Genomic DNA, 57,671 nt, shown 5'->3' on the forward strand with positions numbered 1-57,671 from the left:
ACGTGTTACTCACCCGTTCGCCACTCCTCTTTTTCCGGTGGAGCAAGCTCCGGTGGAAAAAGAAGCGTACGACTTGCATGTATTAGGCACGCCGCCAGCGTTCGTCCTGAGCCAGGATCAAACTCTCATAAAAAGTTCGAACAATCTTACGATTGTTAAGCTCAATTTGTTTGCTAGCATATTGCTTGCTTGTTAAAAATGTTTGTTGTCTTGAATCGAATCAAGACGCCCTACACATTTGGTTTGTCTTACTTTGTTCAGTTTTCAAAGGTCTACTTCATCGGAAGTGTTTTTCCGATTTGTTTTTGGCTGCCGTAGCAACTTTTATATCATATCAGAGCAACAAGCGATTGTCAACTCTTTTTTAAAAGTTTTTTTCGATTTCGTTTTTCGAAATCTTTCAGCAACTCATTTATCATAACTCATCGTTTGTTATTTGTCAAGAACTTTTTTGAAGTTTTTTTCGATAGAATCAAGCTTCGCAAGCTGTTCTTTTTTAACGACTCAGTTATCTTATCATGTCGTTAGCAACATGTCAATAACTTTTTTGTTATGTTTTTGAAGAAATATTTCCTTCTGTCTTTTGGACAAGTAATAATATACCAACTAAATTTATCTTGGTCAACGAATTTTTTGTATTTTTTCAAGTTTTTTTCAATAAGCGATTATTCATTACTTTTCTTTCTTTATCGTTCGCTTTCGGCTCCATTAATGTCTGCAATATTTGATAACAGCTTTTGAACATTCGTTGTTGTTTGTTGCTTTCTATATAGCAAAAGCTGCCTAAGGAGTCCCCTAGACAGCTTTTATTTGATTATCTCATTGTTGGGAATAGTAGAACGTCCCGAATGGATTGAGCGTCAGTTAGCAGCATCACTAATCTGTCAATCCCGATACCTAGACCACCAGTTGGCGGCATACCGTATTCTAATGCTTCCAAGAAGTCTTCGTCTACACCGTGAGCTTCATCGTTCCCTAGTTCACGTTCCTTTTCTTGTGCTTCAAATCGTTCTCTTTGATCAATTGGATCGTTTAGTTCTGTAAAGGCATTAGCAAATTCGCGTCCTACGATAAACAGTTCGAATCGGTCTGTGAATCGAGGATCTTCTGGATTTTTCTTCGCTAAAGGCGAAACTTCGACTGGATGTCCGTAAACAAATGTCGGTTGTGTCAACGTTTCTTCAACAAACGTTTCAAAGAATTCATTGATAACATGTCCGACTCCCATCGCTTCTGTTACTTCTACGTTATGCTTTTCAGCTAAGGCTAATGCTTCTTCCAATGTCATTTCTTTCCAGAAATCTACACCAGTTTGTTCTTTGATCGCATCTACCATATGGATACGTTTAAAGTCGCTTTCTAAGTCAACAGCTTGTCCATCATATGTGATTTTCGCTGTCCCTAGTACTTTTTGAGCTGCGTTACGGATAATACCTTCTGTCAGATTCATTACATCATTGAAATCAGTATATGCTGTGTATGCTTCTAACATCGTAAATTCTGGATTATGCGTAGTGTCAATCCCTTCATTACGGAAAACACGACCGATTTCATAAACTTTTTCCATTCCGCCGACAATTAGTCGTTTCAAATGAAGCTCCAACGCGATACGCAAATATAAATCAATATCCAGTGCATTATGGTGCGTGATGAACGGACGAGCAGCGGCTCCACCTGCCTCATTATGCAATACTGGCGTTTCTACTTCGATATAGCCATTGCCATCTAAATAACGACGGATCTCGCTGATAATTTGGCTTCGTTTCATAAATCGGTCAAAGCTTTCGCGATTACTGATCAAATCCAAGTAGCGTTGTCTGTAGCGTTGTTCAATATTCGTCAAGCCATGGTATTTATCTGGCAGTGGACGAAGTGCTTTTGACAAAATCGTGATTTCTGAAGCTTTGATAGAAACTTCGCCTGTGTCTGTTTTCATGATTTGTCCAGTTACACCAAAGAAATCTCCAAGGTCTGCATGTTTGAATACTTCATAGGCTTCATCACCTACTTGGTCTTTTCTCACATAAATTTGAATTTGGCCTTCACGATCTTGTAGATGCGCAAATCCAGCTTTTCCTTTTCCTCGGCGAGTCATCATACGACCAGCTACACTAGCGGTCAATCCCATCTCTGCTAGTTCTTCTTTTGTTCTTGGATCAAATAGTTCATGCAATTCTTCTGAGTTGTGTGTGCGTTCAAATCTTTTTCCAAATGGATCGATTCCATCTTCACGCAATTGTTCCATTTTTTGACGACGTACAAGCATTTGATCATTTAAATCTTCTACTTGATGTTGTTGTTCCTGTGTCACAAAAGTTCCTCCATTCTCATGTTAATCTCTTTCCTATAATGCCAATGAAACACAAAAAAAGCAAGCCGAACTTGGAATTTCGGCTTGAAAATTCACGAAAAACTTAGAAATCACAACGTTTGTTTCAATAGTACTTTTTCTGCTTTTTCTACAAATTGATCCAGCAGATCATTGATTTCTTGCTGATTTTCTGTCTGATTGATTGCTACTTTCACTTTTGCTGCTCGAGGAATCCCTTTTAAATAATAAGCCGCATGTGTTCTGAATTCTCTACATGCTATTTTTTCTCCTTTGAGATCTGCTAAGCGTTGTAAATGAAGTTTAGCTGTAGCAATCTTTTCGGCTGGTGTTGGCTCAGGAATCAGTTCTCCTGTTTCTAGATAATGCTGTGTACGATGAATCATCCATGGGTTTCCCAAAGCTGCCCGGCCAATCATCACACCGTCTGCACCAACATAATCAAGCATCCGTTTTGCATCTTCGGGTGTTTTGACATCCCCGTTCCCCATAAATGGGATGGTGAGATGTTTTTTTACTTCTTTTAATATTTCCCAATCTGCTTTTCCCTCATACATCTGAACCCGCGTACGCCCGTGCATAGCGATGGCACTTGCTCCAGCTGATTGTGCTGCTAATGCATTTTCTACAGCAAAGACGTGTTCTTCATCCCAACCGATACGCATCTTGACCGTTACAGGGATATCTACTGCTGAAGAAACAGCTTTAACCATTTCGTATACTTTCTCAGGATCTAAAAGCCACTTTGCCCCTGCTTCTGCTTTGATCACTTTGTTTACTGGACAGCCCATATTGATATCTATTATATCTGCAGCTGTGTTTTCTTCGACAAATTGAGCGGCTTCAACTAGGCTGTCTTTGTTCCCGCCAAATATCTGTAAACTTAATGGATGTTCTGTTTCTTCAATGTGGAGCATCTCTAAAGTTTTTTTGTTTCTGAAATGGATACCTTGGTCACTGATCATTTCACATACGACTAAGCCTGCACCAAATTCTTTGACAGTGACTCGAAATGCTGAATTTGTTATTCCAGCCATCGGCGCAACAACGACACGATTAGGGATTTCAACATTGCCGATTTTCCATTTATGTTCCACTTAAATTCCTCCTAAGGCTTCTTTCTTCAATCCAGCTAATTCTTCTTCACTATACTTGTATTTATTGTTACAGAAAGAGCATACCGCTTCTGCTCCATGATCTTCATCTATCATTGCTTGGATTTCTTCTGCACCTAGCGCGATAATTGCTTCTGCAAATTTTTCTTTCGAACAGTCACATTTGAATTGAACAGGCATTTTTTCTAAAACGTTCAGCTCTTCTGTATCAAGCAATCCCTTCAATATTTCTTCTGGTGTCTGTCCTTCATCTAAGAGAGTAGAGATTCTTGGTGTTGTTTTTAATTGTTCCTCAATCTTGCTGATTGTTTCTTCATCGGCACCTGGCATGATTTGAATCATGAATCCACCCGCTGTCTTGATACTGTCATCAGTATTGACCAGTACACTTAGTCCAACAGCTGAAGGGATTTGTTCTGAGATAGCGAGATAGTAAGTAAAATCTTCAGCGATTTCTCCAGAAACAATTGGCGTTTGTCCAGAAAAAGGTTCTTTTAATCCTAAATCTTTTGTGACAGTAAACATCCCTTGTGTCCCAACTGCTCCTCGCACATCGATTTTACCTTCACTATTCAAAGGAAGACTGAGATGCGGATTTTTGATGTAGCCTTTCACATCTCCCTTCCCATTTGCATCTACTACGATTCCCGCTGCTGGACCATCGCCTTGGATTCGAACAGTTAGTTTATCTTCTCCTTTAAGTGTTGCACCAAGCAGCAGACTGCCCACTAATGTTCGTCCTAAAGCAGCTGAGGACGTATGCCAAGTATCATGACGTCTTTGTGCCTCCGCTACGGTATTTGTTGCTTGAACGGCGTATGCTCGTACGAATCCGTCGTGAGCAAGTGCCTTAACTAGATAATCTTTCATTTGTTATGTACTCCTTTTTCCGTTTTTAAACTCATAGTGAATCATACTAGCAACTCCTGCTTTTTTCAACTTTGGAATGCTTCTTTTAAAAATAATTCAGAATCATCTAGAAAACAGGACATCATCCTATTTACATCTTAAATAAAGAAATCTCCCGAAAACCGGTTTTTGTTCCGGTTTTCGGGAGTCCTATCAGATCAATTGACCTATATTTTTTTATTTGTATCGATCGTCTGAATGATCATCTTCTGATTGTTGAGAATCTGAATCATGCTCTGCTTTATTTTCCTCATGCAGTTCATGTTTTGCTTCTTCAAAATCACGTTTTTCTTCTGCTTGTTTTTCAGCGTCTTTTTCTTCCAAAGCACGTTTTGCTTCTTCAAAAGTTTTCGCTTCTTTTTCGCTTGGATAATCATTTGACTCAGTACCTTCAGGCATCACACCGTGTTCGAATAACGATTTGATTGCTTTGGCATCCAATGTTTCGAATTCCAGAAGTTTTTCAGCAATCAATTTATGCTGTGCACGATGAGCTTCGATGATTTCATGAGCTTTGGCATGAGCTTCCATCAAAATCTTGCGTACTTCTTGATCAATTTCGAAAGCAACTTGTTCAGAGTAAGCTTTTGTTTGACCGTAGTCGCGGCCAACGAACACTTGATGATTGCCTTCATATTGAACGGGACCTAAACGATCGCTCATTCCATATTCTGTTACCATACTTCGTGCTAAAGCTGTCGCTTGTTCAAAGTCATTGGAGGCACCAGTTGATTGGACATTGAAGATGATTTCTTCAGCTGTACGTCCACCAAGCAAGCCTACGATTTGTTCAAACATATCTTCTTTTGTCATCAAGAACTGATCTTCTTTTGGCAAAGCGATCATATATCCACCGGCGCGTCCGCGAGGGATAATCGTTACTTTGTGGACGACCCGAGCGCGACTTAACACTAATCCGACAATCGTATGACCAGCTTCGTGATAAGCAACCATTTCGCGTTCTTTTTTGCTGATTACACGATCTTTTTTAGCTGGACCTGCAATCACGCGATCTTCCGCTTCATCGATATCAGAAGCATCGATTTTCTTTTTATTTCTTCTAGCAGCTACTAGCGCCGCTTCGTTCAAGACGTTTTCCAAATCTGCTCCGGCAAACCCTGGAGTCTGTTGAGCAACAACTTTCAAGTCAACATCATCGGCCATCGGTTTATTCCGTGCATGGACACGTAAGATTGCTTCACGTCCTTTTACATCTGGACGGCCAACTAAAATTTGACGGTCAAAACGTCCGGGACGTAGTAACGCTGGATCTAGTACGTCAGAACGGTTAGTTGCAGCAATGACGATTACTCCTTCATTTCCGTCGAAACCATCCATTTCTACAAGCAATTGGTTCAATGTTTGTTCACGTTCATCATGTCCGCCGCCCATACCGGCACCACGTTGACGACCTACTGCATCAATTTCATCGATGAAAATGATAGCCGGTGCGTTTTTCTTCGCTGTTTCAAACAAATCACGAACACGGCTTGCCCCGACACCGACAAACATTTCTACGAAATCAGAACCTGAGATCGAATAAAATGGTACGCCAGCTTCTCCGGCAACAGCTTTTGCTAACAAGGTTTTACCTGTTCCTGGAGGTCCTTCTAAAAGTACACCTGCCGGGATACGGGCACCTAATTCAACAAATCGGCGAGGATCTTTCAGAAATTCAACAACTTCAACTAGTTCTTGTTTTTCTTCTTCCGCACCCGCTACATCAGAAAAACGTACGCGATTAGCTTTTTTGTCTGCTTCTTTGGCTTTTGATTTACCAAAGTTCATGACACGGCCGCCACCGCCACCACCGCCGCCTTGTTGTCCCATCATCATGTAGAAGAAAAAGATGATGATCACGATCGGCAAGAAGCTAAGCAATAACGAAACCCATACGCCGCTGCTTGATTCTTCTTTTACTGTTGTAGCAACTTTGTTTTCTTTTGCCAGTTCTGTTACTTGGCTCAATGTTGTATCATTTGGCAAAATGATTGTTGTGAAATGGGTAGTAGTCGTATCTGTTGAACCCAAGATAGCTAACCCGCCGCTGTTAGCGACTGTCTGCTGTTCCTTGTATTCACCAGTGATCTTATATACACCATTTGCAGGCTGCACTTCAAACTCTTTGATTTTGCCTGCTTGTAGTTGTTCTGTGAATTTTGAGTACTCGATATCTGACGATCGCTGGCCGTTATTACCAAAAATGAAATAAACGACCATTACCATCGCTAAGATTACGAGGACATAATACAAGGCATTTTTCATCATGCCATTGTTCTTTTTGTTCATAGTTGCCCTCCCTAAGCGTCAATTTAATTTAACAGTTTTTTATCAATCCTGACCATTCTATTGTACCATAATTTAATTGAGATACAGCATTAATTTGATTGATAAACACTAGGTTTCAATACACCGATGTACGGAAGGTTACGATATGCTTCTGCATAATCCAAGCCATAACCGACAACAAATTCATTTGGTACGTTGAACCCAACATAATCTGCTTCGATGTTTACTACTCTTCCTTCGGGTTTGTCAAGTAATGTAACGATTTTGACTGATTTTGCTTTGCGGTATTTGAAAAGATCCACTAAATAAGCAAGTGTTCTTCCGCTGTCAATGATATCTTCAACGATCAACAGATCGCGACCTTCTACATTTGTATCCAAGTCTTTGACGATTTTTACTTCCCCTGACGAGACTGTTGCATTCCCGTAGCTTGAAACATCCATGAAATCCAATTCCAAATACGTATCGATAGAACGAACGATATCTGCCATGAATGGTACCGCTCCTTTTAAGACACCTACTACTAGGGGATTGGTGTTTTGGTAAATTTCTGTTAACTCTTTGCCTAGTTCTTTGCAACGAACTTGTATCTCTTCTTGTGAGATCAAAATTCTCTCAATATCCTTTTCCAACATCAGGTTCTCCTTCCAATTGCTTCTTTTTGATATTTGTAAAGAAGTATGTAGTGTATTTTATCAGTTTCTTCACGAATACTCAAATATGAAAAGGCAAAAGGTATCAAGCTATATATATTTCTTTTGGCATCTGTAATGATCCAAGCATGCTGCCTTTGTGAATTAGGTACTTTCTGATCGATAAAATATCTAGATACTTTTTTTGTAAGTTTCTCCGTTAATTGAATACGGTCTCCTGCTTTTCTTTTTTCGACATATAGTTGCACATCGGCGGGAACCCAAATGTCATGAGAAAACAGAGACCATGAATCTGTTGCTTTGATGTCCTCTGAATGTCCAGGTTTGACCAGACCAATCCATTCTGTTTCGTTCAACTGTATCCCTTGTTCTGGAATAAGCAACAAGCGCTGATCTTCTGTCTGAGCAGTGGCTTGTTTTTCTTTTTTAGCGAGTACAACAAAATGGTACTCTCTTTTCAGTACCCAGTTGCTGCCGATGCTAAGCTGCCATTGACTTTTTTTCTGTTGCCACTGCTCTAAAATCGATGTCATTTGCTGCTCTTTCAAAATGACCCCTGTTTCTGAGAATACTTTGTCGAAGAAGGAGTGGAAAAAATAGTATCGTTCCGCTTCTTCCATTTTTTCTATCATTTCTGCTGAAAATTGAAATCGATCCTTTAACTGTTCGACTTCCTTTTCGATTAACTGCCCCATACATTTTTGAATGACTTGGTCTGCCCATTGAATCTGTTGCGAAAACTGCTGAAAATGTCTCATCACCTGGGTGTTTTCTTGTTTTAACTGAGGAACAACCAAATGGCGAAGCCGATTTCTTTGGACATCTAATAATTGGTTCGTCTGATCCTCAAAGTAAACAAGCTGTGATTCTGCTGCATAAGCATATAATTCTTCTTTACTGAAACTCAGCAATGGACGAACAAGCCTGCCCGTAGCAAATGGTTGTACTTCTTTGATTCCAGAAAAAGTACTTAACTGTCCTCCACGAATGATTTTCATCAACACCGTCTCGATTTGATCATCTCCATGATGAGCAGTCATCAACGTATCATATTGTTCTTCTTCCATCACGCGAGTGAATGCTTGATAACGAAAGTTACGGGCTGCTGTTTCTATGGCCGTTTTGGCCGGATCTTCCCAAACACTTACATATAAAGGGAGATTCTTCTTTTCACAATATGAGCGAAGATAAGCAGCTTCTTCTGCTGATTCTTCTCTCAATTGGTGATTGATATGGACGACGCCCAAAGAAAAACCGATTTGGCGTTGCGCTTGCAAAAGCAAATGGAGCAAAACCATCGAATCAACCCCACCTGATACCGCTGCTAAAATCCTTGATTCTTTTTGCCAGAATCTTTGTTCATTCCCGTGCCGAATAAATGACTGCTGCAATAGCGGTACTTTTTTACCGTCTTTTTCAACGCTCATTCTTTCCACACCCTTTCTTCCTAAAAAAAAGAGAGCGGGAAAACGTCTAAAACGACAATTAACCTGCCCTCTGTTGATACTCTGACTAAAATAGTCGCATCATCATTATTTTCAGCTTTATTAGCTGCGGCGTCCGCCACGACCACCGCGTTTTCCTTCTGTGTTTCGCTTCAATGAAGATAAGCGGTCATCGCTATCTTTCAAAAATGAACTCATCAATGAATCGAAGTCTTCTTTTTGAGCTGAAGGCTGACTGCGAGAAAAAGATTTTTTCTGTGCTGGACGATTGCGGTTGTCACGGGAATCTTTTTGTTGAAATTTTTTAGGACGGCTTTCTTCTCCAGATTCTACAGGTTGTTCCTGCGCTTTGCGGATAGATAGTCCGATTTTCCCATCATCATTTACTGAAATAACTTTGACTGTTACTTCATCTCCTACACTTAAAACATCATGGATGTCTTTTACATATCCATTTGACACTTCGCTAATATGAACTAGACCCGTTTTTCCAGCACCTAGATCAATAAACGCACCAAAATTTGTAATTCCTGATACTTTTCCTTGCAGTTTTGCTCCTACCTCGATTGACATAAAAAAAATGTTCCTCCTAATTATTTCCCTTTTTTATATTCCTGCTTATTTTGCAGTTGTAGAACTAGTTGATTGATCTGTTTCATTTGTCGAGCTGTCTGTATTTGATTCTAATATAGGATAAACTTTTTCACCGTCTTTTGAGTAAAAGAATTTACTTCTGGCAAGTTTAGCTACATATTCATCATCTTTCAGCAATGAAACATCTTGGTGCAGCTGATCAACGTCTGCGTTGACTTCTTTCATTTCAGTATTTGCTTCGACTCTCAATTCGTTCAATTGATGCATCCTTTGCATATCATGGAAAATCTGCACACCTATTATCGCGAAAATGACCAAAGCACCAACAAAAATTGCAGCCAGTCTGCGTCTTCGAAAAATCAGTTGTCGTTGTTGTTGCTGAAATTCAGCATACTTTTTCTTTGCATATTCCGTATCTAGCGCAGCGATTTTATTGCTTTTTTTCGTCACTTGGATTCGCTCCAATCTTTTTTGATTGTCTTTCTCATTATACCAATATCATGAAAGCTTGTCTAATCTATTTCTCTAGTGTTTCTGTGCGATTTTCAGAAATAATTTCGTACATTTTTTGTGCATCTTCTTTTTTGGTCGATTCATGTAATTCCGTAATTTTCACTTCCAATGTTTTGTTGCCGAACTGGACTTTCAAAATGTCGCCTACTTTGACGTCACTGGAAGATTTCGCCAATTTTCCGTTGATTTGGATCCTTCCTTTATCAGCCACTTCTTTTGCTACTGATCGTCTTTTGATGATTCGGGATATTTTTAAAAATTTGTCTAATCGCATATCTTATTCCTCACTTTTTGATTTTTTTGTTTAATCGTAGAATTTTCTTACCAAATGGCAACATGAGCCACTCTCTTACTGTAAACAGACGGAGACGAATCACTGCATAAATGAACACAGATGCGCCAACCCCAACGCCTATCACACTGACAAAAAAAGCAGTGGAACGATGAGTTACAGGACCAAACACTATATTTAATACACCATAATACAGCAGCAGGACTGCTGTCATACAAAGAAGGCTGATAATCAACTTCCGCCCAAAATGTCGTTCTTTCCAAAAAGCATTTAGCTCTTTTGTTTCGATTCGGACAAAATACCAAAGCGTCACACCTAATCCTAAAAGGGTAGACAGGCTTGCTCCGGCTGTTCCTAATAAACCAGTTAGAAAAGAAGTAGTCAATCCTTTTACCAAGAGTCCCCATCCTGCTCCTTTTAAAGAAGGGCGAAAAGAGTTCTTGCTTTGAGCAATACTTTGATAGGCTTGGATGACTGCAGTAAAAGCAATGGAAAAAACAAACAATACAAGCGCTGCATTTCCTGCATAATCTTTAAACAACGCATAATTGATATAAGGAAGCAGTAAGGCTAATCCCAAAGATGCAGCTAATGCCAAAGCGGTCGTCAATCTAAGATAGATTTTGGCTGTCTGCAAAAACTGACGATAGATCCGATTGGTCAAATGACGGGTCAATGCAGGCAGAAATGTCGCACTTAATGCGGTGGCAATCACTAAACCTAATTGAACCAAAGGCTGCCCTCGGTCATAGACCCCTTTTGCTATCTTCGCACCATATTCCGATAGACCGTAAACTTCCAAAGCATTTTTTACAAAGAAAGAGTCGATCAGCTGAAAAAAGATGAGTAATCCGCTATAAATCGAAACCAGACCGCCTTCTACTAGAAAGCGTCGGATCAAAGATTTTGGTGGCTGTTTGAATAATGGGAACCGGCGGAAGCTTAATACTCCTCCATGAATCTTTTGTTCATAGTAGTGAAGGATTCCATATGCGCATAACCCGCCAAAAACGGCTCCACTCATCGCTGCCGTCCCTGTTTGGTACACCGTCCATCCGAGCTTTCTAAAAGCAAATGCACTACAGACGATTACAGAAACACGAACGAACTGCTCAACTACTTGAGAAACTGCCGTTGGTTCCATCAAAAATCTTCCTTGAAAATTCCCTCGATAAAAAGATAAACCAGGCATCAGCAAAAAGGTAAAAGAAACTACTTGGATCAGTGGTTTCAATTGTATATCCCCCATCATCCAAGCAATCCAACTGCTAAATGAAAAGACAAACAGCCACAGAAAGACGCCTGTCCAAAACACCAAGGGATAAAGACTTTGCAAAGCTTGCTTTCGCTCGAAAGGATTCTTTCTTTCTGCAACGTACTTTGATATGAACTGCGGAAGACCTGATAAAGCTAAAGTCATTGCTATACCATAAATTGGATAAACTTGCTGATAAACATAAAAACCTTCGTCGCCGACTAAGTTTTGGAGGGGAATTCGGTAAAGGGCACTTAATACTTTTGCTATGAAAGAAGCAATCGTCAGTACAAATGCTCCTTGCATGACGCGCCGCATTTCTTTATGATCCAAATCGTTGCTCCTTCCTACGCTGACAGATATTTTTGCTCACGCAATGCTTTGACAAACTTTTGGATTTCCTGAAGCCACACTGCTTCTTCCATTTGGTTTGGAATCGTCAAGCGTATCACCATCTGTTCTTTTTCAACGCCTAGACTGGCTTTTAGTTTCGTCGCCGTTAGTGCTTCGAATAATTGTTCCACGCTATAGCGTTTCGTTCCAACTTTGCTTAGAGTAAAGACGATATGCGGCTCCTGTTTCCTTATCGTTTCCAAGAGCGCTCGATCGCCATCCATTTTAATCTGTCCGATTGTCAGGAGGTGTGCTACTTCTTCTGGGTATTCTCCAAAACGGTCGAGCAGATCATCTTCCAGTTCATCTAGCATTTCTTGCGAATCAAGTTCACGAATTCGTTTATAGATCTCGATTTTCTGCCGCTGATCTGCCACGTATGTTTCAGGTAGATATGCGTCAACACCGAGGTCGATCTCAACAGTGGTCTTCTCCACTTGACTATTCTTTCCTTGTTTACGAGACACTGCTTCGCTCAGCATTTGAGAATACATATCGAAACCGACTGCATCAATAAATCCATGTTGCTGAGCACCTAAGAGATTACCTGCACCGCGAATGGAAAGATCACGCATCGCAATTTTGAATCCAGATCCCAGTTCTGTAAAATCTTTGATTGCCTGAAGACGCTTTTCACTGACTTCATTAAGGATCTTCTGCTGCTCATACATAAAGTAAGCATATGCGACGCGGCTACTTCTTCCTACCCGTCCGCGTAATTGATATAACGTGGATAAACCCATATAATCAGCGTTCTCAACAAACAATGTATTTGCGTTCGGGATATCCACTCCTGTTTCAATGATGGTCGTAGTGACAAGAACATCATACTGACCTTCAATAAATTCAAAGAGCGTATTTTCTAATTGCGCCTCTGTCATTTGTCCATGAGCATAGCCGATCCGCGCTTCCGGAACGAGTTCTTGGATTTCTTCTACTTTTTGTTCGATCGTTTCTACTCGATTATATAAATAGAATACTTGTCCACCTCGTCCCATTTCTCGATGGATTGCTTCGCGGATAGCCCCAGGATTTTTTTCCATAACATATGTTTGGATCGGATAACGATTCGCAGGCGGTGTTTCGATTACTGAAAGATCTCGCACGCCTAGCATCGACATATGCAAAGTTCTCGGAATCGGTGTTGCTGTCAGAGTCAAAACATCCACTTGTGCACGTAACTGTTTCAATCGTTCTTTATGTTTTACACCAAAACGTTGTTCTTCGTCAATGATCAATAGACCCAAATCGCTAAATTCAATATCTTTTGACAAGATTCGATGGGTTCCTACAACAATATCAACTTGACCTGTGCGCAGTTGTTCGATGGTTTCTTTTTGTTGCTTTCTTGTTCTGAAACGACTTAATAGCCCGATATTTACGGGGAAACCTTCAAATCTTTCCAGCATCGTTTCATAGTGCTGCTGTGCCAAGATCGTTGTTGGAACTAAAAAGGCTACTTGTTTGCTTTCCTTTATCGCTTTAAAGGCCGCTCGAAGCGCTACTTCTGTTTTCCCATAACCAACATCACCTACGAGTAGTCGATCCATTGGTTTTTCTTTTTCCATATCCCGCTTGATCTCCGCTGCACTTCTCAACTGGTCGTCTGTTTCAGAATAAGGGAAAGCATTTTCAAATTCTTTTTGGTAGGCGTCATCAGGACCAAAAGCATATCCTTTTTCTGATTCTCTTGCTGCGTATAGTTTGATTAAATCGTCAGCGATATCTTCGATTTTCGAAGATACTTTTCGTTTAGTTTTCGTCCATTCACTTCCGCCTAACTTATTGATGCGAGGTGCTTTGGCTTCCGAGGCGACATATTTTTGGATCAGATTCAGTTGAGTAACAGGAATAAACAGTTTGTCGTCGTTTTGATACAAAATAGTCATATAGTCTTGGTGAACGCCATCTACTTCTAGCGTTTCCATCCCAATGTATTTCCCGATACCATGATTGGCATGGACAACGTAATCTCCTGCTTTTAACTCATTATAGCTTTTCAATCGCTCTGCGTTTGTTACTGTTTGTCGTCTCGTTTGTTTTTTCGTCGTTTTTTGGAAAATTTCTTTTTCTGTGATAGCTACTATTTTTTCTTGAGGAAGTTCAAAACCAGCCTGCAAAGCTCCTTCAACTAATTGTACCTGTCCTCTGATCAATGCATTTTTTTCTGTTTCTACTACTAATATATCTTCATCTCGAAGCATTTGTTCTGCTTTACGTATTCTGTCCTTTGTCGGAATAAAGATCACAACAGTCTGTTTTTGCTTGCGCCAACGATCCATTTCTGTTTTCAGCAATGGCATTTGTCCGAAGAACTGTTGCATCGTCCGATATTGAAAATTATGGATTGCTTGGAAACGAAGATTTCCCATCCCTTTTTGGAAGAGTGAGAAAAAGGTTGTAGTAAATTTTTCCTTTTGAACGATTCTTTGTACATCTGCTGAAAATGACTGCTCAGAAAAAACCCGCAATTCGCTGATTTTTTGAGTATGCCATTCTGCCGCTTCCCTTTCGATTTCCCGATTTGTTTCCATGATCCGCTGGTAATCATCAACGACTAGTAAACTATTTGAAGGAAAATAATCCAAGATCGTTACAAATTCTTGGTAAAGAAGATCTGAGTAGAATTTTGCTTCTTCTGTCGGGATACCTGCTTGCCAACTTGAAGTCATCTGACCGAAGTAATCTTGTAAAAACTCGCGGTCTGCTTCTTCTGTGGTCGCAGCAAGCCGTTTTTCTAGCATTTTTTGCATTTGCTCTATTCCATGTTTCAGATCCTCTGGTCCATAGACTTGTTCACTCGTTGGAGAAACCCAGATTTCTTCCGTTTTTTCGATTGAACGTTGTGTTTCTGCTTCAAAATACCGCATAGAATCTATCTCTACATCAAATAATTCTACACGAATAGGATAGTTTGTTGTTAATGGGTAAATATCGACGATGCTTCCTCGAATACTGAATTCTCCGGGTTTTGCGACCATTTCTTCTCGTACATAGCCCATCAAAGTCAATTGGCGAGGAAGATTTTCCACATCTATCTCATCACCAACATGCCAATTCAATTGCGCCTGTAGCCAAGTTTTCTTATTCGGCAGCCGCTTGTGCAAAGCTGCGACTGGCAACAAATAGATACCTGCTTTTTTTTCTTGAAGTGCGTTGAGCGTTGCGACTCTCTCGCCTCGCGCTTCGGGAGAAGAAAAGGCCATTTCAGCAGAAAGCACTTCATCCACTGGAAATAAATGGATCTGATCCTGCGGAATCACATGTTGCAGATCTTCTGCTAACTGATTGGCATAATACAAATTTGGCATCAGAATGATCATATTTTTATTTGTTTTCTTAAATGCTCGAGCAAATAGAAGCGTCTTCGCTGAGCCAGCTAATCCTGTGATTAGTTGTCTAGGCATTTTTTCTTCTAAATTGCTGATCCATTCTTTTACTTGCGGATCTTTTCCGACTAATTGAATGATATCCATTCCTTTTCCTCCTTTCTCAATTGAATTGATTCATCGCATCCACGAACGAATGCCCTTCTATGAGATATTCGACTGCTTTAACAGATTGAAATATGCTTTCTTCTATCAAAGGCTGGTTTTCTTTGCTGAAAGGACTAAGCACATGTTGGACCACTGTTTTTTTTCCTTCTGGTCTGCCAATTCCCACCTTGATTCGATCAAAGACATTCGTATTCAAATGGGAAATGATACTTTTGATACCATTATGCCCGCCGGCACTCCCCTTTTGACGGAGCCGGATCTTTCCTACTGCCAGATCCAAATCATCGTAGATGACGACTAATTCTTCTGGATAAATCCCAAAATAAGTCATTAACGGTCCGACTGCACGACCAGATTCATTCATGAATGTCTGTGGTTTGACTAGAAGGATCTTTTCTCCATTATGAAAAAATTCGGCAACTTCTGCTTCGAATGGATTTTTTTTGAAAGTAGCTTGATGTTCGCGTGCAATTTGATCCACGACCATAAAGCCGATATTGTGTTTAGTATATTGGTATTTGGTACCTGGGTTTCCTAACCCGACGATCATTTTCATTTTTGTTTTTCCACCTAATTCTAAAAACAGCACAAAAGGCTGGACTGCTAATTAGCGGTCCAGTCCATCGAGCTTTTTTTCTTTTTTATACTGTCAATGTATAGTATACCACAAAACAAAGCGTTTCGGCTAAAAGAGAATCGTTAATAAATGATAAAGAAATTAAAAATTTCTTCAAAGTTTAATGAAATAATTGATTTATAAAAATAGTGAAATAACGCACATGTAAGCTTTTACATATAATACAACCTTGTTATCTGTTATATTTTATAGCCAAATAGCGTGACATGGGGCTTGAGAAATGTTAGCATAAGCATGGGAAAAAACAAATCAATGGAAGGATTGATACTAAATGACTGCAGCTGCAGAAAAAAAAGATCATCAAAAAGTTATTCTTGTTGGAGACGGCGCCGTAGGTTCTAGCTATGCCTTTGCTCTAGTTACTCAAAATATTGCTCAAGAAGTAGGTATCGTGGATATCAATACTGCTAAAACTGAAGGAGACGCAATTGACTTGTCTCACGCTTTGGCATTTACTTCACCTAAAAAAATCTACTCTGCTACTTACGCAGACGCACATGATGCTGACTTAGTTGTTATTACAGCTGGCGCACCACAAAAACCAGGTGAAACTCGTTTAGACTTAGTAAACAAAAACTTAAAAATCAACCGCGATGTTGTCACACAAATCGTTGAATCAGGATTTAACGGTATCTTTTTAGTTGCCGCTAACCCAGTAGATATTTTGACTTACTCAACTTGGAAATTCTCAGGTTTCCCTAAAGAACGCGTTATCGGTTCAGGTACGTCTCTTGACTCTGCTCGTTTCCGTCAAGCACTTGCGGAATTAGTTGACGTTGATGCACGTAATGTCCATGCTTACATCTTAGGTGAACACGGAGATTCAGAATTCCCAGTTTGGTCACATGCAAATGTTGCCGGCTTGCAAATCTATGAATGGGTGAAAAACAACCCTGAAATCGATGAAGAAGCTATGGTTAACCTATTCTTCGGCGTACGTGACGCTGCTTACACAATTATCGAGAAAAAAGGCGCTACTTTCTATGGTATCGCAGTAGCATTAGCACGTATCACTCGTGCCATCTTAGATGATGAAAATGCTGTTCTTCCTTTATCAGTCTTCATGAATGGCGAATATGGATTGAACGACATCTACATTGGTGCACCTGCTGTTATCAACCGTCAAGGTATCCAAAAAGTAATCGAAATTCCTTTAAGCGACAGCGAACAAGACCGCATGGCTGCTTCTGCTAAACAATTAAAAGAAATTCTAGATGAAGCTTTTGCTAAACTAGACGCTGAATAATTTTTGAATATGACGGAAAACATCTAAACGGTGTTTTCCGTTTTTTTATTTTATCACTCTTCTGGTTTCTAAATTTTTTCATAAAGAAGAGATAACCTTCGTCTTTTCGTCTAAATTATGCTATCATGAGACCGTTCCACCCTAAACTTTTACTTAAGGAGTTGTCGATATGACAAGATCTTCGCATCGAAAAAAATCGAAACATGTTGCTTTGCTTTCAGCTCTTGGTGTTCTCTTAGTGCTGATTAGCTTTTATACCTATCGCAGTACATACTACACAAAACATTTTTTGCCGAATACGGAAATCAACGGAATAAATGTCAGCGATCTAACAGTCGAAAAAGCAAATGAAAAATTAAAAGAAGCTTATTCCGATAAAAAATTAGCTATTAAAGAAGATGGAAAAGTCTGGCAGGAAGTACCAAAATCTGAGCTCGGCTATAAAGATGATTTCACTTCTGAGCTTTCTCCGATCCTAAATGAACAAAACGGATGGACTTGGGGAATGACTTATGTTTCAGCAGCGGAAAAACAAGAAATCGATCCTATCAGTCAAGACCACCAGAAACTGGATACTACCGTTCAGACATTGACAACTAAACTGACTGATCTGAATAAAGACCGGACACCTACAACTGATGCAACAATTGAAAAATCAGGCGACTCTTTTGTTATCAAGCCTGAAGACAATGGAAATACCATCAACGTCGATGCTGCGGTCAAACAAATAAAAAGTGCAGTAAATTCCGGTAAAGATACGATTGAATTAACTGAGTTCAAAGAAAAACCAAAAGTAACCTCCGGAGACAGTTCACTGAAAGAACAGCTCGAATCCATGAATGCTATCGCAAAAGTAAAAGCTACTTACAGTATAAACGGTGAGACTTTCCAGATTCCATCAAGTGATATCATGAGCTGGCTGACCTACGACGGAAAAGTCGATTTAGATACAGAACAAGTACGTCAATATGTAACAGATTTAGGCACAAAGTATAACACAAGTACGAATGACACAAAATTTAAAAGTACAAAAAGAGGAGAAGTTACGGTCCCAGTTGGCACTTACAGCTGGACGATCCAAACAGATAGCGAGACAGAAGCGTTGAAAAAAGCTATTCTGACAGGCCAAGACTTTACTCGTTCTCCGATTGTGCAAGGTGGCACAACCGCTGATCATCCATTGATCGAAGATACGTATATCGAAGTTGATCTAGAGAACCAGCATATGTGGTATTATAAAGACGGAAAAGTAGCCCTTGAAACAGATATCGTTTCCGGAAAGCCATCTACACCTACACCTGCTGGGGTCTTCTATGTTTGGAATAAAGAAGAAGATGCAACTTTAAAAGGAACAAATGACGACGGAACGCCTTACGAGAGTCCAGTAAATTACTGGATGCCGATTGACTGGACAGGTGTTGGTATCCACGATTCTGACTGGCAACCTGAATACGGCGGAGATTTATGGAAAACCCGCGGTTCACATGGCTGTATCAACACTCCGCCAAGTGTAATGAAGGAATTATTCGGGATGGTCGAAAAAGGAACACCAGTATTGGTCTTCTAACAAAAAAGAATTGATAAAAAGAACGCACCTGTACGAATCGTACAGGTGCGTTCTTACTTATTATCTCAACTAGGCGCTTTCTTACATTTCAGCAGCAGTAAAGACTTCTGAGACATCATCATCGTCCTCTAGCTTATCTACTAGACGTTCCAATTGCTCCCGTTGTTCCTCATTTAAATCGATCGTCGTTTGTGGGATCATCGTCAATTCTGCTTGCGCTAAAGTGAACTCTTTTTCCAGCTCATCTCGTACAGCAGCAAAATCTTCTGGTGCAGTATAAATCTCGAACACTTCAGGAGAAGTTTGCAGATCTTCTGCCCCCGCCTCTAATACATCTTCAAACATCGTCTCTTCATCAACAGCCAACCCATCGCGTTCAATGACGATATACCCTTTGCGATCAAACAAGTAACTGACTGAACCCGTTTCTCCCTGTGACCCGCCGTTTCGAGTAAAAGCTACTCGGACATTTGTCGCTGTCCGATTACGATTATCCGTCAACGCATGGACTAAGATTCCTACTCCACCCGGACCATATCCTTCATACGTGATTTCATCGTAATTTGTTTCATCTACGGCACTGGTAGCCTTTTTAATCGCCCGTTCTACATTGTCGTTTGGCATATTTGCAGCTTTTGCTTTGTCCACAACAAGCCGCAGAGCTGGGTTCATGGATGGATCAGGACCGCCTGCTTTAGCTGCCATATAGATTTCACGAGAAAGTTTCTGAAAGACTTTTCCTCGTTTCGCATCTTGGGCATTTTTTCTTCCTTGGATATTATGCCACTTACTATGTCCTGACATGATTTTTCCTCCCTTGTTCTTTTGAGAATACACTTCTATTCTAGTACTATTTCACAAAAAAACAAAGCCACAGCCAATCTATAAACGCTTCTTGAATGCCGCAAAAAGCACACATAATACCACAGCAGTCAGAGCACCGATCGAATCCAACATGACATCTTGGAACATAGGCGTTCTTCCACCGGTCATCATCTGATGGAATTCGTCCAAACCTGCGTATCCTGTTGCTGAAAGCCAAGCAAGGATCGCTGTCAGCCACCAAATTTTTAGTTTAGGGAAAACACCTAAAAACAAGCTGCCACCCAAAACAAAATAAGTACCAAAATGTGCGCCTTTTCTTAAAAAGAACTCTACAAATTTGGCGTAGCCCAGATGGTCGATACTCACGATACTTCCACCATAATTAAAACGTATACCTGCTAATGTGTCCTTAAATGGCTGATTAGGAAGCCAGCTTTCTAATCGCGAAACTTGTGATTGCTGTCCGTAAGTTTGAGAAGAACTGTAAAATAAGATGGCAACGACTATAAGTGCGATCACTAAATAAATATTTCCGTTTTTCAGTTGTTTTTTTGAAGAATTCATAAGTCACCTCTGTATTTATCTTAGACTTTTTTTGAAGAAACAACAATCATTTTCATAGAGACTTCTTCTATAAAAAAGTGCTATACTTAATTTTGTATTACAATATGAAGGGAGTTTTTTCATGAGTTATTCATTAAATTGGGATCTAGATTCTATTTTCCCCGGAGGAAGCCATTCTGATGCTTTGAATCAACGGATGAAGCAATTGGAAGACCAAACGAACGAATATTATCAACGTGTAACAAAATGGTCACCTAGTTCTGACAAGGCAGAGCAGCTAAACGCGATTCTTCAATTGCAAGAAACGATTACGAACGGCTTTACCCAATGCAACAGCTATATTACTGCATTGCTTTCTGCCAATGTCAATGATTCAGATGCAAAGATCTTATCAGGTAAGCTTTACGCCTTGCTTCCTCGTCTACAATCAGCCGAAACAGTATTGTCGAAGAAATTTGCAGAAATATCTGACAATGATTGGAATCAGATGCTTTCCCATGGTTCGTTTGAAACAATCGCGTTTCGTTTAAACGAGATCCGTCGTGACGGTTCACAATTATTATCAGAAGCTGAAGAGAACATTATCAACACGCTCTCATTAGATGGTCTAAATGCCTGGAGCAGTCATTATGATACGATTGTAGCCAGCATTTCGATTCCCTTCGAACAAGATGGTCAAGTTGTCGAATTATCTGCTGGCCAAGCCTTCAATAAGATGATGGGCGATCCAGATCCAAAAGTCAGAGAAACACTTTTCGCAGCATGGGAAAAAGCATGGAAAGAAAAGGCTCCCCTCTTCACAGATACTTTGAATCATTTAGATGGTTTCAGACTTTCTAACTATGAACTTCATGGCATCACAGATTTTCTGCAAAAACCATTAGAATACAACCGTTTGAAAAAAGAAACATTGTCTGTCATGTGGGAGACGATCCAAAAAAACAAACAACCCCTTGTTGATTACTTGACTAGAAAATCCAATCTTTTCGGTAAAGAAAAAATGGAATGGCAGGATCAAGATGCACCTATTATTTTAGGCGATTTGAAAGAAAAAACCTTTAGTTTTGACGAAGCAGCTGCATTTATTATCGAAAACTTTAATAAATTCAGTCCAAAAATGGCTAAATTCGCACAATCTGCTTTTGAAAAGAGCTGGATCGAAGCAGAAGATCGTCCTGGAAAACGTCCTGGTGGCTATTGTACTGAGTTACCAGAAACAAAAGAATCAAGGATCTTTATGACCTACAGCAATTCTGTTAATGAGGTTGCGACACTTGCTCATGAATTGGGTCATGCTTTCCATAGCAGCACGATGTGGGACTTGCCTTCTTTAAATCGCGAATACGCAATGAATGTCGCAGAAACAGCAAGTACATTCGCAGAACTGATTGTAGCCGATGCTACATTAAAAGCCGCAAAAACAAAAGAAGAAAAAATCAATTTGCTAGATACAAAACTGCAAAATGCTTTAGCTATGTTCATGAATATCCATTCTCGATTCATTTTTGAGAATCGATTCTATGAAGCACGGCAAGAAGGATTAGTCTCAGAAGATAAGATCACAGAGATGATGGTTGAAGCACAAAAAGAAGGCTACCAAGGAGCTTTAGCCACTTATCATCCATATTTCTGGGCTGCAAAATTACATTTCTTTATTGATGACGTACCGTTTTATAACTTCCCATACACCTTTGGCTACCTGTTTAGTTTAGGCATTTATGCTTACGCTAATCAAAAAGGGGCAAATTTCGAAGAAGAATATATCCATTTACTACGTGATACTGCTTCAATGACGACGGAAGAGCTTGCAAAGAAACATTTGAATGTCGATCTCACTCAACCAAATTTTTGGCAAGCAGGTATCGATATGGTGATGGAAGATATCCAAACGTTCATGGAATTGACAGAAGAATTCATCTGATTTCTATTTTCTCTTAATAAAAAAAGAGTTAGCCCTTTTCTGGACTAACTCTTTTTGATTAATCATTCTTACATGCTGACAGCAAAGTCAGGTGCAAACCATTGAACTGAACCAACTTTTACGCTTTCGCCTGGTTGAGGAGCATGGATATATTGTCCTCCGCCTAAAGCAATCGCTACGTGGTAAGTTCCGCCTGGTGAACCCCAGAATAATAAGTCTCCAGCTTTTGCTTGAGAAACTGAGATTTTTGTTCCAGCTGATTCTTGAGGAACTGTCCAACCACCAATGTCACGACCAGTTACTTGCAAGTAAACATAGCGTGTGAATCCTGAGCAGTCAAATCCACTTGGATCTTTACCGCCCCAAACATATGGAGTACCGATATATTTGTAAGCTTCTGCTACGATTGCTGCACCATTCACACTTCCAGAAGGTGTTGGTGTTGGTGTTGTATTAGTTGTGTTATTAGTTGCATTACTACCAGTACTGTTCCCAGGATCAACACTTTGATCTGTTGATGGTGTTGTAGGCGCAGGTGTTGTTGATTCTTCTGTTGAAGATTCAGGTACAGTTGTTGACTCTTCTGTTGTTGAAGATTCAGGTACAGTTGTTGACTCTTCTGTTGTTGAAGATTCAGGCACTGTTGTTGATTCTTCTGTTGTTGAAGATTCAGGCGCTGTTGTTGATTCTTCTGTTGTTGAAGATTCAGGCACTGTTGTTGATTCTTCTGTTGTTGAAGATTCAGGCGCTGTTGTTGATTCTTCTGTTGTTGAAGATTGAGCAGCTGATGATGATTCTTCAGTCGTTGAAGATTGAGCAGCTGATGATTCTTCTGTTGCTGAGCTTTGTGCAGCTGATGAAGCTTGAGTAGCTTGTGCTTCAGCTTCTGCTTGTTCGCGTGCTTCTTTTTCAGCTTTTTCTTGTGCTGCTTGTTGACGTGCTTGTTCTGCTAGACGTTGTTGTTCACGAATGCGTGCTTGTTCTGCTTCAGCTTCTGCTTTTTGGCGGTTCAAGTCAGCTTTCTTGTCTTCAGCAGTTGCTTGTTCAGCAGCTAATGAAGTTTTCAGTACGTTCAAATCAGCTTGTTTAGATAAAAGATCGCCTTTTTGAGATTCCAAAGCAGCTTGGTTTTCAGCTAATTCTTTTAGTTTAGCATCGTTTTCAGCTTTTTTGTCTTCTACAGCTTTTTTATCTTGTTTTTGTTGTTCCATCAAGTCGTTGTTTGCTTTTACCATCGTTGTCATTGCTTGAACGCGTCCGATAGCATCTGCTAATGAATCAGCATTCAATACAGCGTCAATATAGTTTGAGCTTGTATTGCTTACTTGTGCTTCACGTGCTTGTTTTTGGATTGTATCTTCACGTTTTTCAATACGTTCTTGTAAATCTGCAATATCTTTTACTAATTGTGCAGATTCTTGACGCAATGTGTCTTGTTTTGCTAATAGATCTTGTGCTTGTGTGTTGATTTCAGAAACTTGGCTTTCTAGGGCATCGATTTGTGATTGTGCATCTGCTTGTTGGTTTTTCAAGTCTGCAATCTTTTGATCTTGTTGTTGTATCTGAGAATCAAAATCGTCCGCCGCGGCAGCGATCGGTGATGCTACGGCAGTCAAGGTCATTGAACATACCATTACTGCTGATATTAAACTCTTTTTCACTCTTCATTCCTCCGACTGGCTTAATTTAATAAATATCTAAATATATTTAAGTCTTTCTTAACGATATAAAAATTGTACCATAGCAGTATGTCAGCGATATAATAGTTATGTTACAAAAATGTTTCAAAACAACCTCTAAAAATGACAAAACTGTTCGTTTCAGAAAATGATCATGAAAAAGGCATGCTAAGACGGGCTTTTTTTAAGATAACAACAATTCTTTTTTGCTTTCAGAGGAAAAACAAAAAAAGAAATTATTCATCACTGAATAATTTCTTAAATGGAAAAATGAATAATACAAAAATAATCATGTTCAACAGCAGTGTAGGCCCTAAGAACCTTGTAATAAAATACGTGTTATTTACTACTGCTAGTTTAAAAATCAATTGGACCACCATCGTAAACAGTTCATACCCCGTGACAAAGATAATCATACTGAAAAGTTCAGTAAAGATGTTGACGTGGATGACATCTTTCATTACGTACATCAACCATACGATCAAAGGGAGAGCTACGGCATAGATACCGATAACACCGATATAGTAAACATCATAGACTGCACCGAGAACAATCGTGGTGATTAGCAAATAGCGTTTTTCAAATGCCATACTGCAACATAACAATGCCAAGATCAGAAAGTGGGCATTTGACATATAACTGCCTTTCGACCACTCTCCTAGCATTCTTGTTAAATGGCCATCTATCAACATCAAAAAGAAAAGAACGATTGGCAGATAGTACTTCATTGTTTCTTTTTTCAACATGGACTAATCCTCCGCTAGCCGTTGGACAATCGTCACAACTGACACATCATACATTTCTGCATAAGGTTTCACATAAACTTCCCGATCCAGGCCATAACTGTCTGGTTTCGTTTTGATAACCGTACCGATCGGCAAGTTAGCTGGAGAATTTCCTCCAAGACCGGATGTCTGAACAACATCCCCTTCTTTGATATCCGTATCACCAGTCAATTGGGTCACCACTAATGCATGGAGTTTTTCATCATAGTTTTTAAGCAAACCGAATGCTTCGCCATTAGCCGAAGATACCCGTACTGGAAAATGATTGGAGCTTTCGTTAGAGGATGACAGTAATTCGATTTTAGACGAAGCTGTATTGACTTCGATCACTCGGCCGATCAATCCTTTTTGCGACATGACTGCCATATTTGCTTCGATACCGTCTTTAGAACCCTTGTCTACGATCAGCATGTCCTGCCAGCTATCTGGTGAACGAGTAATGACATTTGCCGTTACTTTTTCGTAACTCGTCAGCGTCTGGTTCAAATCAAGTTCTTTTTTCAAAGATTCGATTTCTCTCTCGTAATTCTTGTTTTGCTGTGCAACGTCATCATAGCTATCGATTTTTTCTTTTAACCGCTCATTTTCGGCATAAGTTGAAAAAAGATTATGGACAGAATCTACTCCGTTTCGCACCCACCGTACTGGGGCAGAGATTGTTTTATCAACCATTGCAACACTGTCATTAACGATGGATTGGAAGAAATTAGGCTTTCCTTCATTCGCTCGCTGTGCAGCGGTCACACTTAGTATCGTCACCACGATGATAACAATAACCAAGGTAATAATAATATTTTTATTAGGATTGAACTTCTTCACAAAGACACCTCGAATTAATTAGACTCTTGTGTTCAATTTTATCACTAAATGCCGGGAAACAAAAGGCAAGTTGCTCCTCTTAAGCTTTTTTTTAGTAAATAATAGATTCTGTCATTTTTAGCCTGAAAGACAAAACTTTTCCTTTTGTTCATTGGTCAGTCTTTGCTTTGAATAACTGCAATCATACCATCTGAAAAAGAAAATTCAGCGGTATCTGAAAGAAACTCGTTACTTGCATAAGATGTCGGGTATTCAACTGCTTTATTTTCCAATACATACTTACTGCCTTTCAATGTAAGAGCCGAGACGGGCGTCAAACAGCAATAAGCTAGATACTTCATACTTGGAATCTGTCTTACTATATGCTTTCCAGGCAAATAATAAGCCAAATAATTTTGACGATCTCTAATAATAAGCTGATGGGCAAACGGTTTGAATCGAGGTTCCAGACCTAACCAGAGATTGGCTAAAAGATGATCCAATCTTCCGCCTGTGGCGCCGATCAAAGTGACTTCAGCTTGCGGATAACGTTCAAATGTCTTTAAGATCCCCAATTGTGTATCTGTATCGTCTTTTTCTGCGGGTGAACGGGCATACTCTTTGGCTTTTGCAAATACTTCCTCCTGCTCTTCGTTCGACAATGAATCAAAATCACCTACTGCCAGATCTACTGGGTAGCCTGCTTGAAGCAGATACAGCGCACCACGATCTATTCCGATATAGGCATCGTATTTGGTCAGTAGAGGCTGCGGCCAGTTTTCCGGATTACCTCCAGCAGCTAATAAAATTTTCATTTAATCTAATGCCTCTTTTAACCGTTCGATTTGTCCGACTGGATTTTCGGCTCCATAGATATATGATCCTGCAACAAAGACATCCGCCCCTGCATCTTTACAGATTTTTGCTGTTTCTGGAACGATTCCGCCATCTACTTCGATTGCATAAGACCAATTGTTCTCTTTACGTAGATCAGCGAGTTCTGTGATTTTTTCTACCGTTTCTTCAATAAAGCTTTGTCCGCCAAACCCAGGATTGACAGTCATGACCAGCACTTGATTAGCCAAAGGCAAAACATGTTTGATCATGGAGACTGGTGTCCCCGGATTAATAACTACTCCAGCTTTGACACCTAAGCTTTTTGTCATTTGGAGTGCCCGATGGATATGAGGAGTTGCTTCTACATGAACAGTAATGATATCTGCTCCAGCTTTCGCAAATGCTGGAATGTAATTTTCCGGATCAACGATCATCAGATGGACGTCTAGCGGTAATTTAGTGACAGGTCGGATTGCCTGAACAATATTTGGCCCTAATGTGATATTTGGGACAAATTGGCCATCCATGACATCTACGTGGATGTAATCTGCGCCTCCTTTTTCTACTAACTCAATATCTCTTTGCAAATTGGCAAAATCTGCGCTCAAAATGGATGGTGCTATTTTCATTCTTGGTTCCTCCTATTTTCGTTTACCTTCTTTTTTCGTATACATGGGTTTTCTTTTCTCGATTTCTTGTAAGAATTGCAAATAATTATCGTAACGTGTCTGTGCGATACCACCTGTTTCTACTCTATGTTTCACTTCACAGCCAGGTTCTTTGGCATGCATGCACTCTCTAAATTTGCAATGGGCAGAAGCTTCCACAAATTCCGGAAATTGTCTTGGCAATTCTCCTGCTTCGATAGTCAAAAAGTCAATCGAGCTGAATCCTGGTGTATCTGCTACTAACCCACCGTAGATAGGGAGAAGCTCCACATGCCGTGTTGTATGCCGCCCTCTTCCAAGTGCATCAGAAATCTCTCCTGTTGCTAAATTCAGTTCTGGAGATATTTGATTCAGTAGTGTTGATTTTCCTGCTCCAGACTGTCCCATGAAGACCGATAGCCGTTCTGGAAAATAACGGATCAATTCTGTCGTGTCACCTGCATGATTAGGTACAATCACTGGGTAGCCTATCTTAGTATAGGTTTGCTTGATTTCTTCGATTGTTTTCGGATCGTCTGACAAGTCGGTCTTCGTCAAAAAAATGAGCGGTTCGATTGATTCATATTCCAAGGTAACTAGAAAGCGGTCAAGCAGATTATAAGAAAATGCAGGTTCCACGATACTTGTGACAATGATTCCAAGATCAACATTTGTGACTGGCGGGCGAACTAATTGATTTTTTCTCGGCAAGATTTCCAGAAGATAGCCGTCTGTTTGATTTTCACTCTCAAAGATTACCTGATCTCCGACAAGCGGCGTGATTTTCCGATTCCGGAAATTCCCTCTTCCTCTTGTTTGATAGGTCTCTCCGTCTGCGTATACATAGTAAAAACCGCTGATTGCTTTTCTGATTTGTCCTTTGATAAGTGCCACCTCCGTTTTTGTTTATTTTACCATATGAAGAGGAAAGTAGGTGTCGTTCCACGCAAACTTCTCAAAGTAAAGGGCTTGAAAACTAATCAAAAGGGATAGAAAACACAAAAAAGGGACTGCGGCACAGTCCCTTCGAATAAACGGTGTTCCAGAAGTAGCTTCTGTCACAACCTCTTTGTTCTATTTTATTAAAAACTTATTTTGAGCTTTCTGAGGTACTATCTGATGAACTTGTGGTGCTGGAAGATTCTTCTTTGGAAGAGCTGCTCGTACTGCTAGAGCTACTTGAGCTGCTAGAACTGTCTGAAGAATCTTTCTCAGAACTAGAAGACGCTGGATCTGGTCCTTTAGAGTAAATCACGTTTACAACCATTCCTTTGGTAATCGTCGTACCTGCCCCTGGCACTGTACGGATTACTTTGTCCTTATCCACCGTGCTTGAATATTCAGAAGTCTCATGACCGATATATTCTGCACCAATACTAGCCAAATAACTTTGTGCTTCGCTTTTTGTATAGCCGGAGATGTCATTCAGTTTAGGTTCTGTTCCTTGGCTTACGACAAAACTGATGTAAGTTTCTTCTGCTACAACTTCACCTGAGACTGGATCCTGACTAATGATCGAACCCGATGGCACAGTGTCGCTATAGTCATAAGTAGCACTAATATTATTGATATTGAATCCTTGTGTAACAAGCCAATTACGGACAGTTTCGTAGTTTTCTCCTACATGACTACTCAAAGTCACTGTTTCTGGTCCTTTGCTGACTGTGAAAGTAATCGTGTCTGTTTTAGGATCGACTTCTGTATCTTCTGATGGAGATTGCGAAATGATCATTCCGCTTTCTACCTCTGAACTGAATTCCTCTTCTTTTTGAATCAAATCAGCAGAAAATCCTAATTCTTTCAAACTTGCTTCAGCATCTTCATAACTTTTACCACTGTAATCGTCTAATTTGATTTTTTTCGTGCCACTGCTGATATAAAGAGTGACTTCGCGTTTTTGCTTGACTGTCGTTCCCGCTGCAGGGTCTGTCTTCACCACATTGCCTTCTTCGATTTTGTCATCTGCAATTTCTTCTGTTTTTGTTGCTACTTCTAATTTCGCTTTTGCGAGTGTTTCTCTGGCAGAAGCTTCAGAAAGATCAGAAACATCAGGAACAACAACTTCTCCTCGTCCGCCATAAGCAAAGAATACAGCTGTTCCGATTCCTAAAACAGCGAGGACAGCTAACAGGATCAGCCACCATTTTTTCTGTCCTTTCTTTTTAGGGTCAGGCAGAACTTCTTCCTCTTCCGGCAATGTTTCGTTTCTCGGTTCGTCTTTTGGCAGAGGCATAGATTTGAAAGAATCCGGCATTGGTGTATCTGCCGCAAGCGGTGTGATAACTTTTGTTTCGTTATCCATCGCATGAGGTTGCCATTTTTCTTCGTTTGCACGAGCTGGTGATAATACTGTAGAAAGATCATCAGACATTTCTTCGGCTGACTTGTAACGGTCTGCAGGTTCTTTAGCCGTCGCCCGTAAAATCACATTTTCCAGTGCTTGCGGTACATTTGGATCAAGTGCCTTTATGGATGGAAGATCATCTTGGAAATGTTTTAAAGCAATCGTCACAGCAGATTCGCCGTCAAACGGCACGCTACCTGTCAGCATCTCATAAAGAATGATCCCTAAAGCATAAATATCTGACTGCTTCGTTGCCATACTCCCTCTTGCTTGCTCAGGAGATAGGTAATGAACAGATCCCAACATCGTATTCGTCTGTGTGATCGATGTTTCAGATAAAGCAATAGCAATCCCGAAATCCGTGATTTTTACTACACCTTCGTTATCGATCAATACGTTTTGGGGTTTCAAATCTCGGTGGATGATTTGATGGTTATGAGCTAAAGAAATAGCAGAAAGAATCTGCTGCATAATATTTACTGCTGTTTCATAAGGAACAGGATAATGTGTTTGGATATATCGTTTCAAGTCCATTCCTTTGACGTATTCCATCACTAGGTACTGCATATTGTCTTCTTCACCAACATCGTAAACACTGACAATATTTGGATGAACGAGTTCTGTTGCTGCTAAAGCTTCTCGCTGAAATCGTCGAATCGCGGTTTGATCATTTTGAAAGTCGAATCGTAAGACTTTGACTGCTACATCTCGATCCAAGATCAAATCGTGCGCCAAAAATACATTAGCCATACCACCACTACCGATATTCCCCGTGATTTGATAACGGCCATTTAATTTTTTTCCCAACTCGATCATACACTGTCCTCCTTATATTCGATAAGAAGAACGGTGATATTATCCGCTCCGCCTGCTTCATTGGCACGATCAATCAGCTCAGTTACTTTATGGGATAACGGGCCTTCTTGATTAATGATCGTTCCTATTTCTTCTTCAGATAGCATATTCGTCAAGCCATCTGAACATAACAGCAAGCGATCTTTTAGCTGCCAAAGATGAGTAGAAACATCTACTTCGACTGTTCCTGGCATGCCGACAGAACGTGTTAAAATATTCTTTCTTGGATGGTTCACTGCCATTTCTTCGCTGATTTCCCCTGATTTGACTAGTTCGTTAACTAAAGAATGATCCTCTGTCAATTGCATGATTTTATCTTCGCGAATCAAATACGCTCTGCTGTCGCCAACATTCGCAATCGTGAACCAGTCATCTGACAGAGCTGCCGCTACGATTGTTGTTCCCATACCGTTATATTCCGGCTGTTCTTGTCCTCGCTGATAAATCAGCACATTTTCCTCTTGAATCGATTGAATGAACCACTGGGCGATTTTTTCATCGTCGGCAGCTTCTTGTTCTTCCCAAGCTTCGCCTAGATTTGTTACCGCCATTTGACTGGCAATGTCTCCAGCACGGTGCCCACCCATCCCATCTGCTAATACAGCAAGCTTGAGACCTGAACGGCTAGTAAATACACTGGCATAGTCTTGATTGGTGTTACGTCGTCTTCCTACATCTGATTGATATTCAATCTGCATTTTTTCACCTCATTACTTTTTGCGCAAACAACAAATGAAAAATCCATCTGTGTAAAACTGATGCGGATACAAAGTCAACATTTTCTCTACGATTGATGATTGTAGCATAGGATCGGTCAAAACATCAATCCTCTCAAAATCAGGGTGTGTTTCCAAGAAAGCAGAAACAACGTCTTGGTTTTCTTCTTTTAAGATCGTACAAGTACTATAAGTCAGAATACCGGAAGACTTTAAAGCTGGTGCGCAGCTTTCTAAAATTTCCAATTGGATTTTTGGTAAATTCGCTAATTCATCCGGCTGTTTTTTATAACGGATATCTGGTTTTCGCCGAAGGAGCCCTAGACCTGAACAAGGCGCGTCTACTAAAATCCGATCGAACTGCTCTGGTTCAAACTGCTTGCTGACTTCTCTAGCATCCATCTTTTGAGCGTAAACAGCAGAAGAGACACCCAGACGTGTTGCATTTTCTTCAATGAGTTTGACTTTGTGTTCATGTACATCTAAAGCAATCACTTCCCCACCACATGAGGGATCCAAAAAAGAAGCAATATGTGTCGTCTTACCTCCGGGTGCTGCACAGGCATCTAAGACATGATGTTCATGCTCGATTTGCATAGACGGCGCTACAAGCATCGAACTTTCATCTTGGATCGTCATGACGCCATCGTGGAACAATGAGCTAGAAGCTAAATGCCCTTTTTTCGCTACTATACCGCATGGACTGACTTGGCTTTTTTCAGCTGTGATCTCTTCTTCTTGCAAAACAGTGATGGCCTGATCTCTGGAAAGTCGGCGTGTATCTACTCGGGCACTAGCATGGCTAGGCTGATATAGCGATAAACCGAGCTTTTCAGTTTCTTCGTAACCGATTTGATCCACCAACCGCTTCGTCATCCATAGAGGCAGGCTGATTTTGACAGAAAGTCTTTCGATAGGATCAGCAATGCCTTGCAGATCTGGTGCTCCTTGACGCTGATAATTCCTCAAAACACCATTTACAAATTTTCCTGTCCCAGGATTTCCTTTTACTTTCGCGATTTCGACCGCCTCGTTTAAAATAGCATGTGCAGGGACTTTATCTAAAAATTCTAATTGATATACAGAAAGATAAAGAAGCGTCTTGACCCAGTCATCCACTTTTTTTGCTTTAGCGATCAATGGTGCAACGTAAAATTCCAATAGTCGCTGATGGCTAATCGTACCGTAGATCAATTCTGTAAATAGACCCACATCTTTTTGATTTAGCTCGCTTTGTTTGATCATCTCATTCAACAAAAGATTCGAGTAGGCGCCACCCTTGTTCACTCGCTCTAATGTCAGTAATGCCATATATCGTACAGATTTTTTCATTTTTTTAGGGATTTTTTTCATTATTTCACCTGCTGACCAATCTGAACTTGCTGACCGCTTCCGTTAAGAAAATCGTGTACGGCTTGTTTTCCTTTACCAGCTGGCTGTAATTCATTGATGGCTAATACAGTCTGTTTACCGCAAGCAATCCATAGATTTTTTTTGTCTTTTCGGATGATCGTGCCTGGTGCTTCGTCTGTACTTTCTGCCAGTACTTCAACTGATAATAATTTCCAGCGTGTACCTTCATAAGTCGTGAATGCAATCGGCCAAGGACGCATCCCGCGTACTTGGTTGTCGATTTCTTCTGCAGTTTTATGCCAATCGACCGCTTCTTGTTCACGTGTGATGTTTGGCGAAAAAGTGGCTTTTGACTCGTCTTGAGGAACTGGTTTTTGTCCATTCAAAATATTAGGCAATGTTTCTAGCAATAGCTTTCTTCCTAAAAGGCTGAGCTTTTCAAACATCGTCCCCACATCATCTTGTTTAGTGATTGGCATGCTTTCTTGCGCATAGATTCCGCCTGCATCCATTTTTTTGATCATTTCCATGATCGTTACACCAGTTTCTTTCTCCCCATTCATGATGGCATAATGAACAGGCGCACCTCCCCGATATTTAGGAAGTAAAGAAGCATGGACATTGATTGCCCCTAATTTTGGCACTTGCAATAACTTTTCAGGCAAGAACTGGCCAAACGCCGCAGTGACGATCAAATCAGGTGCCAATTCAATGATTTCTTCCATTTCTGGCGAACCGGAGATTTTCTCTGGTTGCAACACACGGATACCGTGCTTTAGAGCAGCTTCTTTTACCGGTGTCGGCGTAATTACTCGTTTCCGCCCAACTGGACGGTCGGGCTGTGTGACTACTGCCTGGATCTCGTAGCCTGATTCTATCAGCCCTTCAAGAATTGGCACAGAAAAAGCAGGTGTGCCCATAAATACTAACTTAGTCATCAAGATGTTCCTCCATATATTCTTCAAGTTCTTCTTCCGGGATCTGCTGTACCATTTTCTCAATGAACAGAATACCGTCTAAGTGATCGATTTCATGCTGGAAGGCACGGGCTAAATAGCCGAAAGCTGTCACTTCTATCTCTTCTCCATCTCGGTCATAATAGCGTACAGTCACTTCATCTGCTCGCTTGACTGTTCCATAGACATGCGGAATACTGAGACAGCCTTCTACGTCCATGCTTTCACCTTTTGCTTCAATGATTTCTGGGTTTATCAGTTCGAATTTTTCGCCTTCATCTACTTCGATCACAGCGATTCTCTTGTTTTTTCCTACTTGAGGAGCAGCAATCCCTATTCCGTCATTCGCAATCATCGTCTCATATAAGTTGTCTAACAAAGCAATCGTTTCATCCGTGATCACGTCGATTGGCTGAGCAGGTCTTTTTAATTTATCATTAGGGTGGATCAATATAGGATAGCGCATAAGTTGGTCCTTTCTTAAATAAAGTTTAATGGTTCGTTGTCAATTGCCACAAAAAGACCTTGCCGCTGTTCTTTCTGGCTTCCATTCAAGATTTCATCCAAAACATGAGGAAGATTCGGCTCATGTTTATATTTGATGATCAGTTGATAATAGTATCGATTTTTCACTCTCAAAATCATGCTGGGTGTTGGTCCTAGTAACAAACTTTGAGGACTTAATACTTCTTTTAGCTGATTGGCAATCTGAAAGATTTTCTTTGCCGCCACTTGTTCTTCAGGATGGCTGGCAGTTATTTTCACAGTAAAGTAATACGGAGGGTAACCTCCACGATGCCGTACATGCATTTCCTGCTGATAAAACTGTTCATAGTTTTGTTTTTTAGCCAATTCTATAGCGTAATGCTGAGGATTGAACGTTTGGATCACGACTTCGCCTAGTTTTTCCGCTCGTCCTGCTCGTCCTGAAACTTGGGTCAGCAATTGGAATGTATGCTCGCTAGAACGAAAATCCGGTAAATTCAGGGAGGTATCGGCATTCAACACGCCAACTAATGTGACTTCTGGAAAATCCAAGCCTTTAGCGATCATTTGCGTCCCTAATAAAATATCTGCTTCTTTTGCACCGAATTTTTGTAAAATCTGTTCGTGTGCCCCTTTTCTTCGGGTGGTATCTACATCCATACGCAAAATCCTAGCTTGCGGATAAAGTTCTCGGAGTTCCTCTTCTACTTTTTGGGTGCCTGTCCCATAGTAGCGGATTTTGTTGCCCCCACAATTGGGACAGCGATTAGGAATAGGTTCTTCGTGTCCGCAATAATGACAGCGCATCGAACGTGTATCCATATGCAAGGTAAGAGAGATATCGCAATTAGGGCATGGGAGAACAAATCCGCAGTCTCTGCACATCACAAAAGACGAATATCCTCGACGATTGAGCAGTAGGACAGTTTGTTCTTTTTTGTCTAACCGATCTTGTATCTTTTCCTGCAAATTAGCAGAAAAAGTAGAGGTCCGATGATTCTGAAACTCTTCACGCATGTCTACGATCTCAATAGCTGGAAGTTGTGCAGCTACTTTAGCTCGGTGGTTCAACTGCAATAACTGATACACGCCTTTTTGAGCTCGTGCTCTTGATTCCAAAGAGGGTGTCGCACTTCCAAGGACTATTGGGCAATGATGGTATTTACTGCGCCAAATAGCTAAATCTCTCGCATGATAACGCGGCGTCTCATCTTGTTTATAACTTGATTCATGTTCTTCATCGATAATGATCAATCCTATATTTTTCAGCGGAGCAAAAATAGCAGAGCGCGCGCCTACTACTACTTGTGCTTCTTCCCGCTCGATCTTGCGCCATTCATCATATTTTTCACCTTGGGAAAGTCCGCTATGTAAGACCGCAACTGATTCACCGAAGCGTCCTTTGAATCGCTCGACCATTTGCGGAGTCAATGCGATTTCAGGCACTAACATAATAGCCGTTTTATTTTCTGACAAAACATCAGCGATTGATTGAAGATATACTTCTGTTTTTCCACTACCGGTGATTCCCTCTAGCAAAAAGACCTGATCTTTTTGTTGCTGACCTGCTGTGATGATTTGTTCGACAGCATTTTTTTGTTCTGCATTCAGTTCCAATGCCGTCGTTTGGTCAAATACTCGGTCTTGATAAGGGTCTCGATAACGTTCTGATTCTACAAACTCCAGCCAGCCCTTTTCTTTTCCTTGATTCAAGACAGCAGTACTGATTTCTTTATCTTTGAAATAAGCGATTGGTTCTTCTTGGCTCAGTTCAGATAAACACAAAAGAAGCTCTTTTTGTTTCTTGGCATTTTGCCGTAATTTTGCCCATTCTTCTTCGATTTGTTTTTCAGTTAATAGGGAACGGACCAAACGAATCGTTTTTACTTTATTTCGTGTATGGACTTCGTATTTGATATCTACTAATTGCTCTTGGCGCCAACGAATCAACTGAGAAAGGCTGCCTTCTTCTTCTGCTTCTTTCCAGGAAATCACTTCCCGTTGACCAAACAATGCCTGAATTTCTGGTGTATCTGCCAAAGGATAGATCAATTTATCATATTCTGCTTTCATCACACTCGGAAGCATCGTTTGTAGACAAGTGATTTTGAATGCATAAGTGATCTTTTTCATATAATCAGCTAATGAAAGTAATTCTTCATTGACCACTGGGGCAAGGTCCAGCAAACGGATCACTGCCTTCAACGATGGGTTAGCTGATTCTTCTGATTTTTGGATAGCCATAACAAATCCTTGGACATGACGATTGCCATTACCAAAAGGGACCTCTACCCGCATCCCGACTTGCAAAGCTGTTTCCATTTCAGAGGGAACCAGATAGGTGAATGGCTGATCGGTCTGCATAGTAGGTACGTCCACAATGACTTCAGCTGTTAATGTCATGGTTCGTTTCCTCCTTTTTTTGTCTTTTCATATCAAGCGACAAAAAGTTCCTTGCCTATTTTACTAGAGATCGCTGGATTTGTCTTATTTTCTGCCAAATCCTAACAAAAAATTAACAGCGGATAAGAAAAAAAAGAACTGTGTCAAAAAGTTCAGACACAGCCTTTTCTACCAGACAATAAGAGGCGAATATTTGAAAAGGAAACAGCTGGGTTTGCTTTTCTTTTTAGATGCTCGCTCTACTTTTCTTTATTACATTTTTTGCTCTTCGCGGATACGTGATTCCAATTCGTGTTGTTCACGCTCTTTTTGAGCTTGACGTTCCTCTTCTTCCATCTTCAAACGTTCACGTTTTAATTCAGGATGGGGATCATTGACTACATTCCCTGCATCGATTTCTTCTAAAGCTTGACCAACGCTTTTTACTGAATCAAAAGAATCTAGTGTAGGTTGTGCACTTGCATCCAACTCATGCGCGCGTTTGCTTGCTAAAATTACTAGAGAATATTTTGAATTTACACGATCTAATAGTGAGTCAATTGAAGGTTTTAACATCATAAGACTACATCTCCTTTAACATTTTAATATATTTACCGATTACGCGATCTACTCGAAAATGTTCACTGGCAATAATGTGTTTGATTCGTTCAACTGCTAGCGACACTTCATCATTTACAACAGCATAGTCGTAAAGAGCCATCATTTCGATTTCTTCTTTTGCAACTTTCATTCGTTCTTCGATTACTTCATCTGCATCTGTTCCTCGGCCTACGATCCGTGATTTTAATTCCGCTAAATCTGGCGGAGTCAAAAAAATGAATACACCATCGGGCACTTTTTCTTTGACTTGTTTTGCTCCTTGGACTTCAATCTCCAAGAAAACATCTTTTCCTTCATCCAATGTCTTGTTGACATATGACAAAGGCGTTCCATAATAATTCCCGACATATTCTGCGTATTCCAGCATCTCTCCAGCTTCGATCATTGATTCAAACTCTTCTTTGCTTCGGAAGAAATAATCAACGCCTTCGACCTCCCCTTCACGCATTTTACGGGTAGTCATTGAGATTGAATACTGAAAATCATTATCCTCACTCTCAAAAATTGCTTTTCGTACTGTGCCTTTTCCTACACCGGATGGACCAGACAACACGATTAATAATCCACGCTCTGACATGACGACGTCCTTTCAACTAGTCTTTTTGTACTTATCGTTTATTTTGCACTTTTTTTCTGCAACTTTCAAGGTTATCTTTAATTATAGCTAGAAATTGGTAAAAAAGCTACCCTGTACCAAGAGGTCGTAAAAAAGCTGCCCTGCATCAAGTAATAAGAACAGCCAAATAAAAATGGCTTCTCACATTTTTGCATAAATTTGGCTTCATACCGAGAAAATGGTTTTTGAACATCACTTATTCAAAATAAAAAAAGGTTGTGACACGAATTTTGTCACAACCTTTAAATGTATTCCTAGAGCAAAGAAGCTAAGCGTAGAAATGCAATTCTGATTATTTATTGTATTTCTTTGTTCAGCATCCTTGCTAAAAGCCCATATTGGACAAAGTATTCACTACACCCATGATCTCATCTTTTCGAGAACGTGCTTTTTCTGTCGGATCTTCTACCTCTTCTGTGTCGATTCGAACAATAAATTTCCGATTCATCGTCACGTAAGCACCGTCGTTGATCAAAATAAACAGTTCGTTCTCAGTATAGTCTGCACAGGCATCTTTCCATACGTCAAAGCCGTTTTTTTCAGAAGGGATATCCCGTTTAACAACAGTTTTTCCACTTAATTCGTGGAACGTTACGTCATAGTATTTCATTGTCTCTACCTCTTTCGTCATTCAATATTTTGGACCTGTTCTCTGATTTTTTCTAAGATCGTCTTGGATTGGACGACTTGATTTTTAATTTCGATTGCATTTGATTTGGAACCGATCGTGTTGATTTCCCGATTCATTTCCTGGATCAAAAAATCTAATTCTCGCCCTACAGGACATTGCGCCTCGATAAGTTCATCTAGTTTTTGGACATGGATTGCCAAACGGTCCAGTTCCTCGTGGATATCTCCACGTTCCAGCAAGATAGCCAACTCCGTCAGCAACCGTTGCTCATCCACTTTCGCTCCAAGAAATTCCTCCAGCTTTTTTTGATACCTTAATTGAAATTCCTGTTCATAGATGTCTACAAAACTATTGAGTTTTTTTAGTACTTGTTTGAATTCTTCCGTGTTCTTTTTCAGCACTGAAGCTAAGGCTTGTCCTTCTTTTTCTCGACTGGCTTCAATAGAATCAAGTGCACTTTTCAATGTATCTAGAGCTAACTGTGCCAATTCTTCCATGCTCTCTTCCGGTTTTTCTTCTACCGTTACGAAGTTTTCATCCAGCGCGAAGCGTTCCGCCAGCCGACGAATTGACACTTGATTTTGACTCCCGTATCGTTGTTGAATCCCGTCTGTCAATTGGGTGATAAGTGAATCAATCAATTCCCAGTTGATGACGATCTGCTTTTCATTTTTGCCAATATAAGCTAGATTCACAAATACCTCGATCCGTCCGCGGCTTAACTGCTGTTTGATAAGCTGACGAAAATCGTTTTCAATAAAGTTCAGGATTTTAGGACTTCGTATTTGGACATCTAGAAAACGCTGATTGACACTTTTTATTTCGATATCTAGCTGATATGCTTTTGTTTCGCGGATGGCTTTGCCAAAACCAGTCATACTTTTCATTCGACAGGGTCCTTCCTCATTACATATTTTCTATTGCTTTTTGCAGTTGTTCAAACTCTTCGTTCGTCAGTGTCAGCCCTTTCCCCATCTTTTCATGGTCGGGTGCCCAATCTCGAAGATCGAATTTTGGCGGACGACCATTCCAGCTGACTAAGTTCAGCTCTTTACGCCATCCTTTGTTGTTTTCTGATAAAACAGCGATTTCTTCTACGATTTCATATGAAAATTCTTGTGCCATGGTTGTTCCTCCTTGAGATAATATAAATATAGGATCAGTAATGTGTCAACTGGCTGTTCAAGCAGTTCACGCTGCAAACGATCCTTACATTTTTCTTGCAGCAGTTTTTCAAAATAAACGGCTTTCGTGCGTTCATTTTGTATTTTCTGCTGATATTTTCGATACCTCCGCCATTCTTCTGTACTTAATTGACCAACTTGTGCCAATAAATCGTCTGGCATACTTTTTCTATCTTGTTGGCAGATCATTTGAAACATCCAATCTACTTCATAGACTTTGTTTGGCAATAAAAAATGTTTTTTTGCTAAAAGTTCCAGCATCGCCAGTCCGCATGTTTCTGGTTCGACCCTGTTCTTATATATATTACGCAGTTTTTGCCAAAATTTTATGGTTTTGAAAAAAGATAGCTCTAACTGAAGTTCTTTTATTAAGTAAGATAAAAATCCACGCCAGCATGTTCCTGCTTGTTTGACAGAATCAAATGTATACCAATTCCCGTAGTAACAGCCTAATCGTTTTTTCATTTCCAGATAGCCTAATTGTAAATTTAATTGGTTTCTTTGGCTATCAAAAAGCAGAAAGCTGCCAAGCGTCCACAATGTTTGACATTTCCAATGGATAAACGTATCTGGCACACGGATTCTTTTCGCTGGCCCTGGTCCTTGCACATCCACGACAAACGCCTCTGTTGCGCCTTCGTTAATCGCGATATCAATAGGAATTTTGTTACGATATCCACCATCTGCATATTTATTTTTTCCGATCTTTCGGTAAGCCATAGCAGGATAAAATGAAGCAGAGGCAAGTATCCAATCTGGTATTTCTTCTGTTTTTGTTTGTTGGATAGCAGTCACTACTTCCGCTAGTTCTGGCAATTTAGTAGACACCGTGTATAAACGTATTTTGGAATTGTATTTGAGCAAAGACAAATCTAAATTTTCCTTGACCAGCTTTTCCAATGGCGCAGACGAAACCCCACCTTCAACTAGTGCCGTTTTCGTCATTTGGCGTCTTTCTTGATAGAAACGTTCACGCAAGTCTTCTACGTCAGCCATTTCTGGTAACGCAAGCACTTGTCTGGTTGATAGCTTTTTCCATAAACCCACAGCTTTTTCCATGTCTCCTTGTAAAATCAATGCGCCGTTCAGCGCACCTACCGAGGTCCCAGTGATGATTTCAAATTGGATGTTATGTTCCTTCAGCGCCTGCCATACACCAATCTGATAGGCACCGTGTGCTCCCCCTCCTCCTAATACAAATGCTGTGTGATAGACCAGCTTTTTATTTAGTTGCATGGTTCCTTGATAGCCGTTTTTATGAAAAATACGCAACCATTCTTCTGATAGAGGAGATTGAAATAAAAAACAACAGTTTTCTTTAATAAAAAAACGAGCGCAAGCTTCCATATGCTGAAAAAGTTTTTGCCATTCAAAAGTTACGCCTTCGATCAGCAAGTTATTAAAAATAACATCTTCTCTACTTTTATCAATAGTAAAATAGATGGTATATTTTTTTGATACTGCTTCAAAGGCACATTGCTTTTTTGCAGAACGCCAAAATGCTTCTCTACTTTCTTGATGGCTTTGAAAAAACGGAAGAGGTTGTTTTGCTTGGTTGATACGCGAATACAGCGACATTTTCTGTGAAAAGTAAACTTTTTTTATCTCCATCGCTTTCTCCTTTTTCTTCAAGTATACCAGTACGTCGAAAAAAGTTCATGAGTATCGTATTCGACTTTGGATATTCCATAAGAAAACAATTCATAAAACCACCTTTAAATAAAAAATACAAAAATTAATTGAAAATGAGAGTATTTTCAATGAAAACGTGATTTTGTAATGGAATTTTAAAATAAAAGAAACAAGCTTTTTTTATGCAAATGTTGTAAAATAAAAGAGATTAAGAGGAAATAAGAGGAGGAACATGATGACTGAGTCAGTTTATGTACATATTGATACCACAAGTAATGCTGTTTTAACAAAAGGACTGACTGCTACTGATTTTGCAAACAGTATCGTGCATTTTCCTCAAAACTTGCTCTTGCTTGATCCATCTGCTTCTGCTGGAGAATACGAATCTCATACAGGACTGAAAGTAATCCGTGGTACAGAAAATATCCAGCGTTTCTTTTCCTCTTCTCGAAACAGGCGTGGATTCGATGAATTGAAATGGATCGACTTTACTGATTTAACGATGCTGAAAGAATTGACACCTTTAGAAATTTCAGAATTGTTATATTTTGGCCATATGAAAACACACCTCCACTCACCATTTTTTTATAAGCTACAAAATAATTTCGTGTACTTCGATCTGAACGATCAATTGAACCGAATTTATTATCGCTATTTAGATGAATTTTACAGGATTTTTGCTAGTAAATTAAGTTCTATCCTGTCAGATAAGATCAATGTAAAAAAATCCTTTTTTAAAAAGGAAACTCCTGTTGAAAAAATCAGTGTGGAATTATTGAAAGAAATGCGTAATTTAATGCAGGAAGGGATCATTTTTTCTTTTGATCAAGTTGGTTTGATCGATGACGAATACCGTATTCCTATTTATGTGATTGAGGACTATATTTGGAAATTGAAAGGTACTCGGTATCGGGAAGAAGAAGTCGTCGCTACTTTAATCTACTCTGGCAACGATCGACGCTGGCAATTGGTAGAAGATGCCGGTCTTTCTTATCTGCCATTGAAGTGAATCTATTTCTTACCGAAAAACAAAAAGGAAACAAGGAACTTAGGACATGATTCTGTCTCAAGTTTTTTGTTTCCTTTTTTATTTAAAGATTCTGTCGTTTATCTGGCACAAAAAGCGATGGAATCGTTTGTTGGATCCCTAATAAAACGATCATCGTCACAATCGCTGTGCTCAACCCGCTAGCACCATTCATTACGAAAGAAAAGAGCCAAGGATTCATCCCCCATAGTGCATAGGCTCCCCAGAAAACAACTCCCGCAATAAAATGCCAAAAATATCTGGAAAGTGCGCCAATCAATGCACCAAACACTATGTTTTTTCTGATTTGTTTCGTATTTCCATCTGCATAGCTTTTTTGGACATTTGAAGCCATGAGCCCTGCTGCACCTGCAAAAGTATAAGCAATCGGATACTCAATCAACACTTGAACGACACTTAAATAATAAACTTGTCCCAACGGAAAGTGTAAGATCCCCCAAATGAAACCTGCTAGCATCCCTGCCTTTGCCCCTCTTCTTAACGCAAAAAGCGTCAACGGAATCTGCCCTAATGAAATAGAAAAACTGCTGCCGATCTGGATTGGTATCAATGACAGCACCATCGCTAACGCTGCAACAATCGTTCCTTCTACCCAAACTCTATTTTTTCCCATAAAAAAACTTCCTCCTTTGAATAAAAAAGTCACAAAGGAGGAAGCAGCTTTCGAAAATTTTCAAACAGCTGTTTTTTCACAATTCCTACGCTCGCATAACCGAAACAGGTACGAAGGGTTTAGAAATAGATTCAATCTCAGCCCAATTGGACTCCCCTTTGTGAGTTTATTTATTATTTATTTTTTGTTTCAAATAATGGACTAACTGGTTTGTTTTCATGGATACGTTTGATTGCATCTCCCATTAGTCCGCCAACACTTACTTCATCGATTTTATCGATTTTACGATCTTCTGGAAGATAGATCGAGTCTGTGACAACTAGTCGCTCGATAGCTGAATCTTCTATTCTTTGTAAAGCAGGACCAGATAATACTGGATGGGTACATGAAGCATACACACTTGTTGCACCAGCTTCTTTCAAAGCATTGGCAGCCAATGTGATCGTACCTGCTGTATCGATCATATCGTCGATCAGTACACAAGTTTTGCCTTTGACTTGACCAATGATGTTCATTACTTCTGCAACATTTGCTTTTGGACGGCGTTTGTCGATGATCGCAATCGGAGATTTCAAGAATTCCGCTAATTTACGTGCTCGTGTAACGCCACCGTGGTCTGGTGAAACAACGACAACATCATCGCCTTTGATTCCTTTTTCCAAGAAATAATTAGCAATAAGTGGCGCACCCATCAAATGATCGACGGGAATATCAAAGAAACCTTGGATTTGGACTGCATGAAGGTCCAAAGTCAGCATTCGTGTTGCACCGGCTTTTTGGATCATGTTTGCTACTAATTTCGCTGTGATTGGTTCCCGTGCACGTGCTTTACGATCTTGACGCGCATAACCATAATAAGGCATGACTACGTTGATTGTTTTTGCACTTGCTCGTTTCAGTGCATCAATCATGATCAGCAACTCCATCAAGTTATCATTGACTGGGCTGCTCGTTGATTGGATCACATAGACATGCGATCCACGAATACTTTCTTCAATGTTTACTTGAATTTCTCCATCACTAAATTGAGTAACAGATGATTTTCCTAACTCGACACCGACTGCTGCTGCAATTTTCTCTGCTAATGGGCGATTGGAATTTAACGCAAAAATTTTTAATCTTGGGTCAAAGTAATGTTTTGACATGGGGACCTCCACTTTCTTTTTCACAACTCTAGAATTCTACCTAATAAATAGTAGTCATATTTTTTAAATAAATCAAGTGATTTTGCAAAAGTCTTAGTTTAGATAAGGGAGTTTTTTTGCATATCCTTCTTTATTGACTTGTCTTGCTCTCGCAATTGCCAGCGCATATTCTGGAATATCGTCTGTAATTGTTGACCCGGCAGCAATCGAACTGTTTTTAGCTACCTCGACAGGTCCGATGATATTCGTGCTAGAACCAATAAAGCTGTGGTCGCCGACAGTCGTATGATGCTTGTTCTTTCCATCATAGTTGACAAAGACAACACCACATCCGACATTGATCTCTTCTCCCAACGTAGCATCACCAACATACGTCAAGTGACCGACTTTCGTTCCTTTGCCGATTTGAGCATTTTTCACTTCCACAAAGTTTCCGATATGGACGTTTTCGCCAATTTCAGCTTTTGGTCGTAAATGTGCATAAGGTCCCACATCTGCATGTTTCTTGACATGGCTGCTTTCAATGACTGAGTTTTCAATGACGACGTGATCCTCAATCCTACTGTCTACGATTTTTGAATGTGCCCCGATGACACAATCAGAACCGATGACTGTATTGCCTTGGATTTGTACACCTGCTTCAATCAATGTGTCTGGACCAATCTCTACGCCTGCATCGATGTATGTCGTTGCTGAATCGACAAAGCTTACGCCATTGACCATATGCATCTGGTTGATCCGCTTTCTCATGATCTCATTTGCTTTAGCTAACGCGATCCGATCATTGACTCCCATTGATTCTTCGAAATCATCTGTTTGATAAGCAGCAACTGTATTGCCTTCTTCTTTTAAGATTTCGATGATATCTGTCAGATAGTATTCACCTTGAGCATTGTTTGTTCCGACTTTGCTTAACGCATCGAACAAAGCTTCGTTGTCAAAACAGTATGTTCCTGTATTGATTTCTTGTACAAGTGCTTCTTCTGGTGTTGCGTCTTTTTGTTCCACGATTTTTTCTACGATCCCAATATGGTCACGAATGATCCGACCATATCCTGTTGGGTTTTCTGCTTGTGCCGTCAAGATCGTCGCACTTGCATTTTTTCCTTGGTGATATTCAAAAAGATTGTTCAGCGTTTCAGTAGTCAATAATGGTGTATCGCCACTGATAACTAACGTCGTTCCTTTTTTTCCTTCCAAGAAAGAAGCGGCTTGCAAAACAGCATGTCCTGTTCCCAATTGCTCCGCCTGTAACGCATATTTACTGCGTTCTCCTAGTTGTGCTTTGACTTGTTCTGCTCCGTGTCCAACGATGGTAATCACTTCATCTGGTTTCGTTTCACTGACCCGATTGATGATATGTTCTACCATAGGTTTACCAGAGACGGGATGTAAAACTTTATATAATTTTGACTTCATGCGGGTACCTTTCCCTGCCGCCAAAATAATTGCATAACGTGCGTCCAACTGCGTCACTCCTAAATATAGTTTGCTGATTTCAGTTTATCCCAGTATACCCATTTTTTCAACAAAACAAGTGATTTTCTTTCATCACGGTGTTCTTTGGATAAAAAAATAGATAGACCATAAAGGGCCTATCTATTGGGTAACCGGCGCTCTCCTACCAACCCCTCAGTCACAAGTCACACTACTCATAAAACATGAAAAGCTGTTTTTTGAAATCGTTTCTTGTGACTTAGAGTTAAACGGTAGGCTTACAACCTCTAGATAAACGGTGTTCAAAAGCCAGTTTCTCGGTATTAAGCCAAATTTATGAAAAAATGTGGAAAGCCATTTTCACAAAATTTTTCTTACTACTCGAAACTAAGCGGCTTTTTCACAACCTCTTATTCTGAAAAATAATTTCCCGGCACAACCGTGATATTTTTCGTTTGAGTATCTACATCTTTGACATAAAGCAGTGACGTATAATCATCGATAGCGCGATGTCCGTTGAATTTCGATTCGGCAAATACAGTGATGCCAACAAGTTCTGATTCGAATTCTTCGATCAAGCTCTTCATTCCGTTGACTGTTCCGCCGCCTTTCATGAAATCATCCACTACAAGGACACGTGAACCACGTTTCAAGCTTCTCTTAGACAATTCCATTTTTTCAATTCTTTCAGAAGAACCGGACACATAGTTGACACTGACTGTTGATCCTTCTGTTATTTTTGAGTCTCGGCGTACAATAACGAATGGTGCATTCAGATAATAGGACACAGCTTGGGCAATAGGTACGCCTTTTGTGGCCACAGTCATTACAGCATCGATTTTTTCACCAAGGTATTTAGAAGCAATGATTCTCCCAACTTGACGCAGCAGTTCAGGTTCTCCTAACAAATCAGAGAGATAAACATATCCTCCTGGAAGCAGACGATCTTGTTCTGATAGACGTTCTGCTAGAGATTCAATATATTTTTTCGCCTCTTCATATGAAATTTCAGGGATGAACAATACACCACCTGCAGCACCTGGGATTGTTTCCAAGGTACCATACCCTCGTTCTTTAAATGTTTTCTTGATGATTCCCAAATCTTCACTGATGGAAGATTTAGCAGATTCATAACGTTCGGCAAAGCTTGTTAAGGAAATCAATTCATGCGGGTGATTCAATAAATACTGTGTCATGTCAACCAGACGTTCACTGCGACGTACTTTCACCTATTCCAACTCCTTTTAAGAAATTTTATCGTTTTACATTATATAAGTTTTTCTTCAAAAATTCGAGCATTTTATGAAAAAATAAGAAAATAGTTCGGTATTTATTAAAATAAAAAGAAGCCTATAAAAAATTTTTCGTTTTTATCAGGCTTCTTTTCTTTATCATTCAGTTATTTTTTCTTCTAAAGGCAACCAATATTCGTTTGATGATATTTACAATCAGGAACAAAGCAATAAAGACTAATGTGATTGTTGCTCCTGGAGGGGTATCTAGATAAAACGAGCTAGTCAATCCTGACAGCATCCCTAGAAATCCGACACAAACACTGATAGCAATCACAACATTGAAACTTTTACCTAACCGCATACCGATTGCTGCAGGAAGAACCATGATTGCGGATATCAAAAGTGCACCGGCAATCGGGATCATCACAGCAATAGCTACACCAGTAATCACATTGAACATCATTGACATCAAATGAACGGGTAATCCATCCACATGGGCGGTATCCTCATCAAAAGTCAGAACATACATCGGACGTTTGAATAAAAAGAACAATATACCGATCGCAACGAATAAGATTCCTAAAAAGATGACTTGCTCCCAAGTAATGGTCACGATCGAACCAAACAGATAAGATTGGATGCTTGTTGCAGAATTCCCGCCACTCAGATTCATTAATACTAAAGCTAGCGCTAAACCGCCAGCCATTAAAATGGCAATGGAGATTTCCGAATAGGTTCGGTAGATCGTTCGCAGATATTCCAATATCACAGCTGCTAGCACAACGACTAGCATGGTCGTAAGTGTAGGATTAAGGTTCAAAAAGAATCCTAACGCTACCCCTGCTAAAGAGACATGAGAAAGTGTATCAGCCATCAGCGATTGTCTTCTGATCACTAAAAACACACCTAGCATCGGGGCGATCCCCGCTATGAAGATAGCCGCAAGAAAAGCTCTTCTCATGAATTCATATGAAAGCAACGCCATTGAGAATCCTCCTTTCTCACCAGTCGGATCTGTCTGTCCGCATACTGTTTGATATCTTCATGATCATGAGTGATCATTAGAACTGATTTCCCATGGACATGGGCACTATGTCGAAGAAGGCGATAAAACTCATTTCGAGACTCTTCATCCATTCCTGTTGTTGGCTCATCAAGGACAAATAAGTCAGGATCAGTAGCAAAAATACGTGCTAAGCTGATCCGCTGCTTTTGTCCGCCAGACAATTCACCTATCCGCCGGTTTCGCATATCCCACATCCCAACAGCTTCTAGAGCCCGCTGTACATGTTGATGATCTTTTTCAGAGAGACGCTTGAACCAGCGGCCTCTTGGGTATCTTCCTGATCGGACTAATTCGATCACCGTACTTGGAAAACCTGCATTGAAAGATGCAACTTGTTGGGGAATATAGCCGATACTTAATTTTTTTCCCTCTTGATTTTTCTCAGCAATCTTTATCGTTCCTTTTGAAGGTTTCAGTAATCCTAACGATGCTTTCACCAAGGTTGACTTGGCTGCTCCATTTTCTCCAGTCAAAATGACAAATTCACCCGCGTCTACATGATAGGAGACATCTTCTAGTACTGGTTCATCATCATAATAAAAGGTCAAATCAGATATTTCGATGTAACGCACCTTATAACCTCCATTCTAGACTTAATTGATACTTTCTTTTAAAGCTTCCAGATTTTTTTCCATGACAGAAATATAATTTTCGCCTGCTTTGATTTGTTCATTGGTCAAGCTTTCTAAAGGATTCAACACCTCTAACTTCACACCCGTTTCATTCGATAATGTCTCTGCCACCTTCGAAGAGGCATTTTCTTCAAAGTAAATCACTTTGATGTTGTTTTTCTTCACAAATTCTTTTAGTTCAGCTAAGCGGCTTGGTGTTGGTTCCTGATCTGGCGAAACACCTGAAATCGCCACTTGTTCTAAGTTGTATTGATTCGCTAAATAGGCAAAAGCAGCATGCTGAGTGACGAATGTGCGGTTTGTTGCATTTTTGAGTTCTTCGGAGTATTTTTGATCCAGTGCTTCAAGCTTTTTGATATAAGCATCAGCATTCTTCGTAAATATTTCCTTTTTATCTGGATATTTTTCGCCTAATTCTCCAGCAATCGTTCTGACTTCTTTTATAGCTAATACCGGATCGAGCCAAACATGGGGATCATATTCATGCGCATGATCATGTCCTTCTTCTGATTCTTCGTGTTCGTCTGCTTCTTGAGATTCTAAGCGGTCAATTCCTTTAGCTGCTTCGATCATCAAGGTCTGTTTGCTGTCCACTGAATCCTTCAACGAATCCACGAAAAATTCCATGTCTGAACTATTATACACGAAAACATCTGCATCGGAAATTTCTGCTCTTTCTTTTGCGCTTGGTTCAAAATCATGAGGCTCCGTTCCGGCAGGGATCAAAAGTTTCACGTTTCCTTCGTCCCCTACGATCTCTTTTGTAAAATCATATATCGGATAAAATGTCGTAACGATCGTCAAGTCTTCTTTTTTATCTGCTTCCTTATTCGTATTTCCACATGCTGCAAACAATAAAGCACCTATCATTACCGTAGCTGTCAAAAGATATTTTTTCATCTATATGCTCCTTTCAAATAAACAAATCGTAATTTTACGATTTATCAACGTGAATTAATGTATCAAAATAAAAAAACGCCGTCAATAGAAATCCATCAATTTCTGATTTAAACATGGATATTCTGATTAAATCGTAAAATGGATGAGTTAACACTCATGTTTAAGCTGTTCATTACAATAAAAAAACTGAAGAATCCCATTTTAGGACTCCTCAGTCTTTTCTTACCTGTTTTACTTCTTCTATTTTTATTGCAAGGTTCGTACTAAATAAACTTCTTCACAAAAACCCTTTAACCCATTATATACTCTCTGCGCTCTTGAATAATGTTGGCACAAGGCAAAAACGGTTGGTCCGCTTCCACTCATCAATGCAGCATCTGCTCCGTACTTGACCATACGCTCTTTGATTTGATGGATGACTGGATGCCGGTTTCCCGTTACATCTTCTAAACTGTTTCCCATTTTTTTGATCATCTGCTGATAATCTTGCTCTCGGATGGCTTCAACAAGTCCGTGGATATCTTGATGTTGGATAGCTTGCGTATCTACTTCCCTAAACACTGTACGTGTGGAAACGCTCATTCTTGGTTTGACCAACACAACCCAGCACTGCGGCATAGAAGGTAATACTTGGATTTCTTCCCCTTTACCTCCGACAAAAGCCGTACTTCCATATACACAGTAAGGAACGTCTGTACCAACTTCCAAACCAATCTCTGCTAGCTCTTCTAATGAACAGCCTAGATTCCATAATTGGTTGAGCCCTCTTAAAGCAGCTGCACAGTCTGTACTTCCTCCGCCTAATCCAGCGGCTACTGGAATATTCTTCTTAACAAAGATCTTGACACCGGTTTTGATATTGTATTTGTTTTTTAATAATAAAGCAGCTTGATAAACATTGTTACGCTCATCTACCGGTAAAAATGCTTTATTTGTTTCTACAATGATTTTGTCTTCTGCTATTTCTTCAAAAAATAGATGATCTGCCAAGTCTACGCTCGACATCACCATTTCCAACTCATGATACCCATCTTGCCGTCTATATAATACATCCAGTCCTAAATTTATCTTGGCTGGCGCTTTTTCAATCAATTCCATCCTCTCACCCATTCGAAAAGTCTAAGTCGCAAGTATTCTATCATAGGGAAAAATAAAAGTATAGCTTATGTCCGCCTAGCTGTTGATTTTGTCATCGTTTCAACAGCTTTCATAGAATTTTCTCTTCATAATCCACATAAACTCTAGTGATTCTTATAATTCTGTGAGCACTTCTTCTGCCAAACTCGGCACATTTCCTTTTTCTTTCCCTATCAGACTGAGCAGCTGCATGGTAGCAAATCCGAAATTACTTCCTTTACGATATGCAAAGTAGCGACCTTCCCAATGATCGACATATTTTAATTTCTTTTCATAAGCAGACTGGAAGGAATAGAAAAAATTACCATAATTATATACGATATGCATGACTTTTTCTTGAAAGAAAGAAAAATCTGTTTCTCCAACATTTGCTAAAGGAGCTAATCCTAGATTTGCTTCCAGATAGCCCATTTTCTCGTATACAATGAACAAATTAGCTAATAGATAATCCGCTAATTCTTCAGGCTCTTCAGGCAAGATTCGCAGCAAATCATACCCCGCTTGTTCTTTCGTCATCGGTTGAGCGGTGATGAAGCCTACGACTTTTTGATCTTTACGGACAATACCGACGCCACTAGACAATACATAGGATTCATCGAATCGTCCCACAGAAAAGTATTTTTCTCGTGCCCCGTGAAGCCATTTTTGTGAAACTTCATTTACAGCTTGATGTAATTCTTCTGGTAGTTGGTCGTACCAAGTGAAATGGTATCCTTCTTTCATCAAACGTTGATATTCAAGTTGCTGACTCAGCCGAGACAAGTCTTCTGTCGCTAGATCAACAATTCCTGCTTCACCTACTTTCGTGAAATGAAAGCCCAATTCGTGAAGCATCACTACGTAGCTTTCTGATATCTTATAAAAAGCAAGCTGATAACCTAAACAATCTGCTCGTTTCATGAACTGATTCGTTGCTGCCCGCATCATTTTGGGATTACCAATTGGATCTCCTAAAACAAAGCATTTGTTCCCTTTGATTTGATAGCCAAAAACGACTTGGTCTTGGTCGTCTTTTTGGTAATAAAAATAACTGTATCCTGGCAAGCGAAGCTGATGGCTTGTAGCTGTGCCTCCATATGTTTCCAATAAACGGTCAAAACGTTCTTTTTCGTACTCAATGCCAAGCGTCGTAGGATCTTCTGCTAAGTATTGATAAAGCGCCACTAAAGCTAGCAATGAGATGCCCAAACCAATGAGCCCTGAGAACCACACATCATCTGAAGGAAACAAAATAAAATGGTTACCTGTTATCCGTCCAACTAAAAAGCGTCCACTATGATAACCTGCAATTGCGTAAACAATAAACAAGAAACCGAACAAGCTAGCATCAAAGAGTATAGCTCCCCAAGAATAAACGAATTTTGTTCGATAAAATTCTTTTCTAGATAACCACACAGCCAATAGAATCAAGACATATACCAATAACAATTGCCAAGATAATGTACGTGTGATCGTATTTAAAATACCAAAAGCTAGTAAAGCGATCGTAGGCAGAAATGCCTTTTTGACTTTTACTGAAAGTGCTCGAGCAAGACCGAGCAATAAAAAGCCCACTAATAGGTTCAATGTCTGGTCTAAAAAGTTGAACGAGAACGGCAATAATACCTGAAACAGCCGACTGATTGCAGACAGATTAGTGATCGTTGACAGGAGTACCATCATGATCCCTGCAAAATATACAGCACTTACGAGCACGATATGCGCAACCTTTTGGAAAAATAATCGCGGTATATTATCTAAAAATCGATTGATTTTGACTCCTGTATGTGTGATGAACAATAGAAGTCCCGTCAAAAAAGGCAGGACATAATAAAACAACCGATAATATAACAACCAAACTACTGCTACGTCTTGCCGAACAGACAATTGACTCATTCCTAAGATCATCAAAACATCAAAAGTCCCCATTCCACCTGGGACCATTGTCAACATTCCTATCAGCGTCGCAATCATGAACATAGGATAGATCGAAAACATGGAAATATCTATTCTCATCAACTTGCCGATAGTCAGAAATACTGCAAGTGCCCCCGTCCATTGTCCAAAGGATGCCAGTAGCAGACCAAGTAAGCCTTTTGGATAAAACTCAGAGAACAAGGTCTTTCTCTTTAGGTAAGCAAAAAAGAAAATGACTGGCGCTAAAAAACTACCGCCGAAAAGCCAGATCCAATAGCTCCGAAAAATACTTTCTGACTGAATAAAAAAGACATCAATAAATGTAAGAAATGACCATACAGACAAACCAGTCAGCATAAATAGTGCGACTTTTGAAACAGTCACTAAAACCATTTTCCTATTTGTCTGCTTTCCATAAAAACTAGCCCGAAGACTTGCTCCTACCACACCACCAAAACCGGCGAGATTGTTGATCGTGTTTGTTACCCACGCAGCAAGAAGAAACTCTTTTCTTTCCATTTTTGGTTTTCCTTGTTTTTCTAAGACTCTGATCGTCACCCAATCATACAACAACATCGGAGTGACACCCAGCAGTCCAGCCAGAATCATGAGCAGGATCGTCATATGGCTTTGTTGTCCCATCCTTTGCCAAATATCTTGCCAACTCATGCCATTAGCAATATTTGCGACTTGATTTGCCACAAAGACTAACACGGAGCCGAAAAAAATCAATTTTAAAATCAGACTATGTTCCTTTATCCATTGCAGCATCAAGTATCGTTTATTTTTCACATTTTCCCATTCCTAACTTGTATACTTTTGTGTTATACCCCAATGTTATCTTATTTATTTTAATTTTTCCACTTTAGACCTGTTCTTTGCTTGCGATCATAGAAAAAGAAAGATATCCTAATGCTAAAGGAGAGGATAACATGAAAGTAGGATTTATCGGTACAGGGAATATGGCACAAGCTATTATTGATGGTTTATTGAAAACAGGAACAGTCTCGAAAGAAGAAGTGTTCGTTTCCAGTGGTCATTCTGAAAATGCACAAACATTCGCTGCTGAAACTGGCGTCCATGCGTGCAAAAGCAACCAGGAAGTTGCATCAAAATCAGATATCGTTCTTTTAGCCGTGAAACCAAAAATCATTGAAAAAGTATTGAAAGAACTAAAAGAATACAGCCAGAAGGTCTTATTCATTTCTATTGCTTCAGGAAAATCATTAACAGATTTAGAAACAGCGCTTGAAGATCCTCAGGCCTCCATCGTACGTGTGATGCCGAATGTCAATGTCAGCGTAGGAGCAGGCGTTTCTGCGATTTGCAAAAATGAAGCTGCTACGGATGAACAGCTTCAACAAGCCACGATAATTTTTGAAGCAATCGGTAGCGTCTATCCTTTAGCAGAAGCAGATTTCAGTACATTCATCGGACTTGCTGGCAGCTCGCCCGCATTCATTTATATGCTGATCGATGCGATGGGACGGACTGGTGTATTAAATGGTTTGTCCAAACAAACAGCAACTGAAATTGCTGCAAAAGCAATCATGGGTTCTTGTCAAAAATTCCTTTCAAGTGATAAAAATCCATGGGAACTTGTAGACCAAGTTTCTTCTCCTGGTGGTACGACCGTTGCCGGTGTAGTTGCCCTAGAAGAAGCAGGATTCATCCCAGCAATCATCAAAGGAATCAATACGACGATCGAGAAAGATCTTGAGATGTTGAATAAATAATAATGATAGCAATGTTTTTTCGTGCCTTACAAAAAAAGAAGAGCTGCGGCTTTTGCCGCGACTCTTCTTTTTTGTTTACTCTTATTTAGCATAATCAGTTGCGCGAGTTTCCCGAATAACGATTACTTTGATATGTCCAGGATAATCCAGCTCTTCTTCGATTCGTTTACGGATATCGCGTACTAAACGAACAGCGTCCAGATCCGAGATTTCTTCTGGTTTGACCATTACCCGAACTTCGCGTCCAGCTTGAACGGCGTAACTTGATTCTACACCGGCGAAGCTGTTCGAAATATTTTCCAGACTTCTTAAACGACGGATGTAGTTTTCCAATGATTCACTTCGCGCACCAGGTCTTGCTGCAGAAAGCGCGTCTGCTGCAGCTACAAGGACAGAGATAACAGAAGTCGCTTCCACATCGCCATGGTGAGAAGCGATTGCGTTGATGACTACTGGGTTTTCTTTGTACTTGGCAGCTAATTCCGCACCGATCTCAACGTGAGATCCTTCAATCTCATGGTCAAGTGCTTTTCCAATATCATGGAGCAATCCGGCACGTTTTGCTAATTGGATATCTTCGCCAAGTTCTGCTGCTAAGATACCAGCTAATTTTGCAACTTCGACCGAATGCTTCAAGACGTTTTGTCCGTAACTAGTTCTGAATCTCAGACGTCCGATGATCTTGATTAGATCTGGATGAAGTGTATGGGCACCGACTTCAAATGCTGCTTCTTCCCCGTATTCACGAATACGTTCATCCATTTCTTTACGAGATTTCTCGACCATTTCTTCGATTCGTGCTGGATGGATTCGTCCATCTTGTATCAGTTTTTCCAAGGTCATTCGTGCGATTTCTCTTCGGATTGGATCAAATCCGGAAAGAACAACTGCTTCAGGTGTGTCATCGATGATCAAATCGATACCAGTCAGCGTCTCAAGCGTTCGAATATTACGACCTTCTCGTCCAATGATACGACCTTTCATTTCATCATTCGGAAGGGTAACGACTGAAACAGTCGTTTCTGAAACTTGATCTGCTGCGCAGCGTTGAATCGCTAATGATAATAAGTTTTTCGCTTTGCGATCTGCTTCTTCTTTGGCACGCTGTTCAGATTCTTTTACCATTAGAGTTAACTCATGATTCAGCTCTTCTTCAGTCGATTTCATGATGACATCTCGTGCGTCCTCTTTTGATAAACCAGCAATTTTTTCTAGTTCTTTTTGTTGATCTTCAATCATTTTTTCAACGTCTTTTTCTCGCTCTTCAATTAATTGCTGTTTTGAACTAAGTGCTTCTTCTTTACTTTCAAGTGAGTTCTCGCGTTTTTCTAACGAGTCATCTTTACGATTCAGCGTTTGTTCGCGTTGAATCAAACGATTCTCTTGAGATTTTAATTCTAACTTACTTTCTCTCAGCTCACTTTCAACTTCAGAACGGTATTTCTGATTTTCTTCCTTAGCTTCTAACAATGCTTCTTTTTTTAGAGTTTCTGCTTCTTTCTTTGCACTATCGATGATCCCAGCAGCTGATGATTGTGCACCAGCTATTTCTTTCTCGTGACGTGACTTTGCGACCATAAACCCTAAACCAAGACCGACAATTAAACCGATGATAGCGAGGAGAATGTTGAATACCATAAAATCCACCTCCATACTATCTTTTTCATTTTTATCATCTATACAGCTTCTATGATAAATTATTCTAAACTTGTCAATATGCATCTTCGCATATATGTGTACAAAAAACATGCACAACTTTATTCTAATGTTTGTACCCCGTAGTGTCAACTTTAAATAAACAAAGAAACGGCTTTCCGTTCATTCATTAAACGGTGGTTTTTAGAATAAATGACACTAGTTTCATATAAGTAAACCTTTAAGTTGAGAAACTTTTTCACTAAATTACTTTTTGTAGTCGAATAGATATTTTTTATTTTATGTAGCTACTCGTATGATTAAATAGCTCAAGATTTCTTTGTTCTTTATTCAATAAAAAAACGGCAGGTCAAGGAGAGTATCTACTCTTCAGACCAGCCGTTTTTATTTATGTTGTTTATTATTATTCTTCTAAAGGTAATTCTTCTTGGCCTTTTGTATCTTCTGGGACAGCCACTTCTTCACCAATGCCATAAGCTGCTCTAACTAGAGCAGAAACTTCTGCCATCATTTCAGGATGATTAGCCATATAGATTTTAGCATTTTCTCGTCCTTGGCCAATCCGATCTTCTTTATAAGAGTACCAAGCACCGCTTTTATCAACGATGTCTTTTTCTACTGCCATGTCTAGAAGTTCTCCTTCTTGTGAGATCCCTAAACCATACATGATATCTACTTCAGCGATTTTGAAAGGAGGTGCTACTTTGTTTTTTACGACTTTGATCTTTGTACGGTTACCAACAATATCTGTTCCTTGTTTCAATTGTTCTGCACGACGTACTTCTAAACGGATCGTTGCGTAGAATTTCAATGCGCGTCCTCCAGGAGTGATTTCTGGATTCCCAAACATCACGCCTACTTTTTCACGGATTTGGTTGATGAAAATAGCGATTGTTTTTGTTTTGTTGATCGAACCAGAGAGTTTACGCAATGCTTGAGACATCAAACGTGCTTGTAACCCGACATGTGAGTCACCCATTTCGCCGTCGATTTCTGCTCGTGGAACTAAAGCAGCAACTGAATCGACTACTACGATATCTACAGCCCCACTTGATACTAAAGCATCAGCGATCTCCAGACCTTGTTCTCCTGTGTCAGGCTGTGAAAGAAGTAGTTCATCGATATTCACGCCTAATTTTTGTGCATATTGCGGATCTAACGCATGCTCAGCATCAATGAAAGCGGCCGTTCCGCCATTTTTTTGTACTTCTGCAATAGCGTGTAGCGCCACTGTTGTTTTACCTGAACTTTCAGGTCCATATACTTCGATGATACGTCCACGGGGGTAACCGCCGACACCTAAAGCGACATCTAACGCAAGAGAGCCACTTGGAATTGTAGAGATTTGTTGGTCGATTTTTTCGCCCAATTTCATAATAGAGCCTTTACCATAGCTCTTTTCAATTTTTTTCAGTGCAGCATCTAAGGCTGCTTTACGATCATCTGCCAATACGATAATCCTCCTTATATTTACAAATCAGAGCAACATTTCATTATCCTTATCATATCGTTTTTAGTAATAAAAAGCAAGAAAAAACCGAACAAATATTCGCATTTATCATTTTCTTAAAAGCTGTTTTCTCAAAAGATCAAATCCTTGCATAACCGCATTATATCTGATAGCCGCACGGTCTCTGGCAAAGTGATATTTTTCTGAAACCACGCCATCTTTAGATGAAATTGCGATCCATACTGTTCCTGCAGGGTGACCTTCTAATGTGTCCGGTCCAGCCACTCCGGTGAAAGCTACACTGTAATCTGTTCTTGCTATCTCACGTGCTTGAATGGCCATCTGCTCCACACATTCTTTGCTGACTGTTCCATATTTTGCTAATAGCTCCGGATCAATCTCCAGAAAACCAGCTTTTGTTTGGAGCGAGTAGGTAACGAAGCCGCCTGGAAATACATCAGATACACCAGCAATATCGCCCAATGCGGCTTGGAAGGCACCGGCTGTCAAGCTTTCCGCCGCTGTTACAGTCTGCTTGTTTGCTTTCAGCAGTTCCACTACGACTTTTGCTAACGAATTATCATCGCCATATCCATAAAAATATTCTCCTACTCGTTCTTGAATCTTTTCTTCCAATGCTAAAAGAGCTTGATTTCCTGCCTGAACATCCTTTGTTTTCACTGTTAGACGCAATGTCACTTCATTTGGTTTGGCATAAGGAGCGATCGTTGGATTGATCTGTGTCTCGATCAGATCTTTTAGTTCAGTGACCAGTCGCGATTCACCAATCCCATAAAAGCGCAAAACTTTAGAAATCAGTTTTTCTTCAGAAGGAAAACGTTCCTCTAGTAATGGACGTACTTGTTCCACAAACATTGGTTTCAACTCATTAGGCGGACCGGGAAGAAGGATATATGCATGTGTATCTGTTTGATAAAAAGTCCCTAAAGCAAGCCCTGTACGATTTGGTAGAGGAACCCCGCCTTCGATGATTTGAGACTGTTGCAGATTGTTTTTGGTCATTTTTCGATGGGTTGTTTCAAAATATGCCAATAATTTTTTGTATCCTTCCGTATTTTGTATGAGAGACTTACCGAGGTGAGCCGCAGTTGCTTCTTTTGTCAGGTCATCTTCTGTCGGCCCTAATCCGCCAC

49 protein-coding genes, 1 rRNA gene and 1 riboswitch (1 of these 51 running past the window's edge) are annotated in these 57,671 nt (G+C 40.0%); of the genes, 5 read left to right on the forward strand and 45 right to left on the reverse strand.

Translation table 11 applies throughout. The features are described from left to right. From KFO35_RS01115 to pth, 13 genes are all read right to left on the reverse strand, one after another. Positions 1-133: ribosomal RNA gene (locus KFO35_RS01115) — 16S ribosomal RNA — on the reverse strand; the annotation flags it as partial. A 681-nt stretch (positions 134-814) separates the two neighbouring features. Beyond that, the gene (lysS, locus tag KFO35_RS01120; RefSeq protein ID WP_002290948.1) at positions 815-2,311 is read right to left on the reverse strand and encodes a lysine--tRNA ligase; all 1,497 of its coding nucleotides are present in this window, start codon (positions 2,309-2,311) and stop codon (positions 815-817) included. A gap of 110 nt (positions 2,312-2,421) precedes the next feature. After that, positions 2,422-3,426: a tRNA dihydrouridine synthase DusB gene (gene dusB, locus KFO35_RS01125; RefSeq protein ID WP_002315909.1), complete on the reverse strand. Its 1,005-nt coding sequence runs from the start codon at positions 3,424-3,426 to the stop codon at positions 2,422-2,424. Further along, complete coding sequence (gene hslO, locus KFO35_RS01130) at positions 3,427-4,314, reverse strand: Hsp33 family molecular chaperone HslO (protein ID WP_002310401.1); 888 nt, start codon at positions 4,312-4,314, stop codon at positions 3,427-3,429. It abuts the gene before it with no gap. Positions 4,315-4,530: 216 nt separating this feature from the next. Continuing rightward, complete coding sequence (ftsH, locus tag KFO35_RS01135; RefSeq protein ID WP_002290943.1) at positions 4,531-6,642, reverse strand: ATP-dependent zinc metalloprotease FtsH; 2,112 nt, start codon at positions 6,640-6,642, stop codon at positions 4,531-4,533. 89 nt (positions 6,643-6,731) lie between these two features. Further along, positions 6,732-7,277, reverse strand: a complete 546-nt coding sequence (gene hpt / locus KFO35_RS01140) for a hypoxanthine phosphoribosyltransferase (protein ID WP_002287415.1) — start codon at positions 7,275-7,277, stop codon at positions 6,732-6,734. Continuing rightward, on the reverse strand, positions 7,277-8,722 hold the full coding sequence (gene tilS, locus KFO35_RS01145) for a tRNA lysidine(34) synthetase TilS (RefSeq protein WP_002315908.1): 1,446 nt from the start codon (positions 8,720-8,722) through the stop codon (positions 7,277-7,279). Before tilS ends, hpt begins: the two co-directional genes overlap by 1 nt. A gap of 120 nt (positions 8,723-8,842) precedes the next feature. Beyond that, positions 8,843-9,313, reverse strand: coding sequence for a S1 domain-containing RNA-binding protein (locus KFO35_RS01150; protein WP_002290937.1), 471 nt, complete (start codon positions 9,311-9,313; stop codon positions 8,843-8,845). A 45-nt stretch (positions 9,314-9,358) separates the two neighbouring features. Then, complete coding sequence (locus KFO35_RS01155) at positions 9,359-9,784, reverse strand: FtsB family cell division protein (RefSeq protein WP_002287409.1); 426 nt, start codon at positions 9,782-9,784, stop codon at positions 9,359-9,361. Positions 9,785-9,851: 67 nt separating this feature from the next. Then, positions 9,852-10,121 (reverse strand): RNA-binding S4 domain-containing protein, encoded by a 270-nt coding sequence (locus KFO35_RS01160; RefSeq protein WP_002287407.1) that lies wholly within the window; start codon positions 10,119-10,121, stop codon positions 9,852-9,854. Positions 10,122-10,131: 10 nt separating this feature from the next. After that, positions 10,132-11,727, reverse strand: a complete 1,596-nt coding sequence (locus KFO35_RS01165; protein ID WP_002290933.1) for a putative polysaccharide biosynthesis protein — start codon at positions 11,725-11,727, stop codon at positions 10,132-10,134. Positions 11,728-11,741: 14 nt separating this feature from the next. Further along, positions 11,742-15,263 carry a transcription-repair coupling factor gene (gene mfd / locus KFO35_RS01170; protein ID WP_156272006.1) on the reverse strand — a complete coding sequence of 1,174 codons (3,522 nt, stop codon included), beginning with the start codon at positions 15,261-15,263 and terminating at the stop codon, positions 11,742-11,744. Positions 15,264-15,279: 16 nt separating this feature from the next. Next, on the reverse strand, positions 15,280-15,840 hold the full coding sequence (pth, locus tag KFO35_RS01175; RefSeq protein ID WP_002315906.1) for an aminoacyl-tRNA hydrolase: 561 nt from the start codon (positions 15,838-15,840) through the stop codon (positions 15,280-15,282). 352 nt (positions 15,841-16,192) lie between these two features. On the opposite strand from pth, the gene KFO35_RS01180 reads away from it, so the two are divergent. Both KFO35_RS01180 and KFO35_RS01185 read left to right on the forward strand, forming a co-directional pair. Beyond that, the gene (locus KFO35_RS01180) at positions 16,193-17,167 is read left to right on the forward strand and encodes an L-lactate dehydrogenase (protein ID WP_002287399.1); all 975 of its coding nucleotides are present in this window, start codon (positions 16,193-16,195) and stop codon (positions 17,165-17,167) included. A 169-nt stretch (positions 17,168-17,336) separates the two neighbouring features. Then, positions 17,337-18,734 carry a L,D-transpeptidase family protein gene (locus KFO35_RS01185; protein ID WP_002315905.1) on the forward strand — a complete coding sequence of 466 codons (1,398 nt, stop codon included), beginning with the start codon at positions 17,337-17,339 and terminating at the stop codon, positions 18,732-18,734. A gap of 81 nt (positions 18,735-18,815) precedes the next feature. On the opposite strand, the gene KFO35_RS01190 is transcribed toward KFO35_RS01185, so the two are convergent. Further along, a complete protein-coding gene (locus KFO35_RS01190; protein ID WP_156272008.1) occupies positions 18,816-19,538 on the reverse strand; it encodes a YebC/PmpR family DNA-binding transcriptional regulator in 723 nt (240 codons plus the stop codon). Between the two features lie 78 nt (positions 19,539-19,616). Then, complete coding sequence (locus KFO35_RS01195) at positions 19,617-20,123, reverse strand: VanZ family protein (RefSeq protein ID WP_002315904.1); 507 nt, start codon at positions 20,121-20,123, stop codon at positions 19,617-19,619. A gap of 121 nt (positions 20,124-20,244) precedes the next feature. On the opposite strand from KFO35_RS01195, the gene KFO35_RS01200 reads away from it, so the two are divergent. Then, positions 20,245-22,044: a M3 family oligoendopeptidase gene (locus KFO35_RS01200; RefSeq protein WP_002315903.1), complete on the forward strand. Its 1,800-nt coding sequence runs from the start codon at positions 20,245-20,247 to the stop codon at positions 22,042-22,044. A gap of 68 nt (positions 22,045-22,112) precedes the next feature. Here KFO35_RS01200 and KFO35_RS01205 read toward each other — a convergent pair whose 3' ends face one another. The 18 genes from KFO35_RS01205 to KFO35_RS01290 all read right to left on the reverse strand — a co-directional run bounded on the left by KFO35_RS01205 (position 22,113) and on the right by KFO35_RS01290 (position 40,545). After that, positions 22,113-23,705 (reverse strand): C40 family peptidase, encoded by a 1,593-nt coding sequence (locus KFO35_RS01205; protein WP_070704641.1) that lies wholly within the window; start codon positions 23,703-23,705, stop codon positions 22,113-22,115. Positions 23,706-23,959: 254 nt separating this feature from the next. After that, entirely contained in the window at positions 23,960-24,469 is a 510-nt protein-coding gene (gene mreD, locus KFO35_RS01210) for a rod shape-determining protein MreD (protein ID WP_156272010.1), read from the reverse strand. A 3-nt stretch (positions 24,470-24,472) separates the two neighbouring features. After that, entirely contained in the window at positions 24,473-25,327 is an 855-nt protein-coding gene (gene mreC, locus KFO35_RS01215; protein WP_002293051.1) for a rod shape-determining protein MreC, read from the reverse strand. Positions 25,328-25,482: 155 nt separating this feature from the next. After that, on the reverse strand, positions 25,483-26,121 hold the full coding sequence (locus KFO35_RS01220) for a thiamine diphosphokinase (RefSeq protein ID WP_156272012.1): 639 nt from the start codon (positions 26,119-26,121) through the stop codon (positions 25,483-25,485). Further along, the gene (gene rpe, locus KFO35_RS01225) at positions 26,122-26,772 is read right to left on the reverse strand and encodes a ribulose-phosphate 3-epimerase (protein ID WP_002315898.1); all 651 of its coding nucleotides are present in this window, start codon (positions 26,770-26,772) and stop codon (positions 26,122-26,124) included. Between the two features lie 12 nt (positions 26,773-26,784). Beyond that, positions 26,785-27,684, reverse strand: coding sequence for a ribosome small subunit-dependent GTPase A (gene rsgA, locus KFO35_RS01230; RefSeq protein ID WP_002315897.1), 900 nt, complete (start codon positions 27,682-27,684; stop codon positions 26,785-26,787). Between the two features lie 196 nt (positions 27,685-27,880). Then, positions 27,881-29,950: a Stk1 family PASTA domain-containing Ser/Thr kinase gene (pknB, locus tag KFO35_RS01235; RefSeq protein ID WP_156272014.1), complete on the reverse strand. Its 2,070-nt coding sequence runs from the start codon at positions 29,948-29,950 to the stop codon at positions 27,881-27,883. Further along, positions 29,947-30,687, reverse strand: coding sequence for a Stp1/IreP family PP2C-type Ser/Thr phosphatase (locus KFO35_RS01240; RefSeq protein ID WP_002315895.1), 741 nt, complete (start codon positions 30,685-30,687; stop codon positions 29,947-29,949). The genes pknB and KFO35_RS01240 overlap by 4 nt, the downstream gene beginning before the upstream one ends. 12 nt (positions 30,688-30,699) lie before the next feature. Next, positions 30,700-32,058: a 16S rRNA (cytosine(967)-C(5))-methyltransferase RsmB gene (gene rsmB / locus KFO35_RS01245; RefSeq protein WP_002315894.1), complete on the reverse strand. Its 1,359-nt coding sequence runs from the start codon at positions 32,056-32,058 to the stop codon at positions 30,700-30,702. Continuing rightward, the gene (gene fmt / locus KFO35_RS01250) at positions 32,058-32,996 is read right to left on the reverse strand and encodes a methionyl-tRNA formyltransferase (protein WP_002293059.1); all 939 of its coding nucleotides are present in this window, start codon (positions 32,994-32,996) and stop codon (positions 32,058-32,060) included. The genes rsmB and fmt overlap by 1 nt, the downstream gene beginning before the upstream one ends. Further along, on the reverse strand, positions 32,989-33,480 hold the full coding sequence (gene def, locus KFO35_RS01255; protein ID WP_002315893.1) for a peptide deformylase: 492 nt from the start codon (positions 33,478-33,480) through the stop codon (positions 32,989-32,991). The genes fmt and def overlap by 8 nt, the downstream gene beginning before the upstream one ends. Positions 33,481-33,494: 14 nt before the next feature. Further along, a complete protein-coding gene (gene priA, locus KFO35_RS01260; RefSeq protein ID WP_002315892.1) occupies positions 33,495-35,903 on the reverse strand; it encodes a primosomal protein N' in 2,409 nt (802 codons plus the stop codon). Between the two features lie 252 nt (positions 35,904-36,155). After that, the gene (gene rpoZ / locus KFO35_RS01265; protein ID WP_002287365.1) at positions 36,156-36,461 is read right to left on the reverse strand and encodes a DNA-directed RNA polymerase subunit omega; all 306 of its coding nucleotides are present in this window, start codon (positions 36,459-36,461) and stop codon (positions 36,156-36,158) included. 4 nt (positions 36,462-36,465) lie between these two features. Next, entirely contained in the window at positions 36,466-37,080 is a 615-nt protein-coding gene (gene gmk / locus KFO35_RS01270; protein WP_156272016.1) for a guanylate kinase, read from the reverse strand. A gap of 364 nt (positions 37,081-37,444) precedes the next feature. Next, on the reverse strand, positions 37,445-37,729 hold the full coding sequence (locus tag KFO35_RS01275; protein ID WP_033650092.1) for a hypothetical protein: 285 nt from the start codon (positions 37,727-37,729) through the stop codon (positions 37,445-37,447). Positions 37,730-37,746: 17 nt separating this feature from the next. Continuing rightward, positions 37,747-38,637, reverse strand: coding sequence for a YicC/YloC family endoribonuclease (locus KFO35_RS01280; RefSeq protein ID WP_002315890.1), 891 nt, complete (start codon positions 38,635-38,637; stop codon positions 37,747-37,749). A gap of 19 nt (positions 38,638-38,656) precedes the next feature. Continuing rightward, positions 38,657-38,875 carry a YdbC family protein gene (locus KFO35_RS01285; RefSeq protein ID WP_002293064.1) on the reverse strand — a complete coding sequence of 73 codons (219 nt, stop codon included), beginning with the start codon at positions 38,873-38,875 and terminating at the stop codon, positions 38,657-38,659. Continuing rightward, complete coding sequence (locus KFO35_RS01290; protein WP_156272018.1) at positions 38,845-40,545, reverse strand: patatin-like phospholipase family protein; 1,701 nt, start codon at positions 40,543-40,545, stop codon at positions 38,845-38,847. The genes KFO35_RS01285 and KFO35_RS01290 overlap by 31 nt, the downstream gene beginning before the upstream one ends. A gap of 256 nt (positions 40,546-40,801) precedes the next feature. On the opposite strand from KFO35_RS01290, the gene KFO35_RS01295 reads away from it, so the two are divergent. After that, on the forward strand, positions 40,802-41,575 hold the full coding sequence (locus KFO35_RS01295; RefSeq protein WP_025477350.1) for a hypothetical protein: 774 nt from the start codon (positions 40,802-40,804) through the stop codon (positions 41,573-41,575). 82 nt (positions 41,576-41,657) lie between these two features. On the opposite strand, the gene thiT is transcribed toward KFO35_RS01295, so the two are convergent. From thiT to mprF, 9 genes are all read right to left on the reverse strand, one after another. After that, positions 41,658-42,227, reverse strand: a complete 570-nt coding sequence (gene thiT, locus KFO35_RS01300) for an energy-coupled thiamine transporter ThiT (protein ID WP_002315887.1) — start codon at positions 42,225-42,227, stop codon at positions 41,658-41,660. Between the two features lie 65 nt (positions 42,228-42,292). Next, positions 42,293-42,395: riboswitch (TPP riboswitch) on the reverse strand. Positions 42,396-42,400: 5 nt separating this feature from the next. Further along, a complete protein-coding gene (locus tag KFO35_RS01305; protein ID WP_002287347.1) occupies positions 42,401-43,372 on the reverse strand; it encodes a ribose-phosphate diphosphokinase in 972 nt (323 codons plus the stop codon). A gap of 93 nt (positions 43,373-43,465) precedes the next feature. Continuing rightward, positions 43,466-44,839 carry a bifunctional UDP-N-acetylglucosamine diphosphorylase/glucosamine-1-phosphate N-acetyltransferase GlmU gene (glmU, locus tag KFO35_RS01310; RefSeq protein WP_002315886.1) on the reverse strand — a complete coding sequence of 458 codons (1,374 nt, stop codon included), beginning with the start codon at positions 44,837-44,839 and terminating at the stop codon, positions 43,466-43,468. A 380-nt stretch (positions 44,840-45,219) separates the two neighbouring features. Further along, positions 45,220-46,038 (reverse strand): pur operon repressor, encoded by an 819-nt coding sequence (gene purR / locus KFO35_RS01315; protein WP_002287345.1) that lies wholly within the window; start codon positions 46,036-46,038, stop codon positions 45,220-45,222. Between the two features lie 166 nt (positions 46,039-46,204). Continuing rightward, positions 46,205-47,029, reverse strand: a complete 825-nt coding sequence (locus KFO35_RS01320; protein ID WP_002287344.1) for a metal ABC transporter permease — start codon at positions 47,027-47,029, stop codon at positions 46,205-46,207. Continuing rightward, positions 47,002-47,682: a metal ABC transporter ATP-binding protein gene (locus KFO35_RS01325; protein ID WP_002315885.1), complete on the reverse strand. Its 681-nt coding sequence runs from the start codon at positions 47,680-47,682 to the stop codon at positions 47,002-47,004. The genes KFO35_RS01320 and KFO35_RS01325 overlap by 28 nt, the downstream gene beginning before the upstream one ends. 21 nt (positions 47,683-47,703) lie before the next feature. Next, the gene (locus KFO35_RS01330) at positions 47,704-48,642 is read right to left on the reverse strand and encodes a metal ABC transporter substrate-binding protein (RefSeq protein WP_002293072.1); all 939 of its coding nucleotides are present in this window, start codon (positions 48,640-48,642) and stop codon (positions 47,704-47,706) included. Between the two features lie 246 nt (positions 48,643-48,888). Beyond that, on the reverse strand, positions 48,889-49,740 hold the full coding sequence (gene ispE, locus KFO35_RS01335) for a 4-(cytidine 5'-diphospho)-2-C-methyl-D-erythritol kinase (protein WP_002315884.1): 852 nt from the start codon (positions 49,738-49,740) through the stop codon (positions 48,889-48,891). A 153-nt stretch (positions 49,741-49,893) separates the two neighbouring features. Further along, positions 49,894-52,467, reverse strand: a complete 2,574-nt coding sequence (gene mprF, locus KFO35_RS01340) for a bifunctional lysylphosphatidylglycerol flippase/synthetase MprF (RefSeq protein ID WP_002315883.1) — start codon at positions 52,465-52,467, stop codon at positions 49,894-49,896. 140 nt (positions 52,468-52,607) lie between these two features. Between mprF and proC the strand changes: the two genes are divergently transcribed. Continuing rightward, complete coding sequence (proC, locus tag KFO35_RS01345; RefSeq protein ID WP_002315882.1) at positions 52,608-53,411, forward strand: pyrroline-5-carboxylate reductase; 804 nt, start codon at positions 52,608-52,610, stop codon at positions 53,409-53,411. An 81-nt stretch (positions 53,412-53,492) separates the two neighbouring features. Here proC and rny read toward each other — a convergent pair whose 3' ends face one another. The 3 genes from rny to KFO35_RS01360 form a co-directional block, all read right to left on the reverse strand. Continuing rightward, positions 53,493-55,049 (reverse strand): ribonuclease Y, encoded by a 1,557-nt coding sequence (gene rny / locus KFO35_RS01350; protein WP_002287336.1) that lies wholly within the window; start codon positions 55,047-55,049, stop codon positions 53,493-53,495. Positions 55,050-55,470: 421 nt separating this feature from the next. Continuing rightward, entirely contained in the window at positions 55,471-56,517 is a 1,047-nt protein-coding gene (gene recA / locus KFO35_RS01355) for a recombinase RecA (RefSeq protein ID WP_156272020.1), read from the reverse strand. Between the two features lie 108 nt (positions 56,518-56,625). Continuing rightward, positions 56,626-57,671: the 3' portion of a competence/damage-inducible protein A gene (locus KFO35_RS01360; RefSeq protein WP_002315881.1), read on the reverse strand. 196 nt of this gene lie beyond the right edge of the window; only the last 1,046 of its 1,242 coding nucleotides appear in the window; its start codon lies off the right edge, out of view — the gene reads right to left on this strand; its stop codon occupies positions 56,626-56,628.

Origin of the sequence: Enterococcus lactis, assembly GCF_015751045.1 — a bacterium.
GTDB classification, from domain to species: domain Bacteria; phylum Bacillota; class Bacilli; order Lactobacillales; family Enterococcaceae; genus Enterococcus_B; species Enterococcus_B lactis.

Bases quoted from the DNA above. Each gene is read 5' to 3' on its own strand.
- KFO35_RS01190 (WP_156272008.1), bottom strand. From the start codon at position 19,538: ATGTCAGGACATAGTAAGTGGCATAATATCCAAGGAAGAAAAAATGCC.
- proC (WP_002315882.1), top strand. From the start codon at position 52,608: ATGAAAGTAGGATTTATCGGTACAGGGAATATGGCACAAGCTATTATT.
- rny (WP_002287336.1), bottom strand. From the start codon at position 55,049: ATGGTATTCAACATTCTCCTCGCTATCATCGGTTTAATTGTCGGTCTT.
- KFO35_RS01200 (WP_002315903.1), top strand. From the start codon at position 20,245: ATGAGTTATTCATTAAATTGGGATCTAGATTCTATTTTCCCCGGAGGA.
- KFO35_RS01290 (WP_156272018.1), bottom strand. From the start codon at position 40,545: ATGGAGATAAAAAAAGTTTACTTTTCACAGAAAATGTCGCTGTATTCG.
- fmt (WP_002293059.1), bottom strand. From the start codon at position 32,996: ATGACTAAGTTAGTATTTATGGGCACACCTGCTTTTTCTGTGCCAATT.
- KFO35_RS01220 (WP_156272012.1), bottom strand. From the start codon at position 26,121: ATGAAAATTTTATTAGCTGCTGGAGGTAATCCGGAAAACTGGCCGCAG.
- hslO (WP_002310401.1), bottom strand. From the start codon at position 4,314: ATGAAAGATTATCTAGTTAAGGCACTTGCTCACGACGGATTCGTACGA.
- ftsH (WP_002290943.1), bottom strand. From the start codon at position 6,642: ATGAACAAAAAGAACAATGGCATGATGAAAAATGCCTTGTATTATGTC.
- mreD (WP_156272010.1), bottom strand. From the start codon at position 24,469: ATGTTGAAAAAAGAAACAATGAAGTACTATCTGCCAATCGTTCTTTTC.
- thiT (WP_002315887.1), bottom strand. From the start codon at position 42,227: ATGGGAAAAAATAGAGTTTGGGTAGAAGGAACGATTGTTGCAGCGTTA.
- KFO35_RS01160 (WP_002287407.1), bottom strand. From the start codon at position 10,121: ATGCGATTAGACAAATTTTTAAAAATATCCCGAATCATCAAAAGACGA.
- pknB (WP_156272014.1), bottom strand. From the start codon at position 29,950: ATGATCGAGTTGGGAAAAAAATTAAATGGCCGTTATCAAATCACGGGG.
- hpt (WP_002287415.1), bottom strand. From the start codon at position 7,277: ATGTTGGAAAAGGATATTGAGAGAATTTTGATCTCACAAGAAGAGATA.
- KFO35_RS01195 (WP_002315904.1), bottom strand. From the start codon at position 20,123: ATGAATTCTTCAAAAAAACAACTGAAAAACGGAAATATTTATTTAGTG.
- tilS (WP_002315908.1), bottom strand. From the start codon at position 8,722: ATGAGCGTTGAAAAAGACGGTAAAAAAGTACCGCTATTGCAGCAGTCA.
- KFO35_RS01330 (WP_002293072.1), bottom strand. From the start codon at position 48,642: ATGAAAAAATATCTTTTGACAGCTACGGTAATGATAGGTGCTTTATTG.
- KFO35_RS01180 (WP_002287399.1), top strand. From the start codon at position 16,193: ATGACTGCAGCTGCAGAAAAAAAAGATCATCAAAAAGTTATTCTTGTT.
- mfd (WP_156272006.1), bottom strand. From the start codon at position 15,263: ATGGATATCATTCAATTAGTCGGAAAAGATCCGCAAGTAAAAGAATGG.
- KFO35_RS01185 (WP_002315905.1), top strand. From the start codon at position 17,337: ATGACAAGATCTTCGCATCGAAAAAAATCGAAACATGTTGCTTTGCTT.
- KFO35_RS01295 (WP_025477350.1), top strand. From the start codon at position 40,802: ATGACTGAGTCAGTTTATGTACATATTGATACCACAAGTAATGCTGTT.
- KFO35_RS01285 (WP_002293064.1), bottom strand. From the start codon at position 38,875: ATGGCACAAGAATTTTCATATGAAATCGTAGAAGAAATCGCTGTTTTA.
- def (WP_002315893.1), bottom strand. From the start codon at position 33,480: ATGCGCTATCCTATATTGATCCACCCTAATGATAAATTAAAAAGACCT.
- gmk (WP_156272016.1), bottom strand. From the start codon at position 37,080: ATGTCAGAGCGTGGATTATTAATCGTGTTGTCTGGTCCATCCGGTGTA.
- rpe (WP_002315898.1), bottom strand. From the start codon at position 26,772: ATGAAAATAGCACCATCCATTTTGAGCGCAGATTTTGCCAATTTGCAA.
- rsmB (WP_002315894.1), bottom strand. From the start codon at position 32,058: ATGAAAAAAATCCCTAAAAAAATGAAAAAATCTGTACGATATATGGCA.
- KFO35_RS01275 (WP_033650092.1), bottom strand. From the start codon at position 37,729: ATGAAATACTATGACGTAACGTTCCACGAATTAAGTGGAAAAACTGTT.
- KFO35_RS01305 (WP_002287347.1), bottom strand. From the start codon at position 43,372: ATGTCAAAACATTACTTTGACCCAAGATTAAAAATTTTTGCGTTAAAT.
- KFO35_RS01320 (WP_002287344.1), bottom strand. From the start codon at position 47,029: ATGGCGTTGCTTTCATATGAATTCATGAGAAGAGCTTTTCTTGCGGCT.
- KFO35_RS01240 (WP_002315895.1), bottom strand. From the start codon at position 30,687: ATGCAGATTGAATATCAATCAGATGTAGGAAGACGACGTAACACCAAT.
- priA (WP_002315892.1), bottom strand. From the start codon at position 35,903: ATGACATTAACAGCTGAAGTCATTGTGGACGTACCTACTATGCAGACC.
- KFO35_RS01150 (WP_002290937.1), bottom strand. From the start codon at position 9,313: ATGTCAATCGAGGTAGGAGCAAAACTGCAAGGAAAAGTATCAGGAATT.
- KFO35_RS01280 (WP_002315890.1), bottom strand. From the start codon at position 38,637: ATGAAAAGTATGACTGGTTTTGGCAAAGCCATCCGCGAAACAAAAGCA.
- rpoZ (WP_002287365.1), bottom strand. From the start codon at position 36,461: ATGATGTTAAAACCTTCAATTGACTCACTATTAGATCGTGTAAATTCA.
- ispE (WP_002315884.1), bottom strand. From the start codon at position 49,740: ATGGAATTGATTGAAAAAGCGCCAGCCAAGATAAATTTAGGACTGGAT.
- pth (WP_002315906.1), bottom strand. From the start codon at position 15,840: ATGAAAATGATCGTCGGGTTAGGAAACCCAGGTACCAAATACCAATAT.